Annotated in this window: 54 protein-coding genes and 1 pseudogene (1 of these 55 running past the window's edge); 20 read left to right on the forward strand and 35 right to left on the reverse strand. The window is 72.7% G+C overall.

The features are described from left to right. The 6 genes and pseudogenes from ABD224_RS10460 to ABD224_RS10485 form a co-directional block, all read left to right on the forward strand. The coding region (locus ABD224_RS10460) for an ADP-ribosylglycohydrolase family protein (protein WP_344049132.1) at positions 1–721 on the forward strand (721 nt) is incomplete at its 5' end. Continuing rightward, positions 718–1833, forward strand: coding sequence for an ADP-ribosylglycohydrolase family protein (locus tag ABD224_RS10465; protein ID WP_344049133.1), 1116 nt, complete (start codon positions 718–720; stop codon positions 1831–1833). The genes ABD224_RS10460 and ABD224_RS10465, both read left to right, overlap by 4 nt. A gap of 17 nt (positions 1834–1850) precedes the next feature. Beyond that, positions 1851–3083: an ADP-ribosylglycohydrolase family protein gene (locus tag ABD224_RS10470; protein WP_344049241.1), complete on the forward strand. Its 1233-nt coding sequence runs from the start codon at positions 1851–1853 to the stop codon at positions 3081–3083. Next, a complete protein-coding gene (locus tag ABD224_RS10475; protein ID WP_344049134.1) occupies positions 3071–4429 on the forward strand; it encodes an ADP-ribosylglycohydrolase family protein in 1359 nt (452 codons plus the stop codon). Before ABD224_RS10470 ends, ABD224_RS10475 begins: the two co-directional genes overlap by 13 nt. Then, positions 4426–5688, forward strand: coding sequence for a CaiB/BaiF CoA transferase family protein (locus ABD224_RS10480; protein WP_344049135.1), 1263 nt, complete (start codon positions 4426–4428; stop codon positions 5686–5688). Before ABD224_RS10475 ends, ABD224_RS10480 begins: the two co-directional genes overlap by 4 nt. Beyond that, positions 5685–6565, forward strand: a pseudogene (locus tag ABD224_RS10485) (HpcH/HpaI aldolase/citrate lyase family protein). The gene ABD224_RS10480 and the pseudogene ABD224_RS10485 overlap by 4 nt, the downstream one beginning before the upstream one ends. A gap of 99 nt (positions 6566–6664) precedes the next feature. Here ABD224_RS10485 and lgt read toward each other — a convergent pair. From lgt to hisI, 11 genes are all read right to left on the reverse strand, one after another. Further along, a complete protein-coding gene (gene lgt, locus ABD224_RS10490) occupies positions 6665–7684 on the reverse strand; it encodes a prolipoprotein diacylglyceryl transferase (RefSeq protein WP_344049136.1) in 1020 nt (339 codons plus the stop codon). 111 nt (positions 7685–7795) lie between these two features. After that, a complete protein-coding gene (locus ABD224_RS10495) occupies positions 7796–8569 on the reverse strand; it encodes a DsbA family protein (RefSeq protein WP_344049137.1) in 774 nt (257 codons plus the stop codon). A gap of 114 nt (positions 8570–8683) precedes the next feature. Beyond that, entirely contained in the window at positions 8684–9502 is an 819-nt protein-coding gene (gene trpA, locus ABD224_RS10500) for a tryptophan synthase subunit alpha (RefSeq protein ID WP_344049138.1), read from the reverse strand. After that, positions 9499–10782 carry a tryptophan synthase subunit beta gene (gene trpB, locus ABD224_RS10505; RefSeq protein ID WP_344049139.1) on the reverse strand — a complete coding sequence of 428 codons (1284 nt, stop codon included), beginning with the start codon at positions 10780–10782 and terminating at the stop codon, positions 9499–9501. The genes trpA and trpB overlap by 4 nt, the downstream gene beginning before the upstream one ends. A 62-nt stretch (positions 10783–10844) precedes the next feature. Further along, positions 10845–11099: a tryptophan biosynthesis modulator TrpM gene (gene trpM / locus ABD224_RS29435; RefSeq protein WP_425580958.1), complete on the reverse strand. Its 255-nt coding sequence runs from the start codon at positions 11097–11099 to the stop codon at positions 10845–10847. Between the two features lie 3 nt (positions 11100–11102). Then, a complete protein-coding gene (gene trpC / locus ABD224_RS10510; RefSeq protein ID WP_344049140.1) occupies positions 11103–11915 on the reverse strand; it encodes an indole-3-glycerol phosphate synthase TrpC in 813 nt (270 codons plus the stop codon). 238 nt (positions 11916–12153) lie between these two features. Then, on the reverse strand, positions 12154–12654 hold the full coding sequence (locus ABD224_RS10515; protein ID WP_425580959.1) for a DUF2752 domain-containing protein: 501 nt from the start codon (positions 12652–12654) through the stop codon (positions 12154–12156). 88 nt (positions 12655–12742) lie between these two features. Then, complete coding sequence (locus ABD224_RS10520; protein ID WP_344049141.1) at positions 12743–13000, reverse strand: HGxxPAAW family protein; 258 nt, start codon at positions 12998–13000, stop codon at positions 12743–12745. Between the two features lie 140 nt (positions 13001–13140). Then, a complete protein-coding gene (locus ABD224_RS10525) occupies positions 13141–13788 on the reverse strand; it encodes a TIGR02234 family membrane protein (RefSeq protein ID WP_344049142.1) in 648 nt (215 codons plus the stop codon). Between the two features lie 40 nt (positions 13789–13828). Beyond that, positions 13829–15367, reverse strand: coding sequence for an anthranilate synthase component I (locus tag ABD224_RS10530; RefSeq protein WP_344049143.1), 1539 nt, complete (start codon positions 15365–15367; stop codon positions 13829–13831). Positions 15368–15378: 11 nt separating this feature from the next. Beyond that, the gene (gene hisI / locus ABD224_RS10535) at positions 15379–15780 is read right to left on the reverse strand and encodes a phosphoribosyl-AMP cyclohydrolase (RefSeq protein WP_344049144.1); all 402 of its coding nucleotides are present in this window, start codon (positions 15778–15780) and stop codon (positions 15379–15381) included. A gap of 82 nt (positions 15781–15862) precedes the next feature. On the opposite strand from hisI, the gene ABD224_RS10540 reads away from it, so the two are divergent. After that, positions 15863–16498 (forward strand): TIGR03085 family metal-binding protein, encoded by a 636-nt coding sequence (locus ABD224_RS10540; protein ID WP_344049145.1) that lies wholly within the window; start codon positions 15863–15865, stop codon positions 16496–16498. A 79-nt stretch (positions 16499–16577) separates the two neighbouring features. On the opposite strand, the gene ABD224_RS10545 is transcribed toward ABD224_RS10540, so the two are convergent. The 9 genes from ABD224_RS10545 to hisD are packed head-to-tail and all read right to left on the reverse strand — an operon-like array spanning position 16578 to position 23655. Continuing rightward, on the reverse strand, positions 16578–17900 hold the full coding sequence (locus tag ABD224_RS10545) for an MFS transporter (protein WP_344049243.1): 1323 nt from the start codon (positions 17898–17900) through the stop codon (positions 16578–16580). A gap of 5 nt (positions 17901–17905) precedes the next feature. Then, a complete protein-coding gene (gene hisF / locus ABD224_RS10550) occupies positions 17906–18661 on the reverse strand; it encodes an imidazole glycerol phosphate synthase subunit HisF (RefSeq protein ID WP_344049146.1) in 756 nt (251 codons plus the stop codon). Continuing rightward, entirely contained in the window at positions 18658–19059 is a 402-nt protein-coding gene (locus ABD224_RS10555) for a RidA family protein (protein ID WP_344049147.1), read from the reverse strand. The genes hisF and ABD224_RS10555 overlap by 4 nt, the downstream gene beginning before the upstream one ends. Further along, positions 19056–19784: a bifunctional 1-(5-phosphoribosyl)-5-((5-phosphoribosylamino)methylideneamino)imidazole-4-carboxamide isomerase/phosphoribosylanthranilate isomerase PriA gene (priA, locus tag ABD224_RS10560; RefSeq protein WP_344049148.1), complete on the reverse strand. Its 729-nt coding sequence runs from the start codon at positions 19782–19784 to the stop codon at positions 19056–19058. Before priA ends, ABD224_RS10555 begins: the two co-directional genes overlap by 4 nt. Next, positions 19784–20461, reverse strand: coding sequence for an imidazole glycerol phosphate synthase subunit HisH (gene hisH, locus ABD224_RS10565; RefSeq protein ID WP_344049149.1), 678 nt, complete (start codon positions 20459–20461; stop codon positions 19784–19786). The genes priA and hisH overlap by 1 nt, the downstream gene beginning before the upstream one ends. Continuing rightward, positions 20458–20622, reverse strand: coding sequence for a hypothetical protein (locus ABD224_RS10570; protein ID WP_344049150.1), 165 nt, complete (start codon positions 20620–20622; stop codon positions 20458–20460). Before ABD224_RS10570 ends, hisH begins: the two co-directional genes overlap by 4 nt. Beyond that, positions 20619–21212: an imidazoleglycerol-phosphate dehydratase HisB gene (gene hisB, locus ABD224_RS10575; protein WP_344049151.1), complete on the reverse strand. Its 594-nt coding sequence runs from the start codon at positions 21210–21212 to the stop codon at positions 20619–20621. The genes ABD224_RS10570 and hisB overlap by 4 nt, the downstream gene beginning before the upstream one ends. Beyond that, a complete protein-coding gene (locus ABD224_RS10580; RefSeq protein WP_344049152.1) occupies positions 21209–22333 on the reverse strand; it encodes a histidinol-phosphate transaminase in 1125 nt (374 codons plus the stop codon). The genes hisB and ABD224_RS10580 overlap by 4 nt, the downstream gene beginning before the upstream one ends. Beyond that, positions 22330–23655 carry a histidinol dehydrogenase gene (hisD, locus tag ABD224_RS10585; RefSeq protein ID WP_344049153.1) on the reverse strand — a complete coding sequence of 442 codons (1326 nt, stop codon included), beginning with the start codon at positions 23653–23655 and terminating at the stop codon, positions 22330–22332. Before hisD ends, ABD224_RS10580 begins: the two co-directional genes overlap by 4 nt. A 220-nt stretch (positions 23656–23875) precedes the next feature. Here hisD and ABD224_RS10590 point away from each other — a divergent pair, with 220 nt between their 5' ends. The 4 genes from ABD224_RS10590 (at position 23876) to ybaK (ending at position 28014) form a co-directional block, all read left to right on the forward strand. After that, positions 23876–25450, forward strand: a complete 1575-nt coding sequence (locus tag ABD224_RS10590) for an oxidoreductase (protein ID WP_344049154.1) — start codon at positions 23876–23878, stop codon at positions 25448–25450. A gap of 181 nt (positions 25451–25631) precedes the next feature. Further along, on the forward strand, positions 25632–26723 hold the full coding sequence (locus ABD224_RS10595; protein WP_344049155.1) for a hypothetical protein: 1092 nt from the start codon (positions 25632–25634) through the stop codon (positions 26721–26723). Between the two features lie 11 nt (positions 26724–26734). Continuing rightward, entirely contained in the window at positions 26735–27475 is a 741-nt protein-coding gene (locus ABD224_RS10600) for an LON peptidase substrate-binding domain-containing protein (protein ID WP_344049156.1), read from the forward strand. Between the two features lie 41 nt (positions 27476–27516). Next, on the forward strand, positions 27517–28014 hold the full coding sequence (gene ybaK / locus ABD224_RS10605) for a Cys-tRNA(Pro) deacylase (RefSeq protein ID WP_344049157.1): 498 nt from the start codon (positions 27517–27519) through the stop codon (positions 28012–28014). 93 nt (positions 28015–28107) lie between these two features. On the opposite strand, the gene ABD224_RS10610 is transcribed toward ybaK, so the two are convergent. The 3 genes from ABD224_RS10610 to ABD224_RS10620 all read right to left on the reverse strand — a co-directional run bounded on the left by ABD224_RS10610 (position 28108) and on the right by ABD224_RS10620 (position 30869). Then, positions 28108–28797, reverse strand: a complete 690-nt coding sequence (locus tag ABD224_RS10610; RefSeq protein ID WP_344049158.1) for an AAA family ATPase — start codon at positions 28795–28797, stop codon at positions 28108–28110. Positions 28798–28846: 49 nt separating this feature from the next. Continuing rightward, positions 28847–29668 carry an ABC transporter permease gene (locus tag ABD224_RS10615; RefSeq protein WP_344049159.1) on the reverse strand — a complete coding sequence of 274 codons (822 nt, stop codon included), beginning with the start codon at positions 29666–29668 and terminating at the stop codon, positions 28847–28849. 226 nt (positions 29669–29894) lie between these two features. After that, entirely contained in the window at positions 29895–30869 is a 975-nt protein-coding gene (locus tag ABD224_RS10620; protein ID WP_344049244.1) for an ABC transporter ATP-binding protein, read from the reverse strand. 261 nt (positions 30870–31130) lie between these two features. Between ABD224_RS10620 and ABD224_RS10625 the strand changes: the two genes are divergently transcribed. Together ABD224_RS10625 and ABD224_RS10630 are read left to right on the forward strand one after the other, a co-directional pair. Next, entirely contained in the window at positions 31131–31799 is a 669-nt protein-coding gene (locus tag ABD224_RS10625; protein WP_344049160.1) for a TetR/AcrR family transcriptional regulator, read from the forward strand. Between the two features lie 30 nt (positions 31800–31829). Then, positions 31830–32768 carry an MBL fold metallo-hydrolase gene (locus ABD224_RS10630; RefSeq protein ID WP_344049161.1) on the forward strand — a complete coding sequence of 313 codons (939 nt, stop codon included), beginning with the start codon at positions 31830–31832 and terminating at the stop codon, positions 32766–32768. 137 nt (positions 32769–32905) lie between these two features. Here ABD224_RS10630 and ABD224_RS10635 read toward each other — a convergent pair whose 3' ends face one another. Continuing rightward, positions 32906–34105 carry an NYN domain-containing protein gene (locus ABD224_RS10635; protein ID WP_344049162.1) on the reverse strand — a complete coding sequence of 400 codons (1200 nt, stop codon included), beginning with the start codon at positions 34103–34105 and terminating at the stop codon, positions 32906–32908. A 234-nt stretch (positions 34106–34339) separates the two neighbouring features. Between ABD224_RS10635 and ABD224_RS10640 the strand changes: the two genes are divergently transcribed. Further along, positions 34340–34513, forward strand: coding sequence for a hypothetical protein (locus ABD224_RS10640; RefSeq protein WP_344049164.1), 174 nt, complete (start codon positions 34340–34342; stop codon positions 34511–34513). A 90-nt stretch (positions 34514–34603) separates the two neighbouring features. Here ABD224_RS10640 and dnaE read toward each other — a convergent pair whose 3' ends face one another. Continuing rightward, positions 34604–38143: a DNA polymerase III subunit alpha gene (gene dnaE / locus ABD224_RS10645; RefSeq protein ID WP_344049165.1), complete on the reverse strand. Its 3540-nt coding sequence runs from the start codon at positions 38141–38143 to the stop codon at positions 34604–34606. 326 nt (positions 38144–38469) lie between these two features. Between dnaE and ABD224_RS10650 the strand changes: the two genes are divergently transcribed. From ABD224_RS10650 to ABD224_RS10665, 4 genes are all read left to right on the forward strand, one after another. Continuing rightward, on the forward strand, positions 38470–39822 hold the full coding sequence (locus ABD224_RS10650; RefSeq protein ID WP_344049166.1) for a DUF2252 domain-containing protein: 1353 nt from the start codon (positions 38470–38472) through the stop codon (positions 39820–39822). Positions 39823–39890: 68 nt separating this feature from the next. Beyond that, positions 39891–40589, forward strand: coding sequence for a hypothetical protein (locus ABD224_RS10655; RefSeq protein WP_344049167.1), 699 nt, complete (start codon positions 39891–39893; stop codon positions 40587–40589). Between the two features lie 103 nt (positions 40590–40692). Further along, positions 40693–41520 (forward strand): thioredoxin domain-containing protein, encoded by an 828-nt coding sequence (locus ABD224_RS10660; RefSeq protein WP_344049168.1) that lies wholly within the window; start codon positions 40693–40695, stop codon positions 41518–41520. Positions 41521–41612: 92 nt separating this feature from the next. Continuing rightward, the gene (locus ABD224_RS10665) at positions 41613–43274 is read left to right on the forward strand and encodes an alkaline phosphatase D family protein (protein WP_344049169.1); all 1662 of its coding nucleotides are present in this window, start codon (positions 41613–41615) and stop codon (positions 43272–43274) included. A gap of 12 nt (positions 43275–43286) precedes the next feature. Here the strand turns inward: ABD224_RS10665 and ABD224_RS10670 are convergent, their stop codons facing one another. After that, positions 43287–43865 carry a dienelactone hydrolase family protein gene (locus ABD224_RS10670; RefSeq protein WP_344049170.1) on the reverse strand — a complete coding sequence of 193 codons (579 nt, stop codon included), beginning with the start codon at positions 43863–43865 and terminating at the stop codon, positions 43287–43289. Positions 43866–43972: 107 nt separating this feature from the next. Between ABD224_RS10670 and ABD224_RS10675 the strand changes: the two genes are divergently transcribed. Next, a complete protein-coding gene (locus ABD224_RS10675) occupies positions 43973–45136 on the forward strand; it encodes a mechanosensitive ion channel family protein (protein ID WP_344049171.1) in 1164 nt (387 codons plus the stop codon). A gap of 31 nt (positions 45137–45167) precedes the next feature. Here the strand turns inward: ABD224_RS10675 and ABD224_RS10680 are convergent, their stop codons facing one another. The 5 genes from ABD224_RS10680 to ABD224_RS10700 all read right to left on the reverse strand — a co-directional run bounded on the left by ABD224_RS10680 (position 45168) and on the right by ABD224_RS10700 (position 49413). Then, positions 45168–45908 (reverse strand): SDR family NAD(P)-dependent oxidoreductase, encoded by a 741-nt coding sequence (locus ABD224_RS10680; RefSeq protein ID WP_344049172.1) that lies wholly within the window; start codon positions 45906–45908, stop codon positions 45168–45170. Between the two features lie 114 nt (positions 45909–46022). Next, the gene (locus ABD224_RS10685) at positions 46023–46490 is read right to left on the reverse strand and encodes a GNAT family N-acetyltransferase (protein WP_344049173.1); all 468 of its coding nucleotides are present in this window, start codon (positions 46488–46490) and stop codon (positions 46023–46025) included. Further along, complete coding sequence (locus ABD224_RS10690; protein WP_344049174.1) at positions 46487–47431, reverse strand: RluA family pseudouridine synthase; 945 nt, start codon at positions 47429–47431, stop codon at positions 46487–46489. Before ABD224_RS10690 ends, ABD224_RS10685 begins: the two co-directional genes overlap by 4 nt. Before the next feature lie 76 nt (positions 47432–47507). Next, positions 47508–48332, reverse strand: coding sequence for a signal peptidase II (lspA, locus tag ABD224_RS10695; RefSeq protein WP_344049175.1), 825 nt, complete (start codon positions 48330–48332; stop codon positions 47508–47510). A 61-nt stretch (positions 48333–48393) separates the two neighbouring features. Continuing rightward, the gene (locus ABD224_RS10700; RefSeq protein WP_344049176.1) at positions 48394–49413 is read right to left on the reverse strand and encodes a TraR/DksA family transcriptional regulator; all 1020 of its coding nucleotides are present in this window, start codon (positions 49411–49413) and stop codon (positions 48394–48396) included. 574 nt (positions 49414–49987) lie between these two features. On the opposite strand from ABD224_RS10700, the gene ileS reads away from it, so the two are divergent. Then, the gene (gene ileS / locus ABD224_RS10705; protein WP_344049177.1) at positions 49988–53119 is read left to right on the forward strand and encodes an isoleucine--tRNA ligase; all 3132 of its coding nucleotides are present in this window, start codon (positions 49988–49990) and stop codon (positions 53117–53119) included. A 253-nt stretch (positions 53120–53372) separates the two neighbouring features. On the opposite strand, the gene ABD224_RS10710 is transcribed toward ileS, so the two are convergent. The 4 genes from ABD224_RS10710 to ABD224_RS10725 form a co-directional block, all read right to left on the reverse strand. Continuing rightward, entirely contained in the window at positions 53373–54455 is a 1083-nt protein-coding gene (locus ABD224_RS10710) for a DivIVA domain-containing protein (protein WP_344049178.1), read from the reverse strand. 53 nt (positions 54456–54508) lie between these two features. Next, positions 54509–54799, reverse strand: coding sequence for a YggT family protein (locus ABD224_RS10715; RefSeq protein WP_344049179.1), 291 nt, complete (start codon positions 54797–54799; stop codon positions 54509–54511). A 58-nt stretch (positions 54800–54857) separates the two neighbouring features. Beyond that, positions 54858–55508 (reverse strand): cell division protein SepF, encoded by a 651-nt coding sequence (locus ABD224_RS10720; protein WP_344049180.1) that lies wholly within the window; start codon positions 55506–55508, stop codon positions 54858–54860. 127 nt (positions 55509–55635) lie between these two features. Then, positions 55636–56315 carry the 3' portion of a YggS family pyridoxal phosphate-dependent enzyme gene (locus ABD224_RS10725; protein ID WP_344049181.1) on the reverse strand. It continues 52 nt past the right edge of the window, so only the last 680 of its 732 coding nucleotides appear in the window; the start codon falls outside the window, past its right edge; it ends in the stop codon at positions 55636–55638.

Genomic DNA, 56315 nt, shown 5'->3' on the forward strand with positions numbered 1-56315 from the left:
GGTCCTGGCCGCCGCGCTCGCCGTCGTCCCGGACGACTCCTGGACCGCCCGCTCGCTGCACCGCGCCACGGCCGCCGCCAGCCGCGGCGAACGCGCGGTCCGCTCCGCGGTGGTCGTCGCCGGCTACCCCTGGTCCGATCTGGCCCCCGAGGCCGTCGCCCTCGCCTTCGGCGCGTACGCGGCGGCCGACGGCGACTTCCGCGAGGCCGTCCTCACCGCCGTGAACATGGGCCGCGACGCCGACACCACGGCAGCGGTCGCCGGCGCCCTGGCGGGCGCGACCCAGGGCGTCTCGGCCATCCCCGGGTCCTGGGCGGCGGCCATCGCCCCGGTCCGCGGCCGCTGTCTGCCGTCGATGGCGGGACGGCACGTCCTGGAGGTGGCGGATCTCCTGGTGGCACGCCGTCTCTCCGAGGGCGGGCCGGCCGCCGGGCGACGGGAGGGCACCGCACGGACCGGGGCCCCGGAGCACCCCAAAGCCCTCGCACGGGCGGGGGAACGGGGGCGGCCGCAGGAGGCCGTACGGCTGGACCTGGACGTTCTCGTGCGGTCCGAGGCCTCCGCGGGGTCCGGCGCCGCCGCACGGCCGGGCGGCCCCGGCGGACGCGGCGCGCGGCCCGCCGCCCGGCCCCTCCCCGTCTCCCCCGTCTCCCCTGCCGTCTCCTCCGCCTCTCCCGTCTCCCCTGTCCCCGCCGCGGGCCGGAGCGAGGTCCCGTCGTGACACGCCGGATCGAGGGACTGCTGCTCGGGCTGGCCGCGGGGGACGCCGCCGGGTGGCCCGCCGGACGGCACCGGGCCGCCCGGATGCCGGAGTGGACCAGACGGCTCACCCGTGAGCTGGACGCCTTCGCCGAGCAGAACGCCACGACCACGCTCCCCGTCCCCGTCGCGCTGAACCAGTCCCCCGAGCCGCTGCGGCTCGGCCCCTCCGACGACGCCGAGTGGGCGGTGTTCGCGGCGGAGGCGCTGCTGCGGGCCGGGGACGACGAGGTGCTCGGCGACCTCAGCCGGGAGCGGCGCACCCGGGCCGCAATCGACCTGACCTGGAACACCCTGGCGGGCCAGGTCGCGGCGGCGGCCGAACGCGCCCCCGAGATCGAGTCGGCGGTGCTGCCGCTGCGCGCCCGTATCTCGGTGCGGGCCGGCCTCGGCAACCTGGCGACCGGTCTGCGCCCGCCCGCCACCGGGCACGACAACCCGCACTACTTCGACGACGCCGCCTGCGTACGCGCCTGTGCGCTGGCCATCGCCCACCCGGGCGACCCCCGGCGCGCCGCCGAGCTGGCCGAGTTCGACGCCCGCTACACCCAGGACGGCGACGGCGTCCACGGCGCCCGCGCGATGGCGGCGGCGCTCGCCCTGGCGCTGGCCGGCGCGGAGGTCGGGCACTGTGTCACGGCCGCGCTGGCCGAACTGCCCGAGGAGACGGAGATCGGCCGCAACGCCCGGCACGCCCTGGGCCTCGCCCGGGACACCGAGGACGCGTTCGCGCTCGTCCCGCTGCTGGAGCATCAGATCGTCGACCACGTCTACAGCTACGGCGTCGCCGCCGCCGAGACGGTTCCGGTCGCCCTCGCCCTGGCCACGGCGGCCGGCGGCCGCATCGCCCATGCGCTGCCGGCCGCCGCCTGCCTGTCCCGGGTGGCCGACTCGGCCCCGGCCCTGACCGGCGCGCTCACCGGTGCGCTGGGCGGCGCCGCGGCCATCCCGGAGTCCTGGCGGGAGGCCTGCCGCACCCTGTCCGGCTGTGTCCTGCCCCATCTCACCGGCACCGACCTCGTGGAACTCGCCGGACTCCTCGAAGCCGACCGACCGGCCCCTCCGAGGGGATGATTCGGTGCATGACACCCATGACACCCATGACACCCCAAGGAGAGACATCCGGAGCAGAGCGGCCCCGGGATGCGGTCCGGGACTCCGGCCCGAAGGAGCGGGGTGCCGGCCTGGAGGAGCGGATCACCGGTGCGCTCGTCGGAGCGGCCGTCGGCGACGCCCTCGGCGGCCCCGTCGAGGGATACTCCCCCGACCAGATCCTCGAGCGCCACGGCGGCCGTGTGCGCGGCATCGTCGGCCCCTGGCACGGCGAGAACTGGCGCACCGCCCGCCCGATCGCCCCGTACCACAAGGGGGACGGCCACGTCACCGACGACACCCTGATGACGCACGCGCTGGTACGGGTGTACGCACGCGTCCGCGACCATCTCGACGCCTACGCGATCGCCGAGCACCTGGTCCCCGACCTGATGACGAACCCGCGCTGGATCCCGGAGCTCGAGGCGGAGGCACTGCCGCTGCACCGGATCTTCCTGGCGGAGAAGTGGCTGGTGGCGCGGTTGCACTACGGCCACGTCGACCCGCGCGAGGCCGGTACCGGGAACATCGTCAACTGCGGTGCCGCGATGTACATGGCCCCGGTCGGCCTGGTCAACGCGGCCAACCCGGCGGCCGCCTACGCCGAGGCCCTCGACATCGCCGGCGCCCACCAGTCCTCGTACGGCAGGGAGGCCGCGGGCGTCCTCGCGGCCGGGGTCGCGGCGGCGTGCACACCGGGCGCGACCCCGGACTCGGTGGTGGCGGCCTGCCTGTCGCTGGCGAAGGACGGCACCCGGGCCGCGATCGAGAAGGTCTGCGAGGAGGCCCGCCGCCACACCGACGTCGAGTCCGCGCTGGGCCCGCTGCGCGAGGCGGTCGCCCCGTACGACACGGTGGGCCCCGACTACCGCAACCCCTCCCTGGGCGCCCGCCGCCCGTCCCGGCTGCACTCGATCGAGGAGCTGCCCATCGCCCTGGGGCTGCTGACGGTGGCCCGGGGCGACTTCCGGCAGGCCGTCCTCGGCGCGGTGAACTACGGCCGTGACTGCGACTCCATCGCGACGATGGCCGGGGCGCTGGCGGGAGCGCTGGGCTCGCCGGTCCCTCAGGACTGGGCGAAGACGGTGGCGGAGGCCAGCCGTCTGGACCTGTGGGAGCCGGGACGCACGCTGACCGGGGTGACCCGGGAGATCTTCGCACGGGACGTACAGCGGCGCCGCGCCCACGAGCGGGCGTTCGCCGGGATGGGAGGGCCGGGATGCTCCGACTGACCTGGGTCCAGCCGGAGGACCTGCTGGGCCACGAACTGCGCCAGGCGGCACAGGACGGCCGTGAACCCTCGGCCGTCGCCGCCCGCTGGCGGGCCGCCGGCGGCCCCGAGGCCCCGCCCCGCGCGGGCGCGTCCCCCCGGCCCGCCTCCCGCTATCTGCGCCTGCTGGCGGAGGATCTCCTGGACGAACTGTCCGAGCTGCCCAGCCGGCTGTCGGACGCGGAACCGACGGACCTGCCCGGGATCAGAGCCCTGTGCCCCGACTGGCCGACGCTGCGCACGGGGCCCGCGCCCACCGAGGACCGCCTGGAAGCCGCCTGGCTGGGCCGCGCCGCGGGCTGTCTGCTGGGGAAACCCGTCGAGGGGCTCCCCCTGACCGGCATCCGCCGGCTGGCCCGGTCCACCGGCACCTGGCCTCCGGACGCCTGGTTCACGGCCAGGGGCGTCCCCGCCGACCTCCTCGCCGCCCACCCCTGGAACCGCCGCTCCGCGGCCACCTCCCTCGCCGAGAACATCGACGGCATGCCCGAGGACGACGACCTCGACTACCCCGTCCTCAACCTCCTCCTCCTGCAACGCCACGGCAGGGGCTTCACCACCGCCGACGTGGCCCGCCTCTGGCTCGACGAACTCCCCGCCGGCCGCACCTTCACCGCCGAGCGCATCGCCTACCGCAACCTCCTGCTCGGCATCGAGCCTCCGCACACCGCCCGCCACCGCAACCCCTTCCGCGAGTGGATCGGCGCCCTGATCCGCGCCGACATGCACGGCTGGACCAACCCCGGCGACCCGGCCGCCGCGGCCGAACAGGCGTACCGCGACGCCACCCTCACCCACACCGCGAACGGTGTCTACGCCGCGATGTTCGCCGCCGCCGTCATCGCCACCGCGGCGACCGGAGCGCACGACGTCCACGCCTGCCTGGCCACCGGCCTGACCGTCGTCCCGCCCGGCTCCCGGCTCGCCCGGGCGGTCCGCCACGCCATCCGGCTCGCCAGGACCCACGAGGACTTCGACACCGTGGTGGACGAACTCCACGCCACCCACGCCGACTGTCACTGGGTGCACGCCGTCCCCAACACCGCCCTGATCGCCGCCGCCCTCACCCATGCCGACGGCGACTTCGCGGGCTCCGTCCGCCGTGTCGTCTCCGGCGGCTGGGACACCGACTCCAACGGCGCCACGACCGGCTGCGTCGCCGGCCTGCTCGCCGGCTCCCCGGCCGCCCTCCCCGACCACTGGACGGCCCCGCTGAAGAACCGGCTGACCACGTCCGTCGGCGACTTCAACGGCATCGGCTTCGACACCCTCGCCGAGCTCACCCACCGGGAGGCGTCCCGCCCATGACGCCCCGCGCACCGCACACCTTCGAGCACCCCCGTGAGCACCCCTGTGAGGCGGAGTCCCCCGAGGCGGAGTCACCCGGCCCGCTCACCGGTCTTCGGGTGCTCGAGCTCGCCACCCTCTTCGCCGGGCCGATCGCCGCCACCCTGCTCGGTGACTTCGGCGCCGAAGTGATCAAGGTCGAGCATCCGGCGAAGCCCGACCCGTCGCGCGGCCACGGCCCGTCGAAGAACGGCGTCGGCCTGTGGTGGAAGATGCTCGGCCGGAACAAGCGCACGATCACGCTGGACCTGTCCAGGCCCGGTGGCCGCCGCACCCTGCTGCGGCTGGCCGCCGGCGCCGATGTGATCGTGGAGAACTTCCGGCCCGGCACCCTGGAGAAATGGGGGCTGGGCCGGCCGGAGCTGTCGGCGGTCAATCCGCGTCTGGTCCTGGCCCGGGTCACCGGGTTCGGCCAGTTCGGCCCGTACGCCTCCCGCCCCGGTTTCGGCACCCTCGCCGAGGCGATGAGCGGATTCGCCGCGATCACCGGCGAGCCCGACGGACCGCCGACGCTTCCGCCGTTCGGGCTCGCCGACTCGATCGCGGGACTGGCGACGGCGTACGCGGTGATGACCGCGCTCGCGGCACGGGAGCGCACCGGCGAGGGACAGGTCGTCGACATGGCGATCATCGAGCCGATCCTGACCGTCCTCGGCCCCCAGCCCCTGTGGTACGACCAGCTCGGCCACGTCCAGCCCCGCACCGGCAACCGCTCCCGGAACAACGCCCCGCGGAACATCTACCGCACCTCGGACGGCACCTGGGTGGCCGTCTCGGCGTCGGCCCAGTCGGTCGCGGAACGTGTGATGCGCCTGGTGGGCCGCCCGGAGCTGATCGAGGAGCCGTGGTTCGCGACCGGCGCCCGGCGCGCCGCGCACGCCGATGTGCTCGACGAGGCGGTCGGCGCCTGGATCGCCCGGCACACCCGCGCCGAGGTCCTGGCCGCCTTCGAGAAGGCCGAGGCGGCGGTCGCGCCGGTCCAGGACGTACGGGACGTGATGGCCGACCCGCAGTACCAGGCCCTGGGCACCTTCACCACGCTGCACGACCCGGAGCTGGGCCGGCTGCGCATGCAGAACGTCCTGTTCCGGCTCTCCGCCACCCCGGGCAGGATCCGCTGGGCGGGCCGCCCGCACGGCGCGGACACCGAGGCGGTGCTGACCGAGCTGGGCCTCACCCCCGGGGAGCTGGCCGCGCTGCGCGCGGAGGGCGCCCTGTGACGGCCCGCGTCCCCCGGCTGCCGCCCGGCCCACCGCCCTACCCGCTGACCTGGCTGTACGTCCCCGGCGACCGGCCCCGTGTCGTCGCCAAGGCCCTCGCCTCCGGTGCGGACGTGGTCGTCGTCGACCTGGAGGACGCGGTCGCCCCGGAGCGCAAGGAGTACGCCCGCGCCGCCACCGCCGAGCTGCTGAGCGAGCCGCCGCCGGTCCCGGTCCATGTGCGTGTCAACGCCGTCGACGGCCCGCAGGCCGCCGCGGATCTGGCGGCGGTGGCGCCCCGGCCGGGGCTGGCCGGGCTGCGGCTGCCGAAGGTGACCTCCGCCGAGCAGGTCGTCCGTGTCGCGGCCCGGGTGAAGGACCTCCGGGACCCGTCGCCGGCCGACGGGCCGGACGTCGCGCTGTACGCCCTTCTGGAGACGGCCCTGGCCGTCGAGCGCGCCTACGCCATCGCCTCCGCGCACCCCTGGCTGCGCGGTGTCTCGATCGGCGAGTCGGACCTGCGTGCGGATCTGGGCGTCACGCAGGACCGCGCACTGGACTGGTCCCGCGCCCGGGTCGTGGTGGCCGCCCGTGCGGCCGGACTCGCTCCGCCGGCCCAGTCCGTGTATCCCGACATCCGTGACCTGGAGGGCCTGGCGGCCTCCTGCGCCCACGGCCGTGCTCTCGGTTTCCTCGGCCGTGCGGCCGTCCACCCCCGCCAGCTGCCGGTCATCGAGCGCGCCTACCTGCCCACCGAGCGCGAGCTCGAGGAGGCGGAGACGATCGTCAAGGCGGCCACCGCACACCGCGGCGCCCAGGCCCTCCCGGACGGCCGCTTCATCGACGCCGCGGTGGTGGCGGCGGCCGGCGCACCCTGGCCCTGGCCCGCCGGCGCTGACACCGGAACGCCGGCACTACAAACCGGCACTACAAAAGCGCCGAGGGCGCCCCTGGAGGTCCGGGGCGCCCTCGTCCGCGTGCGGCCACGGCCGGCGGGTCAGCTCTTCCCCGCCGGCTTCGTCCCGTCCTTCGCACCGGCCGTCCCGGTCACCGCGGACGTCTCCGGTCCGTCCTCCCGCGCGTCCCCGGCATCCCGCGCCCCGGGGTCCTTCTCCGCGGCCTTCCCATCGGTCTCGGCGGTCTCGGTGGCCTCGGCGGCCGCCGTGCCGTCGGCGGCGCCGGCCTCCTCGCCGGAGGCGGTCGCGCCCGGTTCGACCTCGGTCTCCCGGCCCGGCCGCTTCCTGGCGGACACCAGGATGTAGATCACCGCGAGCAGGAAGACGGCCAGCGCCGTCCAGTTGTTCAGCCGCAGGCCCAGGATGTGGTGGGCCTCGTCGACCCGCATGTACTCGATCCAGAACCGGCCCGCGCAGTACGCGGCGACATACAGCGCGAACACCCTGCCGTGCCCCATCCGGAAACGGCGGTCCGCCCAGATCACCAGCAGTGCGACACCGACGCACCACAGCGACTCGTACAGGAACGTCGGGTGGTAGTACCCCGGCACCCGGCCGTCCGCCGCGGAGGTGATGTGCAGCGCCCAGGGAACCTGCGTCTCCCGGCCGTACAGCTCCTGGTTGAACCAGTTGCCCCAGCGGCCGATCGCCTGTGCGAGGGCGACGCCCGGCGCCACCGCGTCGGCGTACGCCGGCAACGGGATGCCCCGGCGCCGGGCGCCGATCCACGCACCGAGCGCGCCGAGCGAGATCGCGCCCCAGATGCCGAGACCGCCCTCCCACACCTTGAAGGCGTCCACCCAGTCACGGCCTTCGCCGAAGTACAGCTGGTAATCCGTGATCACGTGGTAGAGCCGGCCGCCGACCAGGCCGAACGGCACGGCCCAGACCGCGATGTCGGCCACCGTGCCGGCCCGCCCGCCACGGGCGATCCAGCGCTTGTTGCCGAGCCAGACGGCAACGAAGACACCAATGATGATGCAGAACGCATAGCCGCGCAGCGGAATCGGACCGAGGTACAGCACCCCGCGCGACGGGCTGGGAATGTAGGCAAGTTCCATGGCAGGGTCGACGCTACCGCAGCCGGAGCAGGGGTACGTCGAACAGCCCGACTACGGCTCCATAACGTCCTGACGGGCCCACGCCGCCCTGCCCTCCCCGGCTTCTCCCGGTCACCCCTTGCCGGCCGCCTCCACCATCTGCTTCAGCTTCTCCGGGGTCATGTCCCGGTCCTCCATGAGGTTCTTGCCGTTCAGCAGAACGGTCGGGGTGCCCGAGAAGCCGGCGGCGCCGAAGGCCTTGTGGACCTTGTCGACCCAGCTGTCGTGCGTGCCGTTCCTGACGCACTGGGCGAAGGCCGGGCCGTTCAGGCCGTCCACCTTGCCGGCCAGCTCGATGAGCCGGTCGTTGTCGGCGTAGGCGTCGTCGGTCTCCCTGGGCTGGTTCTCGAACAGCACGTCGTGGTACGCGGAGAACTTCCCGGCGTCCTGGGCACAGGCCGCGGCGTTGGCCGCGCGCAGCGAGCCGGTGCCGTTGAGGTTGCCGTCGATCAGCCTGACCAGGTGGTACTGGATCCTGAGCTTGCCGGAGTCGGTCAGCTCCTTGAGGACCGGGCGGTACGTCTTCTCGAAGGCCTGGCAGGCCGGGCAGCGGAAGTCCTCCCACACGGTGAGCGTCGACGCGGCACCGTCCTTGCCGACCGGGATCGCCAGGCTGTCCTTGCCCTGTGCGCCCGAGGGCGCCACGACCGGGCCCGCGCTGCTCTGCTCGCTCCTGCCCGCGTTGGCGGCCAGCACGCCGACCACCGCCGCCAGGCCCAGGACGCACACGACGCTCGCGGCCACGATCAGCGTGCGCCGCCGCTTCTCCGCGGCCTTCTGCTTCTCCCGCTCGGCCGCCAGCCGCTGCCGGGCGGTGCGCTTCTCCTGATGGTTCTTGTCGCTCACACCCCCAGAACGAGCCGGGGAGGCGCAATGCGCCTCCCCGGTCCCAGGACCACCCGTTCGAGGGACCGACGCGGTTGACCGCACGGTCCGCGGGGCTGCCGGCGTGTGCTGTGGCTACGTCCGTTCGCGCACCCCGAGTGCCAGCTCGCCCGCGAGTTCGCGGACGGCGGCGACACCGGCCGCGAGGTCCGGGGCGTCCAGCATCCGCTTGACGAAGGCGGAGCCGACGATCACCCCGTCGGCGAAGCCGGCCACCTCGGCGGCCTGGGCGCGGTTGGAGACGCCGAGGCCGACGCACACGGGCAGGCCGGTGCCGGTGGCCCGGGTCCGCTCGACCAGTTCCCGGGCCTGCGCGCTCACCGTCTCCCGGGTGCCGGTGACCCCCATCAGCGAAGCGGCGTAGACGAATCCGGAGCCCGCCGCGGTGATCTCGGCGATCCGCTTGTCCTTGCTGCTCGGCGCCACGACGAACACCGTCGCCAGGCCGTGCTTCGCGGCGTGCTCCCGCCACAGCGCCGACTCCTGCACCGGCAGGTCCGGCAGGATGCAGCCGGCGCCGCCCGCCTCGGCGAGCTCGGCGGTGAAGCGCTCGACGCCGTAGCGGTCGACCGGGTTCCAGTACGTCATGACGAGCACGGGCTTGCCGGTGGCCTTGTGGGCCTCCTCGACCGTCCGCATCACGTCCGCGATCCTGACGCCGCCGCGCAGCGCGATGTCGTCGGCGGTCTGGATGACGGGCCCGTCCAGGACCGGGTCGCTGTGCGGCAGCCCGACCTCGACGACGTCCGCGCCGGCGTCGAGGACGGCCTTGACCGCCTCGATGCCGCCCTCCACGGTCGGGAAGCCGGCCGGCAGATAGGCGATGAGCGCGGACCGGCCCTCCGCCTTCGCGGCCGCGAGGGTGTCGTTCAGCAGCTGGATGGTGCCGCTCACCTGGCGTCTCCCTCGATCTCGGCGGTGTCGGTCTCGTCGGCGGCCACCTCGGCGTCGGTGTCGTACAGGCCGAAGTAGCGGGCGGCGGTGTCCATGTCCTTGTCGCCGCGCCCGGACAGGTTGACCACGATCAGCCCGTCCTCGCCCAGCTCCCGGCCGACCTCGAGGGCGCCGGCCAGCGCGTGGGCGCTCTCGATCGCCGGGATGATGCCCTCGGTGCGCGACAGCAGGCGCAGCGCCCGCATGGCCGCGTCGTCGGTGATCGCGCGGTACTCGCCGCGCCCGGAGTCCTTCAGATAGGAGTGCTCGGGGCCGATGCCCGGGTAGTCCAGACCGGCCGAGATCGAGTACGGCTCGACGATCTGGCCCTCCTCGTCCTGCAGGACGTAGGAGCGGGAGCCGTGGAGGATGCCGGGCTCGCCGGCGGTCAGCGTGGCCGCGTGCTCGCCGGTCTCCAGGCCGCGTCCGGCGGGTTCGCAGCCGATGAGGCGCACACCGGTGTCCGGGATGAAGGCGTGGAAGAGGCCGATGGCGTTGGAGCCGCCGCCGACGCAGGCGACGGCCGCGTCGGGCAGGCGCCCGGTGCGCTCCAGGAGCTGGCGGCGGGCCTCGACGCCGATGATCCGGTGGAAGTCGCGGACCATGGCCGGGAAGGGGTGCGGTCCGGCGGCGGTGCCGAACAGGTAGTGGGTGTGGTCGACGTTGGCGACCCAGTCGCGGAACGCCTCGTTGATGGCGTCCTTCAGGGTGCGGCTGCCGGACTTCACGGCCACGACCTCGGCGCCGAGCATGCGCATCCGGGCGACGTTCAGGGCCTGTCGCCTGGTGTCGATCTCGCCCATGTAGATCGTGCACTGGAGCCCGAACAGGGCGCAGGCGGTGGCGGTGGCGACACCGTGCTGGCCGGCGCCGGTCTCCGCGATCACCCGGGTCTTGCCCATGCGCTTGGTGAGCAGGGCCTGGCCGAGCACGTTGTTGATCTTGTGGGAGCCGGTGTGGTTGAGGTCCTCGCGCTTGAGGAACACCCGGGCGCCGCCGGCGTGCTCGGCGAAGCGGGGCACCTCGGTCAGGGCACTGGGCCGGCCGGCGTAGTGCACGAGCAGCTCGTCGAGCTCGCGGGCGAACTCGGGGTCGGCCTTCGCCTTGTCGTACTCGACGGCGACCTCGTCCACGGCGGCGACGAGGGCCTCCGGGATGAACTTGCCGCCGAACGCGCCGAAGTAGCCCCCGGCACTGGGGAGCCGCCCCTCCGGATCGGGAACGAAGGATGTGCTGGGCATGCGGAAACCTCACGGTGAGTGCGGTGAACGGGTGGACACCAGTCTCCGTGGGGCGGAGCCCGTCAGACGGCCGCCGGCCGTGCGTGACCCGGCGTGCCCGCGCGGCAGGGAACCGCGTGCCCGGGCACGGCTCCGCGCCCCCGAGGGGGCTCCTGCCATCGCATGCCGTTCACCTGGCCCGGTTCGTCGCCGATGACGTACCGCACCCTGCGGCCGTGCACCCGTCGTGCCGGTGCACGGCACCCCCGGGGCCGGCAGCCGCGGGCGAGGCGGGCGTACGGGTCCCTGGAGGGCTCGGGGTCGGGGGCGAAGGGCACGGGTCAGCCCCGTCCGTGCCGCAGTGCCGGGTGCGCTCCGGCCGCCACCAGGTCGGCGACCGCCGCCTTGGGGTCGCGGCCGGTGACGAGGGACTCGCCGACCAGGACCGCGTCGGCGCCGGCGTTGGCGTAGGCGATGAGGTCGTGCGGGCCGCGGACCCCGGACTCGGCGACCTTGATGATGCCGTCCGGGATCTCCGGCGCCACCCGCTCGAAGGTGCCGCGGTCGACCTCGAGCGTCTTCAGGTTGCGCGCGTTGACGCCGATCACCTTGGCGCCCGCGGCCACCGCGCGCTCCACCTCCTCCTCGTCGTGGGTCTCGACGAGCGGGGTGAGTCCGATGGACACCGCGCGCTCGATCAGCGACTCCAGGGCCGGCTGGTCGAGGGCGGCGACGATCAGCAGGGCGAGGTCGGCGCCGTAGGCCCGGGCCTCCCACAGCTGGTACGAGGTGACGATGAAGTCCTTGCGCAGCACGGGGACGTCCACCCGCGCCCGGACCGCCTCCAGGTCCGCCAGCGAGCCGCCGAAGCGGCGCTCCTCGGTCAGCACCGAGATGGCGGCGGCGCCGCCGGCCTCGTAGTCCGCGGCGAGGCCGGCCGGGTCGGCGATCGCGGCCAGCGCGCCCTTGGACGGGCTGGAGCGCTTGACCTCGCAGATCACCTTGACGCCGTCGTCGCCCTTGAGCGCGGCCATCGCGTTCTTGGCGGCGGGGGCCTTGGCCGCACGCTCCTTGAGCTCGTCGAGGCTGACGCGTGCCTGCCGCTCCGCGAGGTCGGCACGGACTCCGTCGATGATCTCGTCGAGCACACTCACGCGAGCGGCCCCCTTCCAGACGGTGGACTGTTCTGATCGAGCGGCCTCCGGCGGTCTCCCGAAGCGGATCCGGCAGATCCGGCGGAACGGGCACGGCCCGGCAGACCAAGGAGATCAAGCGGGTGAAAACCGGTGGTCCCTGCGATGGTAGCCGGATCGGGACGCGGGCCTCGCATCCGGCCGACGGCGGTCCCACTCACCGGACATGCGCCGGCCGGGTGAGAGCACCCGGGGCCGGTCAGGGGTGGAGCCAGCTGCCGAACGGCAGGTTCCGGACCACGGTGAACACCACCAGGAGCACGCCGAAGCCCCACAGGGGCACCGGCCCGGGCTCGAACCGCAGCCGCCGTCCGCGGGCCGCGTGGACCGCCCAGAGCGTCCAGAACACGGCGAAGGCCACAAAGCCCGCCACGGCCAGGGCGTTGTCGCGCAGGGCCGCCACGAGGTCCCCGTGCAGGAAGGCGTGGGCACTGCGCAGTCCGCCGCACCCGGGGCAGTACAGGCCCGTGTGGCGCAGCAGCGGGCACACCGGGTAGTGGCCGGGTTCATGGGGGTCCACGACCCCGACGTAGGCGAAGGCGCCGGCGACGGCGGCCAGGACCCCGGCGGGGACGGCGAGCCGGCCCAGCACGGCCGTGGCATGCATCGGGACGGCCGGCTCGTCCTGCGTGTGCCGGGGGCGAGGGAGGGGCGTCCGGCCGCGTGTCACCCTCTGGCTGTCGGCGTTCACGCCTCGCATTCTGCCCCGGACCGGGCGCGCACGCCCGCGAGGGACGGGGCGTGCCGCCCTTCGGTTCCCCGTGTCGTACGGTCTCGCCGGGCGGGTCTCAGCTCTCGGCGCCGGCCGGCTCGCGCTCCTCGCGCTTGGCGACCTGGTGCACCGGGTGCTCGTCCTTCTGCCCGAGGCCCATCATGCGCATGATGCCGCCGACGACAGCGCCGAGCAGCGTGAGGGCGATGCCGGCCCAGAAGCCGACCGGCTTGGCCATCACCAGGAAGGCGCCCGCGACGCAGAAACCGATGAAGGAGATGATGACACCGGTCCAGGCGGCCGGGGTGTGACCGTGGTGGCTGCTGCCCGCCATGACTTGCTCCTCGTTGCTGTGTACGTGTCTGAGCCGGACGCTCGCGTCCATTGTCCCGTACGCGCACACGCGCGGTGAGCGGGGGTGGCTCCCTGCCACTGCCCCTCCTCACGGCGGGAGGGCTCCTCCCGGGGCGGCGGTCAGGCGGGGTCGGTGCCGGTCGGGTCCTCGCCGCGGTCCAGGGCCTTCCACAGCTCCTCCGGACGGTCGGGGTCGACCGGGCGCAAGGTGCCGGAGCGGGGCGCTCCGGCACGCTCGTAGCGGCCGGACATGGCGGGCCACAGACGTCCGTAGCGCAGCGCGATCAGACCCGCGAGGAGCAGCAGCACACCGCCGGCGGCCGCGACATAGGGCCATCCGGTGTGGCTGAGCGTGGCGGCGGTCGCGGCGGTGTCGCCGGCGGCCCGGGCGGCCTTCTCGTCGAGGGCGGAGCTGTCGGAGGCGCCGAGCAGGGCGGCGGCGGCCGTGCCTGCGCCGGACAGCGCGAGCAGCGCGGCGACCAGGACACGGCCGAGGCGGCGGACGGCGAAGACGGCGACGAGCGCGGCCAGGCCCACGACGGCGAGCGCCGCGGGCACGCCGGTGACCTCGCTGCCCTTGGCGGTCAGGGGGAAGGCGCCGCCGGCCACCGTCGCGGTGCCCTCCGCCCAGTGCTGCCGGCTGGCCAGCAGGGCCACGGCCGCGCCGAGCGCCCCGCACAGCAGGGCGGCGGCGAGGCTCCGGCGGCCGGACCGGGCGGAGGCGGCTTCACAGCGGGAGTCGGGTGCAGCAGCAGTCACGTAGTCCACTATCGCCCGGACTCCGCACGCCGGGTCATCCGGGGTTCCCTCAGGAAGCCCTGGAAGCCCGGGAGGCAGCCTGCTGTCCCAGCCGGTTGGCCGTGTGCACGGCGCGCAGGACGGCCGCCGCCTTGTTGCGGCACTCGGTGTCCTCGGCGACCGGGTCGGAGTCGGCGACGATCCCGGCGCCCGCCTGGACGTAGGCCGTGCCGTCGCGCAGCAGGGCGGTGCGGATGGCGATCGCGGTGTCGGAGTCGCCGGCGAAGTCCAGATAGCCGACGCAGCCGCCGTACAGCCCGCGCCGGGACGGTTCGAGCTCCTCGATGATCTGCATCGCGCGCGGCTTCGGCGCGCCGGACAGGGTGCCGGCCGGGAAGCAGGCGGTGAGCACGTCGAAGGCGGTGCGGCCCTCGGCGACCCGCCCGGTCACGGTGGAGACGATGTGCATCACATGCGAGTACCGCTCGATGGACATGAAGTCGACGACCTCGACGGAGCCCGGTTCGCAGACCCGGCCCAGGTCGTTGCGCCCGAGGTCGACGAGCATCAGGTGCTCGGCGCGCTCCTTGGGGTCGGCGAGCAGTTCCTCGGCGAGGGCCTGGTCCTCCTGCGGGGTGGCGCCGCGCGGCCGGGTGCCGGCGATGGGGTGCATCATGGCCCGCCCGTCCTCGACCTTCACCAGCGCCTCCGGGCTGGACCCGACGACGTCGAAGCCGTCGAGACGGAGCAGGTACATGTACGGCGAGGGGTTGGTGGTCCTGAGGACCCGGTAGACGTCCAGCGCGCTGGCCGTGCACGGCGTCTCGAAGCGCTGCGAGGGGACGACCTGGAAGGCCTCGCCCGCGCGGATGCGCTCCTTGACGTCGTCCACGGCCGCCTGGAAGTCCTTGCCGCCCCACAGGGCGGTGTACTCAGGCAGTTCGGAGGGCGGCAGGGCGGCCGGGGGCTGGGCGACGGGGCGGGACAGGTCCGCCTCCATGGCGTCCAGGCGGGCCATGGCGTCGGCGTAGGCCTCGTCGACGCCGGTGTCCAGGTCGTTGTGGTTGATCGCGTTGGCGATCAGCAGGACCGTGCCGTCCCAGTGGTCGAGGACCGCGAGGTCGGAGGTGAGCAGCATGGTCAGCTCGGGCACGCTCGCCGGGTCGCCGCCGTCCCGCTCGCGGGAGCCGATCCTCTCCAGACGGCGTACGGCGTCGTAGCCGAGGTAGCCGACCATGCCGCCGGTGAAGGGCGGCAGGCCCAGGTCGTGGGTGAGGTCGCGGGGGGTGTGCAGGGCCTCAATGGTGGCGCGCAGGGCGGCGAGCGGGTCGCCCCCGAGGGGGACGCCGACCGGCGGGGTGCCGAGCCAGTGGGCCTGGCCGTCGCGCTCGGTGAGGGTGGCGGCGCTGCGGACGCCGACGAAGGAGTAACGGGACCAGGTGAAGGCGGAGCGGCCGCTCTCGGCGGACTCCAGCAGGAAGGTGCCGGGGCGCTCGGCGGCGAGCTTGCGGTAGAGCGCGACGGGCGTGTCGCCGTCGGCGAGGAGCTTGCGGGTGACCGGGATGACGCGGCGGTCGGCGGCCAGCTTGCGGAACGTCTCGAGGTCCATGGCGGCCGCCCCTACTGCTCTTCGGTCCGTGCGCCGGAATCGGTGCCGTCGAACAGGACGTCGGCGTCGAAGCAGGTGCGGTCGCCGGTGTGGCAGGCGGCCCCCACCTGGTCGACCTTGACCAGCACGGCGTCGGCGTCGCAGTCGAGGGCGACGGACTTGACGTACTGCACGTGCCCGGAGGTGTCGCCCTTGACCCAGTGCTCCTGGCGGCTGCGCGACCAGTAGGTGCAGCGGCCGGTGGTCAGCGTGCGGTGCAGCGCCTCGTCGTCCATCCAGCCGAGCATCAGCACCTCGCCGGTGTCGTACTGCTGGGCGATCGCGGGCAGCAGCCCGTCGGCGCTGCGCTTGAGACGTGCCGCGATCCTCGGGTCGAGGCTGCTGGTGGGGGATGTGCCGGACGTGCTGGTCATGGGTGCCATTGTGCCGTGCGGCCCCGGCCGCGGGCCGTGTTGTCCACTGTGCGGACTCGCTGTGTAGCCGTAGGCTGACTCCATGTCGACCTTTGCCAAGCGCGAACGGCTTCTGCTCGCCGATCTCCTGGAGACCGCCGGTCCGGACGCGCCCACCCTCTGCGAGGGCTGGCGCACCCGTGACCTCGCCGCTCACGTGGTGGTGCGCGAGCGGCGTCCCGACGCGGTCGGGGGCCAGCTGATCAAGCAGCTCGCACCCCGCTTGCAGAAGGTGATGGACGAGTACACGGCCAAGCCGTACGAGGAGCTGATCCAGCTGATCCGTACCGGCCCGCCGCGCTTCTCGCCCTTCCAGCTCAAGCAGATCGACGAGGCGGCCAACACCGTCGAGTTCTACGTCCACGCGGAGGACGTGCGCCGTGCCCAGCCCGACTGGACGCCGCGCGAGCTCGACCCGGTCTTCCAGGAGACCCTGTGGTCCCGCCTGGAGCGCACCGCCCGGCTGCTGGGCCGGGGCGTCCCGACGGGTCTGGTCCTACGCCGTCCCGACGGGCAGACGGTCGTCGCCCACCGGGGCACGCCGGTGGTGACGGTGACGGGCGAGCCGTCGGAGCTGCTGCTGTTCGCGTTCGGCCGGCAGAGTGCCGCCCGGGTCGAGGCGGAGGGCGACCAGGACGCGATCACGAAGCTGTCGCAGACCAAGAAGCTGGGCATCTGACCCGGCCGTCCGTCACCCGCCGCCCGTCACCCGTCGTCCGTCCGTCGCCCGGCCCGCCCGCCGTCCGCCGCCGCGGCGGTCAGCGGGGCAGCTCGACGCGCCGCAGGTCGCGGGCGGCCAGGGTGACGACGCCGCCCAGCCCGCACACCGCCGCGCTGACCACGAACACCGGGCCGGTCCCCCAGATCCCGATCGCCGCGGCGGACAGCGGCATGCTCAGCGGTGCGAACCCCAGGCTGACCAGGCCGGCCACGGCGGTGACCCGTCCGAGGTAGGCCGGGTCGGCCTGGGTCTGCAGCAGTGCGCCGCACAGGGCGCCGCTGAGGCCGGTGAGAAGGCCGATCAGCACGGCCACGCCGAGGGCGGCGACGACACTCGGGACATGGGCGAGGGTCCCGATGGCCACGGCGCCGGCGATGATCGCGTACGCGGTCGTGCGCCCGGCCCGCGGCAGCCGGCCGCGCACGGTCAGCAGCAGGGAGGCCGCGCCCGCCCCGGCGCTGAATCCGGCCAGTGTCCAGCCCAGCCCGGAGGCGCCCCAGCCGCGTTCGTCGGCCAGCAGGGCCAGGCCGACGTTGAGCGGGGCCATGAAGCCGAGGTCGCCGAGGGCGATGGTCAGCATCAGCGGGGCGAGGACGCGGTGGCGGCGGATGTAGCGCAGTCCGTCCACCAGGTCCCGCCAGGCGGTGGAGCCGCCGGTACCCGCAGAACCGCCGGTGTCGCCGGATCCGTCGGGGCCGCCGGTGCCCCCCGTGTCGCCGGGGGCGTCCTGCGGCGGCTTCCGGAGCCGTACGGAGACCAGCAGCGGCACGGACGCGGCCATCAGCAGCCCGGCGGTCCCCAGGGCCGCCGCCGCGCCCCCGAGCGCGACCCCGAGACCGCCGAGCGGCGCGCCGACGACGCTCGCGAGCCGGATCGCCAGTCCCCGCATGCCCTGCACCCGCGCGAGTTGCCCGCGGCTCGTCACGCGCGCGGGCAGGGCGCCCACGGCCGGCAGGAAGACGGCGTCGACGGTGCCGAAGACCAGGGCCAGCACGGCCAGCGGCCACAGCCCCGGGCTGGTCGCCCAGAACAGTGCCGCCACCGCGAGGACGGCCGCGCACCGCACGGCGTCGCTGCCGATGACGACGGTGCGCGGCCCGAGCCGGTCGGCGAGCGTTCCCCCGCCCAGCATGAGCAGGAGCCGGGGGACGGAGCCCACGGCCATCACCGCTCCCGCCTGGGCGGGCGAACCGGCGCGGACCGCCGCCCAGGACAGGGCGATGTAGTAGATGTTGTCGCCGACCATCGAGAGGGTGTAGGCGGCGAGCCACCGCAGGACGTTGCCGTCCCGGTGAGCGGGGCGTTCGACGGCGGGTGCGCCGGTGCGTCTGCCGGTGGACGCGGTGGGGGCGGGAGGCACGGTGGTCAACGAACCGGGTGTCCCGCCTCCCGCAGGGTCTGCTTGACCTGTCCGATGCGCAGATCACCGAAGTGGAAGACCGAGGCGGCCAGCACCGCGTCCGCGCCCGCGGCGATCGCCGGGGGGAAGTCCTCGAGCCTGCCGGCCCCGCCCGAGGCGATGACCGGGATGGTGACGTGCTTGCGGACGGCGGCGATCATCTCCAGGTCGTAGCCGTCCTTGGTGCCGTCGGCGTCCATGGAGTTGAGCAGGATCTCGCCCGCGCCCAGCTCGGCCGCCCGGTGGGCCCACTCGACCGCGTCGATGCCGGTGCCGCGGCGACCGCCGTGGGTGGTCACCTCGAAGCTCCCGGAGGGCGTGCGGCGGGCGTCGATCGACAGGACCAGCACCTGGCGGCCGAAGCGTTCGGCGATCTCCCGGATCAGGTCGGGGCGCGCGATCGCGGCCGTGTTGACGCCCACCTTGTCCGCGCCCGCCCGCAGCAGCCGGTCCACGTCCTCGACCGTACGGACGCCGCCGCCGACCGTCAGCGGGATGAACACCTGCTCGGCGGTGCGGCGCACCACGTCGTACGTCGTCTCCCGGTTGCCCGAGGACGCGGTGATGTCCAGGAAGGTCAGCTCGTCGGCACCCTCGGCGTCGTACACCTTGGCCATCTCGACGGGGTCGCCCGCGTCGCGCAGGTTCTTGAAGTTGACGCCCTTGACGACCCGGCCGTTGTCCACGTCCAGGCAGGGGATGACTCGGACCGCGAGGGTCATGGGTCCACGGCTCCTCTGAATGCCTCTAGTTCCACTTCGACCAGGATGCGCGGGTCGACGAAGCCCTCCACGATCAGCAGGGTGGAGACCGGACGCACCGAGTCGAACAGTTCCTTGTGGGCGCGGCCCACCTCGTCCACGTCCCGCTGATGGGTCAGGTACATCCGTGTCCTGACCACCGACTCGGGGCCGAGCCCGAACTCGGCGATCGCCTCCAGCGCGTTGCCGAAGGCCACCCTGGCCTGCTCGTACGGGTCGCCCTCCCCGTACAGCACCCGGCCCTTGAAGGCCGTGGTGCCGGCCACCAGGACACGGTCGCCCGCCGCCACGGCGCGTGCGAAACCGATGCTCTCCTCCCAGGGACTTCCGCTCTGCACGCGCCGCACGGCACCGCTCATGACGACACTGCCTCCAGGGCCTCTTCCAGGGTGAACGCCTTGGCGTACAGGGCCTTCCCCACAATGGCGCCCTCGATGCCGAGCGGAACGAGGGCCGCGATCGCCCGCAGGTCGTCGAGCGAGGAGACACCGCCGGAGGCCACCACCGGGCGGTCCGTCGCCGCGCACACGTTCCTCAGCAGCTCCAGGTTGGGGCCCTGCAGGGTGCCGTCCTTGGCGATGTCGGTGACGACGTAGCGCGCACAGCCCTCCTTGTTGAGGCGCTCCAGCGTCTCGTACAGGTCGCCGCCGTCGCGGGTCCAGCCGCGGCCGCGCAGGGTGGTGCCCCGTACGTCCAGACCGACCGCGATCCGGTCGCCGTGCTCGGCGATGACCTTGGCGACCCACTCGGGGCTCTCCAGCGCGGCCGTGCCCAGGTTCACGCGGGTGCAGCCGGTGGCCAGCGCGGCTTCGAGGGACTCGTCGTCGCGGATGCCGCCGGACAGCTCCACCTTGATGTCCACCGCCCTGGTGACCTCGGCGATCAGCTCCCGGTTGCTGCCGGTGCCGAACGCGGCGTCGAGGTCGACCAGGTGCAGCCACTCGGCGCCCGAGCGCTGCCAGGTCAGGGCGGCCTCGAGGGGAGAGCCGTAGGAGGTCTCGGTCCCGGCCTCGCCGTGCACGAGGCGGACGGCCTGGCCGTTGCGGACGTCGACGGCGGGGAGGAGTTCGAGCTTCGAAGCCATCAGAGGGTTCCGATCCAGTTGGTCAGCAGCTGCGCTCCGGCGTCGCCGGACTTCTCGGGGTGGAACTGCGTGGCCCACAGGGCGCCGTTCTCCACGGCGGCCACGAAGGGCTTGCCATGGGTGGCCCAGGTGACCTTGGGGGCGTCCATCACCGGGTTGTGCGTCTCCATGCTCCAGTCGTGGACGGCGTAGGAGTGCACGAAGTAGAAACGGGCGTCCGGGTCCAGACCGGCGAACAGCTCCGAGCCGGCCGGTGCCTGGACGGTGTTCCAGCCCATGTGGGGGACGACGTCCGCCTGGAGCGGCCCGACCGTGCCGGGCCACTCCTCCAGCCCCTCGGTCTCGACACCGTGCTCGATGCCGCGGGCGAAGAGGATCTGCATGCCGACGCAGATGCCCATCACCGGACGTCCGCCGGCCAGCCGGCGCTCGATGACCCAGTCGCCGCGTGCCTCCCTCAGGCCCCGCATGCAGGCGGCGAAGGCTCCCACGCCCGGCACCAGCAGTCCGTCGGCGTTCATCGCCTTGTCGTAGTCACGGGTGATCTCGACCTCGGCCCCCACGCGCGCGAGGGCCCGCTCGGCCGAGCGCACATTGCCGAAGCCGTAGTCGAAGACGACGACCTTCTTCCTGGCGGTCTTCTCGGCCGTCTTCTCGGCCGTGCCGGGGACGGTCACTTCCACACCTCCAGCCGCAGCACGCCCGCGGCGAGGCACAGGGCCGCGCCGACGGACAACAGCACGATGAGGCTCTTCGGCATCTGCTGCCTGACGAAGGAGATGACACCGCCGACCAGGAACAGGCCGACGACGATCAGCAGAGTCGACAGACCGGTCACAGCGCGCCCTTCGTGGACGGGATGATGCCCGCCGCGCGCGGGTCGCGCTCGGAGGCGTACCGCAGGGCCCGGGCCAGCGCCTTGAACTGGCACTCCACGATGTGGTGCGCGTTGCGCCCGTAGGGCACGTGCACATGCAGCGCGATCTGGGCCTGGGCGACGAAGGACTCCAGGATGTGGCGGGTCATCGTGGTGTCGTACGCGCCGATCATCGGCGCCATGTTCTCGGGCTCGGTGTGCACGAGGTAGGGGCGGCCGGACAGGTCGACGGTGACCTGGGCGAGGGCCTCGTCCAGCGGGACCGCGCAGGTGCCGAAGCGGTGGATCCCCTTCTTGTCGCCGAGCGCCTGCTTGAAGGCGGCACCGAGGGCGAGGGCGGTGTCCTCGATGGTGTGGTGGGAGTCGATGTGCAGGTCGCCGTCGGTCTTCACGGTCAGGTCGAACAGACCGTGCCGGCCGAGCTGGTCGAGCATGTGGTCGTAGAAGCCGACTCCGGTGGTGATGTCGGTCCTGCCGGTGCCGTCGAGGTCGATCTCGACGAGGACCGACGTCTCCTTGGTGGTGCGCTCCACGCGCCCGACGCGGCTCATGTGCTCTGCTCCTGTTCCTTCTTCAGTTCGCGGATCGCGTCGAGGAACGCGTCGTTCTCCGCCGGCGTCCCGGCGGTGACCCGCAGCCACCCCGGTACGCCGTTGTCACGGACCAGGACGCCCCGGTCCAGGATCTTCCGCCAGGCGGCGTGGGAGTCCGCGAACCGCCCGAACTGGACGAAGTTGGCGTCCGACTCCGTCACCTCGTAGCCGGCCGCGCGCAGTTCGGCGACCAGCCGGTCGCGTTCGGACTTCAGCTGCTCGACGTAGCCGAGCAGGGTGTCGGTGTGCTCCAGGGCGGCCAGCGCCGTCGCCTGGGTGATGGACGACAGATGGTACGGCAGCCGGACCAGCTGGACGGCGTCCACGACCGCCGGGTGCGCGGCGAAGTAGCCCAGGCGCAGCCCGGCGGCGCCGAACGCCTTCGACATGGTGCGTGAGATCACGAGGTTCGGCCGGCCGTCCAGCAGCGGCAGCAGCGAGCCCTTGTGGCTGAACTCGATGTACGCCTCGTCCACGATCACCATCGACGGCTTCGCCGCCTGCGCGGCCTCGTACAGCGCGAGGACGGTCTCGGAGGGGACCGCGCCGCCGGTGGGGTTGTTGGGCGTGGTGACGAAGACGACGTCCGGGCGGTGCTCGGCGATCGCCTTCTCGGCGGCGGCGAGGTCGATCGTGAAGTCCTCGTCGCGCGGTCCGGTGATCCACTCCGTGCCCGTGCCGCGCGCGATGAGCGCGTGCATGGAGTACGACGGCTCGAAGCCGATCGCGCTGCGGCCCGGTCCGCCGAAGGTCTGCAGCAGCTGCTGGATGACCTCGTTGGAGCCGTTGGCCGCCCAGACGTTGCCGGCGCCGACCGGGTGGCCGCTCGTCCGAGTCAGGTACTCGGCGAGCCGGGTGCGCAGCTCGACCGCGTCCCGGTCCGGGTAGCGGTTGAGGGTGCGGGCGGCCTCGCGCACCCGCTCGGCGATCCGCTCGACCAGCGGCTCGGGCAGCGGATAGGGGTTCTCGTTGGTGTTCAGCCGTACGGGGACGTCCAGCTGGGGTGCGCCGTAGGGGGACTTGCCGCGCAGCTCGTCCCGGAGGGGCAGGTCGTCGATTCCGAAGCTTCCGAAGCTCACTTGCTCTCAGGCACCTTCCAGCCGAATCGCGCCTTGATCGCCGCGCCGTGCGCCGGCAGGTCCTCCGCCTCGGCCAGGGTCACCACGTGGTGGGCGACCTCGGCGAGGGCGTCCCGGCTGTAGTCCACGATGTGGATGCCGCGCAGGAAGGACTGCACGGACAGGCCCGAGGAGTGGCAGGCGCAGCCACCGGTCGGCAGGACATGGTTGGAGCCGGCCGCGTAGTCGCCGAGGGAGACCGGCGCCCAGGGGCCGACGAAGATCGCGCCGGCGTTGCGCACCCGGTCGGCGACCGCGGCGGCGTCGGCGGTCTGGATCTCCAGGTGCTCCGCGCCGTAGGCGTCGACCACGCGCAGGCCCTCCTCCAGACCGTCGACCAGGACGATCGCGGACTGCTTGCCGGACAGGGCCGGGCGGATCCGGTCCTCGACGTGCCTGGTCGCCGCGACCTGCGGCTCCAGCTCCTTCTCCACCGCGTCGGCGAGCTCCACGGAGTCGGTGACCAGGACGGCGGCGGCCAGCGGGTCGTGCTCGGCCTGGCTGATCAGGTCGGAGGCGACGTGCACCGGGTCGGCCGTGGCGTCGGCGAGGATCGCGATCTCGGTGGGGCCGGCCTCGGTGTCGATGCCGATCCTGCCGGTGAAGTAGCGCTTGGCGGCGGCGACCCAGATGTTGCCGGGGCCGGTGACCATGTTCGCGGCCGGGCAGGACTCGGTGCCGTACGCGAACATCGCGACGGCCTGGGCGCCGCCGGCCGCGTACACCTCGTCGATGCCGAGCAGCGCGCAGGCGGCGAGGATCGTCGGGTGCGGCAGCCCGCCGAACTCCGCCTGGGGCGGCGAGGCGAGCGCGACCGACTCCACGCCGGCCTCCTGGGCGGGCACGGCGTTCATGACCACGGAGGACGGGTAGACCGACCGGCCTCCGGGCGCGTACAGCCCGACCCGCTCGACCGGCACCCACTTCTCGGTCACCGAGCCGCCGGGCACCACCTGGGTGGTGCGGGTGGTGCGGCGCTGTTCGCGGTGGACGAGCCGGGCCCGCCGGATGGACTCCTCCAGGGCAGCGCGCACGGCCGGGTCCAGCCGCTCCCGTGCCTCCTTGAGGGCCTGGGCCGGAACGCGCACCGACTCCAGGCGCACGCCGTCGAACTTCTCGGCGAAGTCGATCAGCGCCGCGTCGCCGCGATGATGCACGGCCTCACAGATCGGACGCACCTTCTCCAGGGCGGCCGAGACGTCGAAGTCGGCTCGGGGCAGCAGGTCTCGCAGGGCGGGGCCCTCGGGAAGGGCGTCGCCGCGCAGATCGATTCGGGAGATCACGGTTTCAATTCTCTCAGAACTCGCACGGGCCCCGTTCGCCCGTATCAGTGGCTGATACACAACCCCGCAGCAGGTGGACTCCGGTCACATCCGCCTCCCGCGGAAAGGGTTTGTCACTGCTCGCGTTCAGACTGTCACGCAACGGGCATCACCTGTGGTGCGCGACGCAGAACCCACGAGTAGCCGGGGAAGCACGAGCAGCCGGGGAAGGAGGAAGGCCGTGACCGAGGGGGCCGGCATCCGTGCCGGGGACCCGCCCGGGGACCTGACCACCACCGAGGCGGGCATGTGGCAGGCCTTTCGCAACGGGAGCGAGTACGACCTGCGCAGCGGGGACGCCGCGGTCGACGATCCGCACGGCGGTCTGCCGTGGGGCCCCGAGCGGACCGTACGCGCGCGTGTCGTCTCCTGGCTTCTGCTGGACGGGCCGCCCGCGTTCGCCGGGCGTGTGCCGTCCCTGAAACTGACCGGTCTGCGGATCGCGGGCACCCTGGACCTCGCCGGCGGCACGATCGTGCCGTACGTGGAACTGAAGGGCTGCCGGTTCGAGCAGCAGATCCTCCTGCCGGAGGCCCGCTTCACGACCGTACGGCTGGTGGACTGCTCGGTGCCCCGGCTGGAGGCGGCCCGTGTGCAGATCGAGGGCGACCTGCATCTGCCGCGCTGCCGGTTTCCGGGCGGGATCCGGCTCACCGATGCGCAGATAGGCACGGACCTGCTGCTCAACCAGGCGGTCGTGCACCAGGACCGCACGGGCCGTTCGATCGCCGCCGACGGGCTGACGGTCGGCCAGGACCTCCAGGCGGAGCTGCTGCAGTCGTACGGCGAGTTCAGCCTGCGCAGCGCGAAGATCGGCGTCTCGTTGAACCTGCGCGGGGCACGGCTGGTCAACACACGGGCGCGGTTCGCGCTGAACGCGCCCCGGCTGACCGTCGAGCGCACCCTGTATCTCACTCCGGCGGGCCTGGGCGGTTCGTCCAGCGGTGTGACCCCCGCGCGCGGGACGCGGATCCAGCCCTTCGAGTGCCAGGGCGGGATACGTCTGGACGACGGGCGGTTCGGGGACGCGATCGACCTGGGGCGGGCCCGGTTCTCCTTCACCGGCGAGCAGGAACTGTCGCTGCGCCGGGTGCAGACGCCCGAGCTGCGTTTCCTCGGGGAGAAGCCGTCGGGCGGCAGGGTGGTGCTGTCCGGGGCGCGGACCGTCACCCTCGTCGACCGGGCGAGCAGCTGGCCCGGCCCGGGCCGGCTGCACATGAACGGCTTCGTCTACGAGAACCTGGTGCCGCGGGGCCCGTTCCCCCTGGCCGAGCGCCTGAACTGGGTGGCGGCGGCGACCGCCGAGTACAACCCGGAGCCCTACGAGCGGCTGGCCGCCGTGCTGCGGGCGGCGGGCGAGGACGAGGACGCGCGCGAGGTGCTGCTCGCCAAGCACCGCCACCGCCGCGAGACCTTGCCGATCGCCGCCAAGCTCGTGGGCTACGTCCAGGACTGGACGGTGGCCTACGGGTACCGTCCGGGCCGGGCCGCGGTGTGGATGGCCGTGCTGTGGGCGGCGGGCACGCTCGCGTTCGCGTACGCCGGCCGGCCCTGGGCTCCCCCGGACGAGGCCCCCGACTGGGATCCCGCCCTCTTCACCCTGGACCTGCTCCTGCCGGTCGTCGACCTCGGCCAGGAGGGCCGGTGGCAGCTGAGCGGCGGCTGGCAGTGGCTCGCCTCGGCCCTGATCCTCCTCGGCTGGACCCTGGCCACCACGGTGGCGGCGGGGGCGACCCGGCTGCTGCGGCGCGGCTAGAACGCAACCAGCACCGCGAAACCCCGGCCACCGGACGGCATCCGGGTGCCCGACGAAGCCCGGCGGCCGGGCGGGCGCCTGGCCGCCGGGCGGGCACCTTTTACCCTCTCTTGACCGGCCGCCGTACAACTTTTTCCGGCTTGCCTTCACCCTCTGGCGCGCCGCGACCTGCGGTCCTTCAATGGTCGACACCATGGCTCTGCTCCTCCCGTTCATCCGCTCCCGTACGGCCAAGGGCGCTTTCATCCGCTCCCCCCGTACGGCCAAGGGCGCGCCGTGCCCCGCCGCCGGACTCCCCGCCGACGGCCCTTCCGCCGCCGGTCTCCCCGCCGACGACGAGGTGCTCCTCGACGCGCCCGATGAACACCTCGGCCCGGCGCTGGTCGCCGCCGCCCAGGGCGCCTACGGCCCCGCCGCCGACCTGCTCGCCGCCACCCGCCGGGAGGCCCGCTGGGAGGACCGCGACCGGTATGCGCTCCGGCTGGCCGCCTTCGCCCGCTCGCGCTCCGAGTGGCTGGACGCCTGGCGCGCCGCGGCCCCCCAGGACCCGGACGCGCTGCTGCTCACCGCCCAGCTCGCGGTCGACCGCGCCTGGCCCTCGCCCGCACGGGCCGAGCTGCTGCGCGAGGTCAGCCCGCTGATCACGGCCGCCGCGCGCGCCGACGACCGCGATCCCGTGCCGTGGCGGGTCGCCCTGGACCACGCGCGCGGCAGCCGCGCCGGGCACCGGTACTTCGAGGAGCTGTGGGAGGCCGCGGTCCGCCGCGCCCCGCACCACTACGGCTGCCATGTCGCCGCCCTGCGCTATCTGGCCTCCTGCTGGCACGGCTCCCACCGCGAGTGCCTCGACTTCGCCGACCGGGCCGCCCAGGACGCCCCGGCCGGCTCGCTCGCGCAGGCGCTGCCGCTGCGGGCCGCCTTCTCCTATCTGACCGACGGCTGCGGGCCCGGGATACCGCGGCCCCGGCTGGACGCGGCCGCCGACCGGGCGATCGCCCTGTCCGCCGGTTTCCCGGCCGCCGTGCCCTGGCCCGCGGAGATCCGCAACCTGCTGACCTACGTCCTGATGCGCCTCGGCCGCCGGGAGGAGGCCCTGGCCCAGCTGCGCCTCATCGGCCCGTACGCCACCTCGTTCCCCTGGGACCGGCTGTCGGAGGACCCGCTGGGCCTGTTTCTCGCGCTGCGCCGCGACCTGGGGGCGGCACCGGCGGCGCGGCCGTCCCGGTGGACGCGGGGGAAGCGCGGCGGACGCAACCGCCTCCGCGGCCATTAGGCTTCTGCGTCGTGACCACCGTCCGCCTCCCCCTCTTCCCCCTGAACTCGGTGCTGTTCCCGGGGCTGGTCATTCCCCTGAACATCTTCGAGGAGCGCTATCGCGCCATGATGCGCACGCTGCTGAAGATCCCCGAGGACGAACCGCGCCGGTTCGCCGTGGTGGCCATCCGCGACGGGCACGAAGTGGCCCCGAGCGCCCCGGGCATGCCCGATCCGACGGCCCTGCCCGAGCGCGGTGCCGCGGCCGGGTTCGGCCCCGACCCGGCCAGGGCGTTCCACGGCGTGGGCTGTGTGGCGGACGCGGCGACCATACGGGAGCGGGCCGACGGCACCTTCGAGGTGCTGGCCACCGGCACCACCCGGGTACGGCTGCTGTCGGTGGACGCCTCCGGCCCGTTTCTCGTGGCCGAGCTGCAGGAGCTGGCCGAGGAGCCCGGTGACGAGGCGGGCGCGCTGGCCGAGGGGGTGCTGCGGGCCTTCCGCGAGTACCGGAAACGGCTGGCGGGCGCGCGGGAGCGGTCGCTGTCCACGGGCGCGGAGCTGCCGGACCAGCCGAGCGTGGTGTCGTACCTGGTGGCGGCGGCGATGGTGCTCGACACGCCGACCAAGCAGCGGCTGCTCCAGGCGCCCGACACCTCCTCCCGGCTGCGCGACGAGCTGAGGCTCCTGCGCACGGAGACGGCGATCATCCGTAGTCTGCCCTCGTTGCCGGCCGTGGACCTGACCCACGGCCCGACGAGCCTGAACTGACAGCCCCGTGCACGGCGGGAACGCGCACGGCGAGGAATCCGATGGCGAAGAAGACGAAGAAACAGCCGGGCGGCACGCCGGCGACAGTGGCCCTGACGTCCGCGGGCGTGGAGTACACGGTCCACGCCTACGACCACGACCCCTCCCACCCCTCCTACGGCGAGGAGGCGGCCGAGGCGATGGGGGTCTCCCCGGAGCGGGTCTTCAAGACGCTGGTCGCCGACGTCGACGGCAGGCTCACGGTGGCCGTCGTCCCCGTGGCGGGCTCCCTGGACCTCAAGGCCCTGGCGGCGGCGGTCGGCGGCAAACGCGCGGCCATGGCCGACCCCGTGCTCGCGGAACGCACCACGGGCTATGTCCGCGGCGGCATCTCGCCCCTCGGCCAGCGCAAAAAACTCCCCACGGTCCTGGACGACTCGGCCATGACCCACGCCACGATCTGTGTCTCGGCGGGCCGCAGGGGCCTGGAGGTGGAGCTGTCGCCGAAGGATCTGGCCGTCCTGACCGACGCGGTCCTGGCCCCGATCGGACGCCCGTAGCCGCGCGCCGCCCATGGCCGCGTCCCGTCCGCAGCCGTGCCCCGTCCGCGGGCACGGCCCCCACGGCCCCTCGCGGCCGGCGCGCGCCGAAGGCTACGGCGCCGAAGTCTCCTCGTACGGCCCGTACGGCTCCGGGTCCCGCGGCCCGAACAGCGCCGTCAGCCCGAGGTGGACGACCAGCGCGGCCAGCGACCAGGCCAGCAGCGCCCCCGGTGCCCCCAGCGTCAGCGGCGCCGGGAAGGTGACCCCCTCGCCCACCTCCCTGGCATGGGCGATCACGTCCTGCTCGGGTCCCAGCGCCACCCCCAGCCGCCAGGCCAGCAGCGATCCCAGCAGGCCCCCGAGGCACAGCGCCACCACCAGCGGCACACCCCCGCGCCGCCGCACCAGGAAGACGGTCACCGCGCTCACGGCGCCGAAGGCCAGCCCCAGCAGCGTGAACGTTCCGTCGATCCCGATCGCCTGCTCCCCCTCGGTCTCCTTGGGGTAGACGGCCCAGCTGTTCCCGGAGGCGATCCCGACCAGCGGCACCCGCGGTGCCAGCCACAGCCAGAGCAGCCCCAGCAGCACCCCGCCGAGCGTCACGGCCACCAGGACGACGACGGCCTCCCGGATCTCGGTCCGCAGGCCGGGGCCGTCCTGGTCGTACACGCGCACCGCCGGGGCTCCGGCGGGCGGTTCCTGCCGGTTCCGCGCGGCGTCGGGCTGCCCCAGGTCCGGGGACCGGAACGGCTGTGAGGGCCGCCGGTGCGGCGGCTGAGGTGGAGTCAACGGAGCGGTCACCTCGTCATCGTGCCAGTTGCGTCGAAAATCCGCGTCGTCATCGAAGTCGTCATCGAACGGCAGCCCTGCGGTACGCCCAGGTGGCGACGGCCAGTGAGACCACCCCGACCCCGGCGCAGACGGCCATGTCGGCGAGGACCAGCGCCCAGTCGGGACGGGCCGCGAAGGTACGGGCGTACGCCTCCACGCCGTACGTCGACGGCAGCAGGTCGCGCAGCAGCCTGATCGCTCCCGGCATACGGTCGGGAGGCAGCACGCCGAGCAGCAGCGCCGCCGACATCCCCAGCTGTCCGAGCAGGGTGGCGAGCTCCGGACGCGGTGCGAGCAGCCCGCAGACGGCGCCGAGCCCGGAGAGCGCGGCACCCGCGAGCGGGATCACCACCGCCAGCACCCACAGGTTGCCCAGCGGCAGCCCGAACAGCACGCATCCGAACACGGCGGTCACGAGCGTGCCCGGCACCGTGAAGGACGCGTACGCGCCCGCCGCGCCCAGCACCACGGCCGCGGGCGGCACCGGCAGCGTCGCGTAGTGGTCGAGCCCGCCGCCGGCCCGCAGCTGCCCGAAGTACTGGGCGAGCAGGTTCAGGGCGACATGGGCGACGACGACGACCGACGCGCCGGCCACCACGTAACGGGCCTCGCTGCCGCCGTCGACCACCCCCCGCATCATGACCATGATGCCGACGGACTGGAAGGTCGCCACGAACAGCAGCGGAATCCGCGCCACACGCGCGCGTGACAGCTGGGACCGGTACACGGCGGCCAGCGACGGCCACAGCCGCGCCGACGGCCCGAGCGCGGCCGGCCGTCCGGCGCCGCCGTCCTGTACGGCCGTCGCGCCCGGCAGCACATCGGCGGGTACGACACTCACGTCGAACTGCTCCTCTTTCCTGCTGCGGCGTTCCCCGCGGCGTTCTCCGCGGCGCTTCCCGCAGCGTTCCCCGCGGCGGACCCGGTCCGCACCGCGCATGCGGTGCGCGGGGCGGCCGCGGGTGCCGTTCCGGACGCCGTGCCGGCGCCGGGCGGGACTCCCGCGGCACCCGCGCGGTCCCGTCGATCCTCCCACCGATCCGGTACGGATTCCCCGGCTCGCGCGCTCACCCCTTCACCAGCCCCTGCCGGGCGGCGCCGCCCAGCGCCAGGTACACGTCCTCCAGACTGGGGGTGGCCAGGGTGAAGTCGTCCAGGGCGGCGAAGGCGGCCCCGCCGGTGACGGTGGCGACGGCGGCGCGGGCCTCCTCGGGGGCGAGCCGCAGCGTCCAGCGGCGTCCGGACTCCACGGCCCGCTTCCTCAGGGCGGCGACCTCGGGCACCTCCAGGGGCGCCCGTTCCCGCCAGACCAGTTCGACGCGCACCTCGTCGGCGACCCGCTCCTTGAGCGCGGACGGGGTGTCGCAGGCGATGACCCGGCCCCGGTCGAGGACGGCGACCCGGTCCAGGACGGTCTCGGCCTCGATGACGTTGTGGGTGACCAGCACCACCGTGGTGCCGCGCTCGGCGCGCCGCCGGTCGACGGCGGCCCACACCGCCCGCCGCGCCACCGGGTCCATGCCGGTGGTCGGCTCGTCGAGCACCAGCAGCGGGCGCTCGCCGACCAGCGCGGCGGCGACGCAGGCGAGCCGCCGCTGGCCGCCGGAGAGCTTCTTCAGCGGGCGTCCGGCGATCGGCGCGAGTCCCAGTTCGTCGAGGACGGCGTCCCGCTCGGCGCGCGCCTGCCGGAGGCCCAGACCGCGCAGCCGCCCGGTGGTCTCGGCGGCGAGGGAGACGGTCAGCTCGTCCAGGGCGGTGGACTCCTGTCCGAGGTAGGCGAGGATCCGCGCGGCCCGCTCGGGGTGGGCCACGATGTCGTGGCCGAGGATCCGTACGGTGCCGCGGTCGGGGCGCATCAGCCCGGTGAGCTGGCGTACGAGGGTGGACTTGCCGGCGCCGTTCGGACCGAGCAGTCCGAAGATCTCACCGCGCCGGACGTCGAGCTCGACCCCGTCGGTGGCCCGCACCTCGGGGGTCGCGGGTGCACCGCGCCGGCCGCGCAGCGCGGGATAGGTCTTGGTCAGCCCGCGCACCGCGCACACGATGTCGTCCTCGGGCCGAGGTGCCTGTACCGCGCGCGTACTCACAAAGGACGAGCCTACGGGGTCGCCCCCGTCCCCCCGCCCTCGGGTCGCCCTTCCGCCCCGCACCGGCCGGGGGGACGCACCGGACATCCGGGGAGGGACCGGTGCCCCGGCGGCAGGACGACCGCTCGATTCCGGCCGCGGATTTGGACTGTACTGTAAAGTCCAGAACGAAAGTCCAGAACGAAAGTCCGGAACGACGCCGGGGAAGGAGCCCGCATGGCCGCCCGTACGGAGGACGTCCCGGCCGCGGGGGCCGGGCGCCGCGGATCGCCCTCCGATGCGAGGATCCTGCGCGCGGCGAAGGAGCTCTTCCTGGCCCACCGCTACGCCGGGGTCTCCCTGGAGCGGGTCGCCGAGCGCGCCGGGGTCTCCCGGCAGACCGTCTACAACCGCTTCGGTTCGAAGGAGGCGGTCTTCCGGGAGATGGTCCGCGACCACTGGTCGGCGTTCGCCGGGCAGGACCACCTGCCGGCCGCGGGCGACGAGGACGCGAGCGCCGAGGAGGTGCTGCGCGCGTTCGCCCGGTCGCTCCGGCGCTTCGCCGAGGAGACGGACCAGATCCGCTTCGCCCGGCTCGTGGTGGCCGAGTCCGCCCGCCTGCCGTGGATCGCGGACGAGTTCCACCGGCTGGGGAAGGGGCCGGTGGTGGCGGCGTTCACCGACCGTCTCGACGCCCTGGTCCGCGACGGCCGTCTGCGCTGCCCGGACACCCGTCTCGCCGCGCGGCAGTTCATGGGCCTGGTCCAGGAGTTCCTCGTCTGGCCGCGCGTCATGGGCTTCACCGAGGAGATCGCCGGCCTGCCCGACGCGGACACGGTGATCGACGAGGCCGTACGCACCTTCCTCGCCCGCTACGCACCCTGGGACGGGAGCGGCTCGGCCTGACCCCGCCCCGCCCGCCCTGGAGGACCTGTCATGCCCGCACCCGGAATCGTGCTCGGCGACGTCGGGATCACCCGTGTGATCGAGTGGTCCGGCCCCGTCCGCACTGTTCGCTTCGTCATCCCGGACAGCGACGAGGAGACCTGGCGGCGCAACGAGGACTGGCTGGCGCCCGACTTCTGGACGCCCGCCGACGACGCCTACCACTGCCGCGTCCAGACCTGGGTGCTGCGCAGCGAGGGCCGGACGATCCTGGTGGACACCGGCGTCGGCAACGGCCGGGACCGCCCGCAGGCCCCGCAGTTCGCCCACCTGCACACCGACTTCCTCGCCCGTCTGCGCGCGGCCGGCGTCGAGCCCGAGGACGTCGACGTCGTCGTCAACACCCACATCCACTACGACCACGTCGGCTGGAACACCGTGTGGCGCGGCGGGCAGTGGGTCCCCGCCTTCCCCAACGCCACCTACCTGGTCCCCCGCGCGGACCACCGGTACTTCGACCCTGCCGGCCCGGGCCCGGGCGGCGGCCGGCCGCCGCGTGACGACCACGAACGCATCCGCTGGGAGGGCAGCAGGCTCGTGTTCGAGGACAGCATCGCCCCCGTCGAGCGCGCCGGGCAGATGGTGCTCTGGGAGGACAGCCACCGCATCGACGGCAACCTGCTGCTGGAGGCGGCCCCCGGCCACACCCCCGGCTCGTCCGTCCTCACCCTGCGCTCGGGCACCGACCGCGCCGTGTTCGTCGGGGACATGCTGCACAGTCCCGTGCAGCTCCTCGAACCGGGCTGGAACAGCTGCTTCTGCGACGACCTCCGGCTCGCCGCCAGGACGCGCCGCGCCTACCTCGCCCGGGCCGCGGAGCGGCGGGAGCTGGTCGTCCCGGCGCACTGGCCGGGGCACGGTGCCGCCGAGGTCCGGCGGGAGGGCGACGGCTTCGCCGTCGCGGAGTGGGCCGGCTTCCCGCGCGACTGAGACGTCCGCGCCCCGGCGGCCGGGAACCAGCCGGCCGCACGGCGTGCTCACCCCGCGCACCGGGGAGCTCGCCGGACCCACGGCTGGAGGCGCCGGGCGCGCTTCAGCCCACCCTCCTCACCGAGCCGGGCGGCCGCTCACTCCCCGCCGGAGGCCCGCAGGTCGATCTCCCGCCAGAAACCGGCCCGGATGGCGTACCGGTCGCGCTCGTCGATCTGGTCGTCCTTGTGCGCGAGCAGTCCGAACCGGGCGGCGTACCGCAGCAGCTCGCCGTCGATGCGGTGCGGGATCCTCGGGTACATCGACGACAGCTTCTGCAGATGCGCCTGATCGTTCAGCCGCTCCACCCAGCGCCGGGCGAAGACCTGTCCGACCTCGTACGGGTCGCCGCCGACGGTCGTGATGTCCTCCTCCCGGTCCGCCCATCGCTGCTCGGCCGTGGTCAGCTGGGCCAGGGTCGGCATGGACATGGCCTCAGGCGGCTCGGCGGGCACACCGCGGTCCACCCAGCCGCGGTCGGAGGACCAGCGCAGGGTGGCCGTGGCGGGGTGCTGGACGGACGGGGTGCCGGAGGCACGCAGCTCGGCGAGGTCCTTGGGGGTGGGCACGCCCTTGCTGGCCGGCACCCGCTCCTCGGTGCCGGCCGACGCGGTGGCCGCGGCCGGATGCGGGGCCGGCTCGGCGGGGCGTTCGGCGGCCGCGCCGAGCACGGACTCGGGCAGCGGCGCGGAGAGGATCGCGGCGATCTCGGGACGGGGCGCGGGCGGGGGTGCGCAGACGCCGCCGACCTCCTTGGCGCGGACGGCCTTGGTGATCCATGTGCGGTCCAGGACGCGCCGCTCGTCGGCCTCGGCGACCAGGTCCTCGGACTGGTTGTAGTCGCCGTCGGCGGCCTGCACCGCCCACAGGTGGACGGCGACGCCGTGCTCCTTGGCGGCCATCATGCCGGGCAGCAGATCGCCGTCGCCGGTGACGAGGACCACGTCGGAGCAGGCGCGGTTGCGGGCCAGTTCGGTGAGTTCGGCGTGCATGGCGGCGTCCACGCCCTTCTGCGCCCAGCGTCCGTCGCTGCGGGTGAGCGCACCGAGCCGGACGGTGACCCGGGGCATCACGCGCAGCCGGCGGTGCTCGGGCTGCGGTACGCGGTCGGGAGCCCCGTCGAACCAGTAGATGCGCAACAGGGGCCGCTGCGTGTCGGACTCGGCCTGTTCGCGCAACCCCTGGACGAGAGCGGCGTGGTCCACGGTGATCCGGGACCGCGACGGTTCCCCGGCGAGAAGACTCGCGGCGGCCCCCAGCAGATACCCGGCGTCCACCAGGACGATGCAGCGGTCCACGCGATCCACCCTCTCTCCGGGAGGTTGCTTCGGGTTTGCTTCGGCCTTGCTTCGAGTCTGCCCGACCCGGGCGGGGTTAACGGCCGGAACTCGATCTTCGGCGTGGCGTTTCGGAGACCGGTGATCCGATGACCCTTGTTACATACGGTAATTATCCGACATGCGTTCTTTGACAGCCTATGTGAGTCTGGTCCCGGCCCTGGCCCCTAGATCCCCCACAGGAGGCTGATGACCATGGCCAAGAACCGGAAGCAGGACCGCAGTCGGCAGAAGGCGTCCGTGGCCGCGAACGGACCGCGGGAGACGGACCACTCCGTGACGGAGTCGCAGCCCGAGCACCACACGCCGCAGACGAGTCCCACCGACACGGGCCGCAAGGGACGCCAGAAGCGTTTCGGTCACAACTGAGCTGCCGGGCACGGACGTTGAACAGGCCCGCACAACGGCGAGGGGCGTGCCCGGTGTTCCCGGGCACGCCCCTTGTGCACATCGGCGGGCTCAGCCGGCCAGGCAGGACGGTCCGAGCAGCCCCTTCAGATCACCGAACAGCGCGGGGTCCGGCTTGACCCGGTGCCGGTCCAGACGCAGCACGGTCGTCTTGCGCGGCCCCTGCAGTCTGATGCGGACCTCGCTGTCGCCCTTGTGGTGGCTGAGGATCTCGCCGAGGCGGCTGACCAGGGAAGGGGTGACCCTCAGGGCGGGGATGGTGAGGACCACCGGCGCGGTGCTGCCCGCGGTGGACAGGTCGGGGACCATCAGCTCCATCGCGACCAGGCGGGGCACGTCCTCCCGCTTGTCCAGGCGGCCCTTGACGAACACCACGGCGTCCTCGACGAGTTGGGTGGACACCAGCTGGTACGTCGCGGGGAAGAACATGCACTCGATGGAGCCGGCCAGGTCCTCGACGGTGGCGATCGCCCAGGCGTTGCCCTGCTTGGTCATCTTGCGCTGGAGGCCGGAGATGATGCCGCCGATGGTGACGGTCGAACCGTCGGCGAACTCACCGCTGTTGAGCTGGGCGATGCCGGCGTCGGCCTTGTCGGCGAGCACGTGCTCCAGGCCGAAGAGGGGGTGGTCGGAGACGTACAGGCCGAGCATCTCCCGCTCCTGGGCGAGCAGGTACGCCTTGTCCCACTCCTCGGTGGAGAACTCCACGTCCAGCCCGAAGCCGGGCTCGTCGCTGCTCTCCTCGCCCATCCCGCCGAAGAGGTCGAACTGGCCCTCGGCCTCCTTGCGCTTGACCGCGACCACGTTGTCGATCATCGACTCGTACCGCGCCATGAGGCCCTTGCGGGTGTGGCCCAGCGAGTCGAAGGCGCCGGCCTTGATCAGCGATTCGGTGGTGCGCTTGTTGCAGACCACCGCCTCGACCTTGTTCAGGTAGTCGGGGAAGGAGACGTACTTCCCCTTGGCCTTGCGGGTCCTGATGATCGACTCGACGACGTTGGTGCCGACGTTGCGCACGGCGGACAGGCCGAAGAGGATCACGTCGTCGCCCTGCGCGGCGAAGTTGGCCTCGGAGTCGTTGACGTTGGGCGGGAGCACCCGGATGCCCATGCGGCGGCACTCGTTGAGGTAGACCGCCGACTTGTCCTTGTCGTCCTTGACGGAGGTCAGCAGGGCGGCCATGTACTCGGCGGGGTGGTTGGCCTTCAGATAGGCGGTCCAGTACGACACCAGGCCGTACGCGGCGGAGTGGGCCTTGTTGAAGGCGTAGCCGGCGAAGGGGACCAGCACGTCCCACAGGGCCTGGATGGCCTCGTCGCTATAGCCGTTCTTGCGGGCGCCGGCCTGGAAGATGACGAAGTTCTTCTCCAGCTCCTCGGGCTTCTTCTTGCCCATCACACGGCGGAGGATGTCGGCCTCGCCGAGCGAGTAGCCGGCGATGATCTGGGCGGCCTTCTGCACCTGCTCCTGGTAGACGATCAGGCCGTAGGTGACGTCCAGGACCTCCTTGAGCGGCTCCTCCAGCTCCGGGTGGATGGGCGTGATCTCCTGCTGGCCGTTCTTGCGCAGGGCGTAGTTGATGTGCGAGTTCATGCCCATCGGGCCCGGCCGGTACAGGGCCGACACGGCGGAGATGTCCTCGAAGTTGTCCGGCTTCATCATGCGCAGCAGCGAGCGCATGGGGCCGCCGTCGAACTGGAAGACGCCGAGGGTCTCGCCGCGCTGGAGCAGCTCGAAGGTCTTGGGGTCGTCGAGCGGAAGGCTCAGCAGATCGATGTCGATCCCCTTGTTGGCCTTCACCATCTTGACGGCGTCGTCCATGATCGTGAGGTTGCGCAGGCCCAGGAAGTCCATCTTCAGCAGGCCGAGCGCCTCACAGCTCGGGTAGTCCCACTGGGTGATGGTCACGCCGTCGGTGTGCCTCACCCAGACGGGGACGTGGTCGACGATGGGCTCGCTGGACATGATCACGCCGGCCGCGTGCACGCCCATCTGCCGGACCAGGCCCTCCACGCCGCGCGCGGTGTCGATGACCTTCTTCACGTCCGGCTCGTTCTCGTACATCGCGCGGACCTCGGCCGCCTCCGAGTACCGCGGGTGCTCGGGGTCGGTGATGCCGGACAGCGGAATGCCCTTGCCGAGGACGTCGGCGGGCATGGCCTTGGTGATCCGGTCGCCCATGGCGTACGGGTAGCCCAGGACGCGCGCGGCGTCCTTGATGGCGTTCTTGGCCTTGATGGTGCCGTAGGTGCCGATCTGGGCGACCTTGTCGGCGCCGTACTTCTCGGTGACGTACCGGATGACCTCGGCGCGCCGGCGCTCGTCGAAGTCGATGTCGACGTCCGGCATGGTGATGCGCTCGGGGTTCAGGAACCGCTCGAAGATCAGGCCGTGCGGGATGGGGTCGAGGTCGGTGATGCCGAGCGCGTAGGCGACGATCGAGCCCGCCGCGGAGCCGCGGCCGGGGCCCACGGCGATGCCGTTGTTCTTGGCCCACATGATGAAGTCGGCGACCACGAGGAAGTAGCCCGGGAACCCCATCTGGATGATGACGTCCATCTCGTACTCGGCCTGCTTCCGGCGGTCCTCGGGGACGCCGTCCGGGTAGCGGCGCTCCAGGCCGCGGCGGACCTCCTCCTGGAACCAGGTGACCTCGGTGTAGCCCTCGGGGACGTCGAACTTGGGCATGAGGTCGCGCTTCTCGAACATGCCCGTGGTGTCGACCATCTCGGCGATCAGCCGGGTGTTGTCGCAGCCCTCCTGCCAGGCGTCCGAGGAGTCGAGGGCGTACATCTCCTCGGTGGACTTCAGGTAGTAGCCGGTGCCGTCGAACTTGAAGCGGTCGGGGTCGGAGAGGTTCTTGCCGGTCTGGATGCACAGCAGGGCGTCGTGGGCGTCGGCCTCGTGCGCGTAGGTGTAGTGCGAGTCGTTGGTGACCAGGGGCGGGATGCCGAGCTTCTTGCCGATCCGCAGCAGGTCGTCGCGGACCCTGCGCTCGATCTCGATGCCGTGGTCCATCAACTCCAGGAAGTAGCGGTCCTTGCCGAAGATGTCCTGGTAGTCGGCGGCGGCCTTCAGGGCCTCGTCGAACTGGCCGAGGCGCAGCCGGGTCTGCACCTCCCCGGAGGGGCAGCCGGTGGAGGCGACGATGCCCTCGGACCACTGGGCGATGGTCTCCTTGTCCATGCGGGGCCACTTCTGCAGCCAGCCCTCGGCGTAGGCGTCGGAGGACAGGCGGAAGAGGTTGTGCAGGCCCGTCTTGTTCACCGCCCACATCGTCTTGTGGGTGTAACCGCCGGAGCCGGAGACGTCGTCCCGCTTCTGGTGCGGCTGGCCCCACAGGATCTTGCGCTTGTTGCGCCGGGACTCGGGGGCGACATACGCCTCGATGCCGATGATCGGGGTGATGCCGGCCTTCTGCGCGGAGTGGAAGAAGTCGTACGCGCCGTGGAGGTTGCCGTGGTCCGACATGGCGATGTGCGTCATGCCCATGTCGGTGCAGGCCTTGAACATGTCCTTCAGCCGCGCCGCACCGTCCAGCAACGAGTACTGGGTGTGGACGTGCAGGTGCGTGAACGGCGGCTTCGACACAGTACGGCCTCCATCAGGAAGACTAGACGACCAGCTGACAACGAGCTGACGACAGGCTTCGGACAGTTCTGGAACAGCCTCGAAGTCTAGGCCCCGGCGCCGACACCGGGGCGGACATCGCGACAGGACGGGGGTGCCCCGGACGACCGTGCCGGAAGGCCTTGACAAGGAGTGGCCGACGGGTGAGGGGTGGGACGGGTCCGCGCCGTACCTTCGGGCGGAAGGGCACGGGCACTCCCCCGCACCGCCGGACGTTGGTGCCGGGGAAGGCCCGGCCGGACCCGACTCCACATGTCAGCGCACACCGCACCTGGAGGCACTCCGCGATGTCGGTCCCCCCGCTCAACGACGAGCAGACCCGCGGCAAGGAGATCCTCGCCGTCCTCGACACCGCTTTCGGCGATCTCCTGGCGGCCGACCCGGCCGCGCTACGCGTCCTGTACCGCAGGCTGGCGGCCTCGGCTCTCGCGTTCCACCGGGGCACGGCGTGCCTCTTCTACCACGACCTGGGCTCCGGGAGCGCCGGCCAGGGGGGCGCGGGGACGGCCGGCGGTCCGTACCTGGACGAGCGCACCTCACGTGTGTGGATCCACGGCGATCTGCACGTGGAGAGCTTCGGCACCCGTCTGGACGCGAACGGCTGCCTGGTCTTCGGTGCCGACGGCTTCGACGAGGCGTACGTCGGCCCGTTCACCTGGGACCTCAAGCGCTTCGTCGCCTCCCTCGCCGTCCTCGGGTACGCCAAGGCGCTCAGCGACGGGCAGATCACCGAGCTGGTGACCTGCTACGCGACCGCCTACCGCGAGCGGATCCACGCCCTGGCCACCGGTGCCGGAAGCGACGAGGGGCCGCCCCTCACCACGGACACCGCCGAGGGCCCCCTCCTGGCCACGCTGCGCGCCGCCCGCTCCCTGACCCGTCTGGGGCTGCTGGAGTCCATGACCGAGATCCGCGACTTCGAGCGCCGCTTCACCTCCGGCGGCGACGCGATCGAGCTGGACGCGGCCACCCGCTACAAGGTGCTCGCGGCCTTCGACGGCTATCTGGAGACGCTGCCGGACGCGTCGCTGGCCCGCCCGGAGTCCTACCGGGTGAAGGACGTCGTCGGCCGCGGCGGCCCCGGGTCCGGCCCGGCCGGCCGGCCCTCGTACGACATCCTCCTGGAGGGCCACAGCGACGCCCTGGAGGACGACGTGGTGATCTCCATCAGACAGGCGCGGACCTCCGCGGTCTCCCGGCACATCACCGACCCGGCGATCCGGGACCGCTTCGCGCACGAGGGCCACCGCACGGTGGTCTGCCGGCGTGCCCTGCAGGAGTACCCCGACCCGTGGCTGGGCTGGACCGAGCTGGACGGCGCGGGCCAGGTGGTGTCCGAGGTCTCGCCGTACGCCGTCGGCCTGGACTGGGAGGGCATCGACGACCCGGAGGAGATCGCGCAGGTGGTCGCCGACCTGGGCCGGGCCACGGCCGCCATGCACGCGGCGGCGGACGACCCCTCCGGCGAGTCGCCGGTGCCGTTCTCCGCCGAACGGGCCATCGACGCGGCGATCGCGGGCGACGAGGAGGGCTTCGTGCCCCTGCTGGTCGGCTTCGCGCACGCCTACGGGGCACGCGCGCGTGCCGACCACCGGATCTTCGTGGATCTGCTCCGCAGCGGACGGATCCCGGGTCTGTAGACAAAACAGGACCGCGGCAGAACCCTTAGGAGGGCCTTACAGGCCCACGTGACACACTCTTCTCTCGTATGGACATATCCGGGACCCCGCTCAGAGCCGTACGCGCGGCGCTGTTCACGGCCATGGTCGTGACGCTCAGCACCGCGTCGCACGTGCTGCTGTCCCGGGTCCCGCTGCCGCTGAACACGGTGACCGCGGTCACGGCCGCCGTGTTCGTGCTCGCCTACGCCCTGGCCGGGTGCGAGCGCGGCTTCGGGCGGATCGCCGCCCTGCTGATCCCTCTGGAGCTGGCCGCCGACACCGTCTTCACCACCGGCCAGCACGTCTGCTACGGCGCCGCGGGCGGCCCGGTCGCCGGGCCCCTGCGGTCGGTGGGCTTCGACCTGCTGTGCGGCGGGGACACCGATGTGGGCGCCCCGCTGGCCCGGATGACCGGCACCGGCACCGACCGCCCGGCCGCCCTGCTCGCCGACGCCGCCCCGGCCACCGCCTGGCTGCTGCTGGCCGCGCACATCGGCGTCGGTCTGCTCGCGGCCGGCTGGCTGCACCGCGGGGAGCGGGCGCTCGCCCAGATGCTGCGCGCGGTGACCGCGACGACGTTCCGTCCGCTGCTGGTCGCGGTGGCGGCGATCACGGTCCGCCGGCCCCGGACGACGCGCCGCCCGGCGCGTCCCGCACCCCACCACTGCGCCCTGCGCACCCGTCTCCTCGTGCACTCCGTGGGACGGCGTGGACCACCGTGCTCGGTCCCCGTCGCCGTCGTCTGAACGGCGGCGGCCTTCCGAGTCCGGCAGTCCCCATTCCCCCATCCCGTCATTCCCGTCATTCCGCGCACGACAGAGCTGCGCGTCCCACAGGAGAACACCGACCATGAGCAAGCGGAACAGCCAGGAGGCGAAGAGGGCGGCCCGGGAGCGGCTGCGCGCCGAGCGCGAGCGCGAGGCCAAGCGGGCCAAGCTCAAGCGGCAGATCGTCGTCGTCTGCTCGGCCATAGCCGTGGTGGCGGCGGCCGGCGGCATAGGCTACGCCGTCGTCCAGGCCAACAAGCCCACCCGCTGGGAGGCCGCGAAGGAGCAGAAGAAGGTCGTCGCCCCGGCCAACACCTCGGGCAAGGACGGCACGACGGTCGTCATCGGCAAGGACTCCGCCGAGAAGACCCTCGCCGTGTACGAGGACCCGCGCTGCCCCATCTGCGCCATCTTCGAGCAGACCCTGGGCCCGACCATCAAGAAGGACCTCGACGCCGGCAAGTACAAGCTGCAGTTCGTCGGGGCCTCCTTCCTCGACGACAAGCTCCAGGGCGAGGGGTCCCGCAAGGCCCTGAGCGCGCTGGGGGCCGCGCTGAACGTGAGCCCCGAGGCCTTCCTCGAGTACAAGACGGCGCTCTATTCGGCCAAGTTCCACCCCGAGGAGAGCGAGGACAAGTTCAAGGACGAGTCCTACCTGTTCAAGGTGGCGGACACCGTCGACGCCCTGAAGGACAACAAGGCGTTCCAGAACGACGTCAAGAACGGCACCTTCGACAAGTGGGCGCTGGTCATGAGCAAGAAGTTCGACGAGGACAGCAAGAAGTACGGCCTCACCGGCACTCCGAGCCTGGTGATGGACGGCAAGAAGGTCACGGGCAACGACGGCCAGAACACCCCGATGACGGTCCAGGAGTTCACCGCCGCGATCGACAAGGCGCTGAAGGGCTGACGCCTTCCGCGGGGTGACCCGCGCCGAAGAGCGGGCGAACTTTCGCCGGTTCGCCCGCTCTTTGCATGTACCTGTCAGTAATCTGGTCGGCCGTGACCAGACGACACAGATCCTTCGAGAGCCTCAACTCTCTTGCTCCACGCCGCCGTACGGTCGTCAAGGCCGCGGCGGCCACTGCTGCTCTGGCAGGACCGCTCGTCGCCGCAGCGCCCGCGCGGGCCGTCACCGGGGCCCCCGCCTTTCTGCACGGTGTCGCCTCCGGTGACCCGCTGCCGGACGGCGTCCTGCTGTGGACCCGGGTGACCCCCGTGCCCGAGGCGACACCCGGCTCCGGAATCGGCCCGGACATCGAGGTGAGCTGGGTGGTGGCCACCGACAAGGCGCTCACGAACGTCGTCGCCGAGGGGTCCGTCACCGCCACCGCCGCCTCCGACCACACCGTCAAGGCCGACGTCCGGGGGCTGGAGCCGGCCACCGACTACTGGTTCCGCTTCTCGGCCGGCGGCACCGGCTCCCCCGTCGCCCGCACCCGCACCGCGCCCGCCCACGACGCCGCCGTGCCCCGTCTGCGCTTCGGCGTGGTCTCCTGCGCCAACTGGGAGGCCGGCCACTTCGCCGCCTACCGCCACCTCGCGGCCCGCGGCGACCTGGACGCCTGGCTGCACCTCGGGGACTACATCTACGAGTACGGCTCCGGCGAGTACGCGGCCCGCGGCAGGGTCGTACGGCCGCACACCCCCGCCCACGAGATCCTCACCCTCGCCGACTACCGTGCCCGGCACGCGACGTACAAGACCGACCCCGATCTGCAGGCGCTGCACCGCAGTGCGCCGGTCGTCGCGATCTGGGACGACCACGAGTTCGCGGACAACGCCTGGTCGGGCGGCGCGGGCAACCACACGGAGGGCACCGAGGGCGCCTGGAGTGCCCGTCAGGCGGCGGCCAAGCAGGCCTACTTCGAGTGGATGCCGGTACGCCCGGCCGTCGAGGGCACCACCTACCGGCGGCTGCGCTTCGGCAGGCTCGCCGATCTCTCCCTGCTGGACCTGCGCTCCTTCCGCTCGCAGCAGGCCGCCCTGGGCAGCGGCTCGGTCGACGACCCGGACCGCACCCTCACCGGCCGCGCCCAACTCGACTGGCTCAAGGCCGGCCTGACGGCGTCCGACACCACCTGGCGGCTGGTCGGCAACTCGGTGATGATCTCCCCGTTCGTCATCGGGTCGCTCACCGCGGACCTGCTCAAGCCGCTGGCCAAGCTGCTGGGGCTGCCGCAGGAGGGCCTGGCCATCAACACCGACCAGTGGGACGGCTACACCGGCGACCGCCGGGAACTGCTGGACCACCTGCGCTCCCACGCCATCCGCAACACCGTCTTCCTCACCGGCGACATCCACATGGCGTGGGCCAACGACGTCCCCCTGAACGCCGGCACGTACCCGCTGTCGGAGTCGGTCGCCACGGAGTTCGTGGTCACCTCGGTGACCTCCGACAACCTCGACGACATGGTCAGGGCCCCCGAGGGCACGGTCTCGGCGGCCGCCGCCCCGGTGATCCGCGCCGCCAACCGGCACGTCCACTGGGTCGACACCGATCGCCACGGCTACGGCGTGCTGGACGTCACCGCCGACCGGGTGCAGATGGACTACTACGTGCTGTCCGACCGCACCAGCCCGGACGCGACCTCCGCATGGGCCCGTTCGTACCGCACCCGCAGCGGCACGCAGAAGGTCGAGCGGACCTACGACCCCGTGTGAGGCCCGGCGTTCTCACGCCGTGCCGAGCTCCTCGAGGAAGCCGAGTGCCACCCGCCAGGTGGCCTCGGCGGCCTCCTCGTCGTAGTCCGGCAGTCCGGGGTCGGTGTAGAGGTGCCCCGCCCCCCGGTACCGGTGGACCTCCACATCGGCCCCGATCCGGCCCATCTGCAGATACCAGGCGGTCAGCCAGTCGTCGGGCTCGAACGGGTCGGGTTCGGCCACGTGCAGCTGGACGGGCAGGCTGTCCACGCTCGCGTTCGGCGCGATGTCCGAGGTGCCGTGCAGAAGCAGCAGACCGCGTGCCTTGTCGTCGCCGAGGGCGAGGGTCTGCGCGACGGCCGCGCCCAGCGAGAAACCGGCATAGACCAGCCCCCGCTCCGAGTAGGGCGCCGCGGCCAGCACGGCCCGCTTGAGCAGCTCGTCCTTGCCGACCTCGTCCTTGAAGGCCATGCCCTCCTCGGCCGAGTCGAAGGTGCGCCCCTCGAAGAGGTCCGGCGTCCACACCGTGTGCCCGGCGGCGCGCAACCGGTCCGCCGCCTGCCGCACCGCGGGTCTGAGGCCGTAGGTCGAGTGGAAGAGCATGATGTTCATGAGGCCATGGTGCCAGCCGGGTACGACAGCCCCGGACCGCGGCCGGATCCGCGGAGGGACGAACGTCACATGTTCATGTCCCCGCGGCGCCGGTTAAGCACTCGGGCATGGAGACCATACTCCGCCCGCTGATCGTGACCGGCGGCGCGATCGTCCTGACCCTGATCATCGGCTGGGCCACCGACCTGCTGCTGCGCAAGGCCGGCGAACGGCACCGCGACACCCCGCTGTGGGGTCTGCTGCGCCGTGCCCGCCTCCCCTATCACCTCGTGCTGTGCACCGCCCTGCTGAGCGGGTCCCACGACCAGGCCGGGCTGCCGGAGGAGTACCGCGGAGGCGTCGACCGGGTGCTGGCCCTGGTCCTGATCGGATCGGCCGCCTGGCTGGCGATCCGGATCGCGAGGGCGGTCGTCGAGACGTCGTACGCGCGGTACGCCAACGCCCGGGAGCACCGGGACCCGGCCCGGGTGCGGCGGGTGCGCACCCAGATCGAACTGATCATGCGGGTGGTCGCCGCGGTCGTCATCGTGGTGGCCGCCGCCTCGATGCTGCTGACCTTCCCGGCGATGCGCGCGGCCGGCGCCTCGCTGCTGGCCTCGGCCGGCATCCTCGGCATCGTCGCCGGTGTCGCCGCGCAGTCCACGCTGAGCAACATGTTCGCCGGACTGCAGATCGCCTTCGGCGACATGGTGCGGATCGGTGACATCGTGGTCGTGGACGGGGAGTGGGGCACCGTCGAGGAGATCACGCTGACCTCCTTGACGGTACGGACCTGGGACGAGCGCCGGATCACCATGCCGGTCTCGTACTTCACGTCCAAGCCGTTCGAGAACTGGTCGCGCGGCACCCCGCAGATGACCGGCACGGTCTTCTTCCACCTGGACCACTCCGCGCCCATGGACGCGATGCGCGAGAAGCTGCGGGACATCCTGCGCGCGTGCCCGGCCTGGGACGGCCGCGCCCACAGCCTGGTGGTCACGGACACGACGCCGACCACGATCGAGGTGCGCGCGCTGGTGACGGCGAAGGACGCCGACGACCTCTGGACGGTCCGGGTCACGGTCCGCGAGCAGCTCCTCCGCTGGCTCGTCGAGCACCACCCCCATGCCCTCCCCCGCGTCGCCGCGGCCGACGCGGTGCAGCCCCCGGACCGCTTCGACCGTCCCGCCACGCCCCACGACGGCGCCGCGCGGTCCCCTTTCGGCGGACCGGGGACGGACCGCGGCCGGCCGGCGACCGGCACGGCGGACGCCGAGCCGCCGGCCCACTGAGCCGCTGGGCCTCGCCGGCGGGGCGGCGGGGTCAGTGGCCGCGTTCCGCGCCGCCGTTGACCTGGATGATCTGGGAGGTGATGTGGGCGGCGGCCGGGGAGGCCAGCCAGTGGAGGGTGGCGGCGATGTCGCCCGGAGTCCCGGCACGGCCGGTGGAGGTCTCGGCGATCAGCTGCTCGCGCCGGGCCTCGTCCAGCCCCTCGCCGAAGAAGCCGGTGTCCTCGACGTACCCCGGCGCGACCACGTTCACCGTGATGCCGCGCGGGCCCAGCCGGCGGGCCAGCGCGTGGGCGTAGGGGTGCAGGGCGGCCTTGGAGGCGGCGTAGGCGCTGCTGCCCGAACCCCGGTACGCGGCGATGGAGCTGAGGAACAGCACCCGGCCGCCCGGTTCGGCGAGCCGGTCCTTCAGGGCCTCGGTGAGCAGCACGGCGGTCAGGGTGTTGAGCCGGAAGGCGACCAGCCAGTGGTCGGCGACGCGGTCGAGCGGATCGTCCCGCTCCGCCTGCGGCTCCAGCCGCCCCGATCCCCCGGCGCTGTGGATCAGCACGTCCACCGCCCCGAGCTCGTCGGCCACGAACCGGGCGACTCTCCGCACGTCCGCCGCGTCGCTCAGATCGGCGGCGTACGTCAGCGCGCCCGGCACCCGGGCCCGGCGCAGCACCTCCTCCCGCCGCCCGAGCAGCAGGACCTGGTCCCCGCCGTCCGCGAAGGCCCGCGCCGCGGCGAGTCCGATCCCCGTACCGCCCCCGCTGATGACGACGTTGCGACTCATGATCCGAGCCTACCCACGCGGGCCGCGGGCCACCGCGGAGCGCGTGCGTCCGGGCGGCGCGGTGCCCGGCCCACGGTCCCCGCAGTCCTCGCGCCGGCGGCACCCGGCCGCGGGCTACACCGTGCGCCGCATCGCCCGGTGCGGAATGCCCGCCTCGGAGAACTCCGGCCCGTACGCCGTGTAGCCCAGCCGCTCGTAGAAGCCGAGCGCGTGGGTCTGCGCATGCAGGTCCACCGCCGTGAGACCACGCGCGCGTGCCGCGTCCTCCAGGGCGCGCACCAGGGCCACGCCGATGCCCAGCCCGCGTGCCTCCCGGACGACGGCGAGCCGCCCCAGGGAGCCGACCGACTCGTCCCCGCCGGTCCTGGCGGCGGCGGCCTCGCCGTACAGCAGCCGCCCGGTGCCGAGCGGCACGCCGTCCTCACGGACCGCCAGCACATGCACGGCCACGGCGTCGTGGGCGTCGTACTCGATGTCCTGCGGGACGCCCTGCTCGACGACGAAGACCTCCTTGCGCACCGCGAAGCACGCCTCCCGGTCGGCGGGGTCCTCGGCGACGCGCACCGTGTACGACGTGCTCACGCGTAGGTCTCCTCACGGACCTGGTCCAGGGCCTTCTGCAGGTCCTCGGGGTAGTCGCTGGTGAACTCCACCCACCGGCCGTCGGCGGGGTGCTCGAAGCCGAGCCGCACGGCGTGCAGCCACTGGCGGGTGAGCCCGAGCCGCCCGGCGAGCGTGGGGTCGGCACCGTAGGTCAGGTCGCCGACACAGGGGTGGCGGTAGGCGGCCATGTGGACGCGGATCTGGTGGGTGCGGCCGGTCTCCAGCTTGATGTCGAGCAGGGAGGCCGCACGGAAGGCCTCGATCAGGTCGTAGTGGGTGACGGAGGGCTTGCCGTCGGCGGTGACCGCCCACTTGTAGTCGTGGGTCGGGTGCCGGCCGATGGGGGCGTCGATGGTGCCGCTGGTCGGGTCGGGGTGGCCCTGGACGAGGGCGTGGTAGCGCTTGTCGACCGTGCGCTCCTTGAACTGGCGCTTGAGCGACGTGTACGCGTACTCGGACTTGGCGACCACCATCACACCGGAGGTGCCGACGTCCAGGCGGTGCACGATGCCCTGACGCTCGGCGGCACCGGACGTCGCGATGCGGTAGCCGGCGGCGGCGAGGCCGCCGACGACTGTCGGCCCGGACCAGCCGGGGCTGGGGTGGGCGGCGACGCCGACCGGCTTGACGATCACGACGACGTCCTCGTCGTCGTGCAGGATCTCCATGCCCTCGACCGGCTCGGCGACGACCCGCACGGGCGCGGGCGCCTGCGGCATCTCGACCTCGAGCCAGGCCCCGCCGCGCACCCGCTCGGACTTGCCGACCACCGCGCCGTCGACCAGCACCTTGCCCGCGGCGGCCAGCTCCGCCGCCTTCGTACGGGAGAAACCGAACATACGGGAGATGGCGGCGTCGACGCGCTCGCCCTCCAGGCCGTCGGGCACAGGCAGGGTACGGATCTCGGGAATCGTGCTCACCCCGTCGAGTATGCCGGACGGACCGGAGGGCCCCGTACGCGCATACCGCGGCTGCCGCGGCCCCGGTTCGGCGGTCTCAGTCCTTGTGGACGGTCCCGTCCGGGTCCAGGCCCCGGAAGGAGAGCAGCACGATCAGGACGCCGCCGCAGACGATCGCCGAGTCGGCGAGGTTGAAGACGGCGAAGTGCTTGGGCGAGATGAAGTCGACGACCGCCCCCTCGAAGACACCGGGCGCGCGGAAGATCCGGTCGGTGAGATTGCCGAGCGCGCCGCCGAGCAGCAGGCCGAGCGCGATGGCCCAGGGCACGCTGTAGAGCTTGCGGGCGAGACGGACGATCACCACGATCACGACGGCCGCGATGACCGTGAAGAGCACGGTGAAGGCCTCCCCGAAGCCGAAGGCCGCGCCCGCGTTGCGGATCGCCTCCAGCTGCAGCCAGTCGCCGATGAGGCGGATCGGCGGGCGGTGCTCCAGCTTGGCGACCACGATCATCTTGCTGATCAGGTCCAGGGCGTAGGCGACGGCGGCGACCATGAACAGCACGGCGATCCGGCGCGGGCCGCGGGGCCTGCCCTCCCCGGCGCCGTCCTGCGGCTCGTCCGTGCGGCCGTCCGTGCGGTTGTCCGTGCGACCGTCCGTACGGGAGGAGGGAGCGGGCGTCCCGGACGCCTCGGACGCCCCCGCCGTCCCGGTCGCCTCGGCCGCATCGGCCGCATCGGCCGTCTTGACCGTCCTGTCCTCCCCCGCCGTACCGTCGGTGCCGGGGCCGTCGGCCGGTTCCTGTGCCCCCTCGGCCCCGGACCGCCGGCCGGGCGCGGTGTCCCCGCCCGGCCTTTCCTGCTCGTCCCCTGCCGTGCGCGGGGTGTCCGGCGTACCGATGATGCGCTCCGCCTCTGCCACGTGAGTCCCTCGACCTAGGTACCTGACTGAGGACGAGACTACGGCACCCCTCGAAGGACGATCAGTACCGGCGTTCCTGCTTCTGCTTGCACTCCACGCACAGGGTGGCCCGTGAGAAGGCCCGCATCCGGGCCTTGCCGATGGGGTTGCCGCAGTTCTCGCACAGACCGTAGGTGCCCGCGTCGAGCCGTTTCAGGGCACGCTCGGTCTGGGTGAGCATCTCACGCGCGTTGGCGGTCAGCGCCATCTCGTGCTCACGCGTGATGTTCTTGGTACCGGTGTCGACCTGGTCGTCCCCCGCGCCGTCGCCGGAGTCCCGCATCAGGCCCGCGAGGGACTCCTCGGAGGAGCTGATCTCGGTGCGCAGCCGTTCCGTCTCGGACAGCAGCTCCGCGCGCGCCTCGGCGACCTCCTCCGCGGTCCAGGGGTCCTCGCCCGGACGCACGGGGAGGTCGGCCGGGTCCACCACCGCGGCGACGCGTGCCTTGGGGACGGCGGTCTTCTCCGTCGCGGCCGTCTCGGAAGTCTTCTTCGCAACCACCGTCGTGGCTCCCGTCTGCTGTGCGGCCCGAGCCGCGCCCGCCTTCTTGGCCGTCCTCTTCTTGCCGGTGTTCTCGCCGGTGTTCCTGCCGGTGTTCTCGCCGGCGTTCCTGCCCGTGCCCCTGCCGGTGGTCTCCCCGGCCTCGGCCCGTCCGGCGGCAGTGCTCCTGGCGCCCGCCTTCCGTGCGGCGGGCTTCTTCGTGGTGGTGCCCCTGGTCCGGGGCTCCTTGGGGGCGGACCTCTCCGCCGCCGGCTCCTTCGCGTCCGGCGTCCCCGGCGCGGTCTCCTCCGGCGGGGGCTTCGCCGCCCTGGTCCTCTTCGCGTCCGTCGTCCTCGCAGCCGCCCTCCGCGTGCCCTGCGCAGAAGATGCCTGCGCGGCCCCGGCGGGCCCGGCTGCGGGCGGTTTCCTCATGGCCGCCGCCTCCTTCGCGGCCGTGGCCCGGGACACCGCCCGAGTGGGCCTCCTGGCCGCACCGCCGGCGGCACCGGTGCTCCGGGACCTGCCGGACGCCGACTGCTCGGCGGTCTTCTTCGCCACCATGGCCGCGGCCCCTTCACATATTGTGATCTTGTTCGCGAATCGTGCTGGGACGATAAATCGACTCGAGTCCCGCGGCAACGGGGCACGCCGCCCGATTCGCCCGCCCCGCACGTGCCGCGGGACCGACATGAATGCGTTGTGCCCAGCTCTTCGCCGGGTAATCCGTTCAGCCGCGCTTCCTGCGGTCCGAACGGCTCCGCCACGCCATTCGGGTCAGCGCCCGTCCGGGAAAACCGGTCGGCCGCCGTCCTCCGGGCGCCGTACACTGGGCGGAGCGAAAAGCGTTGATGGGGACGAGTAGCGGCGTACGCAGCCCAGAGCGACCCGGGGACGGTGGGAGCCCGGGGGCGAGCGCGACGTGAAGATCACCCCGGAGCCGCCGGAAGAACGCCCGAGGGGCAGCCCGAGGGTCAGTAGAACCGGCTTCGCGATTCCAATGAGGGGGTTCACCGGAGCGTACGGCGCACCGGGGGGCCAAGGAGGGTGGTACCGCGGGAGCGCGCCGCACGCGGCGTGGGGCAGCAAAGCTCTCGTCCCTCCGACGGAAGGCAGGACATCCGCCGGAGGAAGATCGATGACGCAGTACCGTCAGGTGCCCGCTCAGATCGACCTGCCCGCGCTCGAGCACGCCGTGCTCGACTTCTGGCGCGAGCAGAAGATCTTTGCCAAGAGCCTGGAGCAGTCCGAGGGCCGCCCCGAGTGGGTGTTCTACGAGGGCCCGCCCACGGCCAACGGCATGCCGGGCGCCCACCACATCGAGGCGCGCGTCTTCAAGGACGTCTTCCCCCGCTTCCGCACCATGCGCGGCTACCACGTCGCGCGCAAGGCGGGGTGGGACTGTCACGGTCTCCCGGTGGAGCTGGCGGTCGAGAAGGAGCTCGGCTTCACCGGCAAGCAGGACATCGAGAAGTACGGCATCGCCGAGTTCAACGCCAAGTGCCGCGAGTCCGTGCTCCGGCACACCGACGCCTTCGCCGAGCTGACGACCCGCATGGGCTACTGGGTCGACCTCGACGACGCGTACGTCACCATGGACCCGGAGTACATCGACTCCGTCTGGTGGTCCCTGAAGGAGATCTTCAACAAGGGCCTGCTGGTCCAGGACCACCGCGTGGCCCCCTGGTGTCCGCGCTGCGGCACGGGCCTGTCCGACCACGAGCTGGCCCAGGGCTACGAGACGGTCGTCGACCCGTCCGTCTACGTCCGCTTCCCGCTCACCTCCGGTCCGCTGGCCGGCCGGGCCTCGCTCCTGGTGTGGACGACCACCCCCTGGACGCTGGTGTCCAACACCGCGGTGGCCGCGCACCCCGAGGTGACCTACGTCGTCGCGACGAACGGCGAGGAGCGGCTGGTCGTCGCCGAACCGCTCCTCGGCAAGGCGCTCGGCGAGGGCTGGGAGCCCACGGGCGAGACCTTCACCGGCGCCGAGATGGAGCGCTGGACGTACCGGCGTCCGTTCGAGCTGGTCGAGTTCACGGAGCCGGCCCACTTCGTGGTCAACGCCGAGTACGTCACCACCGAGGACGGTACGGGTCTGGTCCACCAGTCCCCCGCCTTCGGTGAGGACGACCTGAAGGTCTGCCGCTCCTACGGGCTGCCCGTGGTCAACCCGGTCCGCCCGGACGGCACCTTCGAGGAGGACCTGCCGCTGGTCGGCGGCGTCTTCTTCAAGAAGGCCGACGAGAAGCTCACCGAGGACCTCGCCGAACGCGGTCTGCTCTTCCGGCACCTGCCGTACGAGCACAGCTATCCGCACTGCTGGCGCTGCCACACCGCGCTGCTGTACTACGCCCAGCCGTCCTGGTACATCCGCACCACCGCGATCAAGGACCAGCTGCTGGCGGAGAACGAGAAGACCACCTGGTTCCCCTCGAACGTCAAGCACGGCCGGTACGGCGACTGGCTGAACAACAACATCGACTGGGCGCTGTCCCGCAACCGCTACTGGGGCACCCCGCTGCCGATCTGGCGCTGCGAGGACGGCCACCTCACCTGCGTCGGCTCCCGCGCGGAGCTGACCGAGCTGACCGGCACCGACCAGTCGGCGCTGGACCCGCACCGCCCGTTCATCGACGAGGTCACCTTCCCGTGCCCGCAGTGCGGCCAGACGGCCACGCGCGTGCCGGAGGTCATCGACGCCTGGTACGACTCGGGCTCGATGCCGTTCGCGCAGTGGGGCTACCCGTACAAGAACAAGGAGCTGTTCGAGTCCCGCTACCCGGCGCAGTTCATCTGCGAGGCCATCGACCAGACCCGCGGCTGGTTCTACACGCTGATGGCGGTCGGCACGCTGGTCTTCGGCAAGTCCTCCTACGAGAACGTCGTGTGCCTGGGGCACATCCTCGCCGAGGACGGCCGGAAGATGTCCAAGCACCTGGGCAACGTCCTCCAGCCGATCCCGCTCATGGACCAGCACGGCGCGGACGCGGTGCGCTGGTTCATGGCGGCCGGCGGCTCGCCGTGGGCGGCCCGCCGGGTGGGGCACGGCACCATCCAGGAGGTCGTCCGCAAGACGCTCCTGACGTACTGGAACACGGTCGCCTTCCAGGCCCTGTACGCCCGTACGTCCGGCTGGGCCCCCTCCGGGGCCGACCCGGCCCCGGCCGACCGCCCGCTGCTGGACCGCTGGCTGCTCAGCGAGCTGCACGCGCTGACCGACCAGGTCACGCAGGCGCTGGAGGGGTACGACACCCAGCGCGCCGGCAAGCTGCTGTCGGCGTTCATCGACGACCTGTCCAACTGGTACGTCCGCCGCTCGCGCCGCCGCTTCTGGCAGGGCGAGAAGGCCGCGCTGCGCACGCTGCACGAGGTGCTGGAGACGCTGACCCGGCTGATGGCGCCGATCACCCCCTTCATCACCGAGCGGGTCTGGCAGGACCTGGTGGTGCCGGTGACCCCGGGGGCGCCGGAGTCGGTGCACCTGGCCACCTGGCCGGAGGCGGACCTGTCGGCGGTCGACCCGGAGCTGTCGCAGCAGATGGCGCTGGTGCGGCGGCTGGTGGAGCTGGGCCGTGCCACGCGTGCGGAGTCGGGCGTCAAGACGCGCCAGCCGCTCAGGCGCGCGCTGATCGCGGCGGCGGGCTTCGAGTCCCTGGGCCAGGAGCTGCGCGCGCAGATCGCGGAGGAGCTGAACGTCTCCTCCCTGGCGTCGCTGAGCGAGGCCGGCGGGTCCCTGGTGGACACCACCGCGAAGGCCAACTTCCGGGCGCTGGGCAAGCGGTTCGGCAAGCGGGTCCAGGACGTGGCCAAGGCCATCGCGAACGCGGACGCGGCGGCGCTGTCGCTGGCCCTGCGGGAGGGCACGGCGTCGGTGGAGGTGGACGGTGAGACCATCACCCTCTCCCCCGACGAGGTGATCATCACGGAGACCCCGCGCGAGGGCTGGTCGGTGGCGTCCGACGCGGGCGCCACGGTGGCCCTGGACCTGGAGATCACCGAGGAACTGCGGCGTGCGGGCCTGGCCCGGGACGCGATCCGTCTCATCCAGGAGGCCCGCAAGAACAGCGGCCTCGACGTGGCCGACCGCATCGCGCTCCGCTGGACCTCCACGGATCCGGCGACGGTCGCCGCGCTGACCGAGCACGCCGGGCTCATCTCCGAGGAGGTCCTGGCGACGGACTTCGCCCAGGGAGAGGGAGACGACACCTTCGGGGACGCCTTCACCGACAAGGGGCTGTCCCTGACCTTCCGCCTCCGCAAGGCGTAGCCCTCCGGGGGCGGCCCGGGGACGTCGCACCCCGCGCCGCCCCCGCCCGTCCCTTCAGTGGTGCGGTGGGCCGTCGCCCCCGCGCCCTGCTGAGGGCCGTGCCCGGGACGGCAGCCCCCGCACCCACAGGTCCCGCTCACAGGACCTCACACGCGGCCGCATACGCGAGAACGGCCCCGGAGGAAGATCCTCCGGGGCCGTTCTCGCAGGCTGCCGATGCCTACCTCGTCACGCGCAACGCGTCACGAGCTGCTCAGTTGTCGTCCTCGTCGATCAGGAAGCCCCGCATGGGCGACGGCGCCTGGCCCATCGGCGAGGGGCCCTGCGGGCGCACCGGTGCCATCGGCTGGGTCATCGCCGGGGACATCTGCTGCTGTCCGCCGAAGGACGGCCCGCCGGACTGGTTCGGTCCGCTGCCCACCGACTGGTTGCCGCCGAACGACGGGGAGCTCGAACCGGCCGGAGCCATGGAGGGCGCCGGGGACGGCGGCAGCGACGCGGTCGCCGGGGTCCGCGGCGGGGCCAGCGAGTCGTCGGCCTGGGCCTCCAGCTGGCGCAGCTGCGACTCCAGGTACGACTTCAGACGCGTGCGGTACTCGCGCTCGAAGCCTCGCAGGTCCTCGACCTTGCGCTCCAGCGTGGCGCGGGCGGACTCCAGGGAGCCCATGGCCACACGGTGCTTCTCCTGCGCGTCCCGCTCCAGCGCGTCGGCCTTGGCCCGGGCGTCACGCTCCAGCCCCTCGGCACGCGAACGCGCCTCGCCCACGATCTTGTTGGCCTCGGCGCGCGCCTCGGCGATCGCCTGGTCGGCGGTCTGCTGGGCCAGCGACAGGACGCGCGCGGCGCTGTCGCCACCGGGGCCGCCCATCGGACCGCCCATCGGGCCGCCCATGGGGCCGCCGGGCCCCATGCCCTGCATCGGGCCGCCCATGGGACCGCCGGGACCCTGGCCCATCGGACCGCCGGGGCCCTGGCCGCCCGGGCCGGCGGGGAGCTGCGGGGCACCGCTCGGCAGCTGGGGCGGGCCGCCCATGGGGCCGCCCATCTGCTGCTGCGGTGGGCCCGATATCCCGGCGGGCACTGGAGCGCCCGGCCCGCGCATCCCCTGCCCCTGCTGCTGGTCCTCCGGGGGCTTGCGCATGTTCTGCTGGTTCTGGGCAGCAGCGCGCGTGGCGGCGGCCAGCTTGGCGCGCAGATCCTCGTTCTCGCGGAGCAGACGGGTCAGCTCGGCTTCGACCTCGTCGAGGAAGGCATCGACCTCGTCCTCGTCATAGCCTTCCCGGAGGCGGACGGTCGTGAACTGCTTGTTCCGCACGTCCTCGGGGGTCAACGGCATCTCTTCACCTCAAGGTAGTCATCGGCAGTCGGCAAGACCGTATCGTCCACAGGTCACCTCGCGAGGCTTCCCACGATGGAGATCAGGACGTAGACGATGATCATCAGAACGAAGAAGGACAGGTCTAGCGCCACGCCCCCGAGACGCAGCGGCGGGATGAACCGCCGCAGAAGCTTCAGTGGTGGATCGGTGACAGTGTAGGTGGCCTCCAGAACGACCACCATCGCCCTGCCGGGTTGCCATGAGCGCGCGAACTGGAACACGTAGTCCATGACCAGCCGGAAGATGAGCACGATGAGGAAGACCATCAGTGCGATGTAGAGAACCTCCAGGGCTACATCCATGATCGGTGCTTCCCTCTCCCCATGTCCGTGCCGGCTTCCGCCGGTGCTGGTAGTGCTCTCAGCTCTGGTTGAAGAACCCGCCCTCTGCGATGCGGGCCTTGTCCTCCGCCGTGACATCGACGTTAGCAGGCGACAACAGGAACACCTTCTGCGTCACCCGCTCGATGCTGCCGTGAAGACCAAACACCAAACCTGCCGCAAAGTCGACAAGTCGCTTGGCATCTGTGTCGTCCATCTCAGTCAGATTCATGATCACCGGCGTGCCCTCGCGGAAGTGTTCCCCGATGGTACGGGCCTCGTTGTAGGTCCGGGGGTGAAGTGTGGTGATCCGGTACGGTTCACGTTCCGACACGACCTTGGGCATGATCACCGGTGCGTTCTTCTCCAGGCTCGCGCGTTCTTGTGTGATGGATGCCACGGGCGCGATGCGCGCCGGACGCCCGGATTCCGCCGGAAGCGAAGCCGAGGGGGACACCGGTTCGCGCGGCGCCGGAGGCTGCACCACGCGTACCGATTCATCCCTTTGGGGCTGGTGTGCACCGTGTGTTCCATGTGAGGAATGAGACGGCTCATGCCGTCGGCGGTCACGCTCGGGCTCCGGGTCCAGCTCGGGCTCGAAGTCGTCATCGGGGTCGAATCCCCGGCCGTCGTACCCATCGTCCTCCACGAGGCCGAGGTAGACCGCCATTTTGCGCATCGCGCCGGCCATGCTCTGAGTCCTCCGCTCTGTGGTGGATCCGCTGACGACCGCCAAGTGCCCGCGATCCACGAGGTCGTTGCGCCGTGTCCGGCGGTATTGACCATATTTTCTGCTGTGGTCCGACTTCTTGGCGACGTTACCTGAGCCTGGGGCGGACTCCGAGTACCGCGGTGCCGACGCGCACATGTGTCGCTCCGGCCGCCACGGCCTCCTCGAGGTCCCCGCTCATCCCTGCCGAGACCATGGTGGCAGCCGGATGGGCTCTGCGCAGGCCGGTCGACAAATCCATGAGCCGCTCGAACGCCGCCCGTTGACGGCCGGCGTACTCGCCGGTCAGCGGGGCGACGGTCATCAGCCCGTCGAGCCGCAGCCCCTCGGACCGGGCGACGAGGTCGGCCAGCTCCTCGACTCCCTCCGGCGCCACCCCTCCCCGCTCTCCCCGGTCCTTCTCTCCGGCGTCCAGCGCGACCTGGATGAGGCAGCCCAGCTCGCGCCCCGCCCGTACGGCCTCCTTCGAGAGTGCCGTGACCAGCCGGGCGCGGTCGACGGACTGCACGACATCGGCATAACCGACCACGGATCGCACCTTATTGGTCTGAAGTTGACCGACAAAATGCCAAGTAAGGGGCAAATCCGCACATTCGGCGGCCTTGGGCGCCGCCTCCTGGTCCCGGTTCTCGGCCACATGACGTACACCGAGTTCCGACAGAATCCGCACATCCGAGGCCGGATAGGTCTTGGTGACCACGACAAGGGTCACCTCCTCGCGCGACCGGCCCGCGGCGGCGCACGCATCGGCGATGCGCCGCTCCACCT

Origin of the sequence: Streptomyces thermoalcalitolerans (assembly GCF_039525155.1) — a bacterium.
Classification (GTDB): Bacteria; Actinomycetota; Actinomycetes; order Streptomycetales; family Streptomycetaceae; genus Streptomyces; species Streptomyces thermovulgaris.

What these genes read in the sequence shown, in the direction of transcription:
- hisB (WP_344049151.1), bottom strand. Translation starts at nt 21,212, where the DNA reads ATGAGCCGCGTCGGGCGCGTGGAGCGCACCACCAAGGAGACGTCGGTC.
- ABD224_RS10680 (WP_344049172.1), bottom strand. Translation starts at nt 45,908, where the DNA reads ATGAGTCGCAACGTCGTCATCAGCGGGGGCGGTACGGGGATCGGACTC.
- ABD224_RS10650 (WP_344049166.1), top strand. Translation starts at nt 38,470, where the DNA reads ATGTCGGTCCCCCCGCTCAACGACGAGCAGACCCGCGGCAAGGAGATC.
- ybaK (WP_344049157.1), top strand. Translation starts at nt 27,517, where the DNA reads ATGGCGAAGAAGACGAAGAAACAGCCGGGCGGCACGCCGGCGACAGTG.
- ABD224_RS10640 (WP_344049164.1), top strand. Translation starts at nt 34,340, where the DNA reads ATGGCCAAGAACCGGAAGCAGGACCGCAGTCGGCAGAAGGCGTCCGTG.
- ABD224_RS10475 (WP_344049134.1), top strand. Translation starts at nt 3,071, where the DNA reads ATGCTCCGACTGACCTGGGTCCAGCCGGAGGACCTGCTGGGCCACGAA.
- ileS (WP_344049177.1), top strand. Translation starts at nt 49,988, where the DNA reads ATGACGCAGTACCGTCAGGTGCCCGCTCAGATCGACCTGCCCGCGCTC.
- ABD224_RS10660 (WP_344049168.1), top strand. Translation starts at nt 40,693, where the DNA reads ATGAGCAAGCGGAACAGCCAGGAGGCGAAGAGGGCGGCCCGGGAGCGG.
- ABD224_RS10670 (WP_344049170.1), bottom strand. Translation starts at nt 43,865, where the DNA reads ATGAACATCATGCTCTTCCACTCGACCTACGGCCTCAGACCCGCGGTG.
- ABD224_RS10630 (WP_344049161.1), top strand. Translation starts at nt 31,830, where the DNA reads ATGCCCGCACCCGGAATCGTGCTCGGCGACGTCGGGATCACCCGTGTG.
- ABD224_RS10470 (WP_344049241.1), top strand. Translation starts at nt 1,851, where the DNA reads ATGACACCCATGACACCCCAAGGAGAGACATCCGGAGCAGAGCGGCCC.
- ABD224_RS10655 (WP_344049167.1), top strand. Translation starts at nt 39,891, where the DNA reads ATGGACATATCCGGGACCCCGCTCAGAGCCGTACGCGCGGCGCTGTTC.
- ABD224_RS10710 (WP_344049178.1), bottom strand. Translation starts at nt 54,455, where the DNA reads ATGCCGTTGACCCCCGAGGACGTGCGGAACAAGCAGTTCACGACCGTC.
- ABD224_RS10595 (WP_344049155.1), top strand. Translation starts at nt 25,632, where the DNA reads ATGGTCGACACCATGGCTCTGCTCCTCCCGTTCATCCGCTCCCGTACG.
- ABD224_RS10555 (WP_344049147.1), bottom strand. Translation starts at nt 19,059, where the DNA reads ATGAGCGGTGCCGTGCGGCGCGTGCAGAGCGGAAGTCCCTGGGAGGAG.
- hisF (WP_344049146.1), bottom strand. Translation starts at nt 18,661, where the DNA reads ATGACCCTCGCGGTCCGAGTCATCCCCTGCCTGGACGTGGACAACGGC.
- ABD224_RS10625 (WP_344049160.1), top strand. Translation starts at nt 31,131, where the DNA reads ATGGCCGCCCGTACGGAGGACGTCCCGGCCGCGGGGGCCGGGCGCCGC.
- lgt (WP_344049136.1), bottom strand. Translation starts at nt 7,684, where the DNA reads ATGGAACTTGCCTACATTCCCAGCCCGTCGCGCGGGGTGCTGTACCTC.
- priA (WP_344049148.1), bottom strand. Translation starts at nt 19,784, where the DNA reads ATGGCTTCGAAGCTCGAACTCCTCCCCGCCGTCGACGTCCGCAACGGC.
- ABD224_RS10520 (WP_344049141.1), bottom strand. Translation starts at nt 13,000, where the DNA reads ATGGCGGGCAGCAGCCACCACGGTCACACCCCGGCCGCCTGGACCGGT.
- hisI (WP_344049144.1), bottom strand. Translation starts at nt 15,780, where the DNA reads ATGACCAGCACGTCCGGCACATCCCCCACCAGCAGCCTCGACCCGAGG.
- ABD224_RS10515 (WP_425580959.1), bottom strand. Translation starts at nt 12,654, where the DNA reads ATGCGAGGCGTGAACGCCGACAGCCAGAGGGTGACACGCGGCCGGACG.
- ABD224_RS10720 (WP_344049180.1), bottom strand. Translation starts at nt 55,508, where the DNA reads ATGGCCGGCGCGATGCGCAAAATGGCGGTCTACCTCGGCCTCGTGGAG.
- ABD224_RS10480 (WP_344049135.1), top strand. Translation starts at nt 4,426, where the DNA reads ATGACGCCCCGCGCACCGCACACCTTCGAGCACCCCCGTGAGCACCCC.
- ABD224_RS10540 (WP_344049145.1), top strand. Translation starts at nt 15,863, where the DNA reads ATGTCGACCTTTGCCAAGCGCGAACGGCTTCTGCTCGCCGATCTCCTG.
- trpB (WP_344049139.1), bottom strand. Translation starts at nt 10,782, where the DNA reads ATGCCCAGCACATCCTTCGTTCCCGATCCGGAGGGGCGGCTCCCCAGT.
- ABD224_RS10700 (WP_344049176.1), bottom strand. Translation starts at nt 49,413, where the DNA reads ATGGTGGCGAAGAAGACCGCCGAGCAGTCGGCGTCCGGCAGGTCCCGG.
- ABD224_RS10675 (WP_344049171.1), top strand. Translation starts at nt 43,973, where the DNA reads ATGGAGACCATACTCCGCCCGCTGATCGTGACCGGCGGCGCGATCGTC.
- ABD224_RS10530 (WP_344049143.1), bottom strand. Translation starts at nt 15,367, where the DNA reads ATGGACCTCGAGACGTTCCGCAAGCTGGCCGCCGACCGCCGCGTCATC.
- ABD224_RS10715 (WP_344049179.1), bottom strand. Translation starts at nt 54,799, where the DNA reads ATGGATGTAGCCCTGGAGGTTCTCTACATCGCACTGATGGTCTTCCTC.